General features: G+C 46.5%; 45 protein-coding genes and 1 tRNA gene (2 of these 46 cut by a window edge). 21 read left to right on the top strand and 25 right to left on the bottom strand.

The features are described from left to right. From DFR28_RS04550 to DFR28_RS04530, 5 genes are all read right to left on the bottom strand, one after another. Positions 1 to 802 carry the 5' portion of a hypothetical protein gene (locus tag DFR28_RS04550; RefSeq protein WP_147250928.1) on the bottom strand. It extends 203 nt beyond the left edge of the window, so the window shows 802 of its 1005 coding nt (coding positions 1-802); its start codon is at positions 800 to 802; its stop codon lies off the left edge, out of view. Between the two features lie 76 nt (positions 803 to 878). Beyond that, on the bottom strand, positions 879 to 1529 hold the full coding sequence (locus DFR28_RS04545) for a hypothetical protein (RefSeq protein WP_147250927.1): 651 nt from the start codon (positions 1527 to 1529) through the stop codon (positions 879 to 881). Between the two features lie 80 nt (positions 1530 to 1609). Then, complete coding sequence (locus tag DFR28_RS04540) at positions 1610 to 2083, bottom strand: hypothetical protein (protein WP_113953086.1); 474 nt, start codon at positions 2081 to 2083, stop codon at positions 1610 to 1612. A gap of 24 nt (positions 2084 to 2107) precedes the next feature. After that, a complete protein-coding gene (locus tag DFR28_RS04535; RefSeq protein WP_113953085.1) occupies positions 2108 to 2872 on the bottom strand; it encodes a hypothetical protein in 765 nt (254 codons plus the stop codon). A gap of 9 nt (positions 2873 to 2881) precedes the next feature. After that, positions 2882 to 3475 carry a papain-like cysteine protease family protein gene (locus tag DFR28_RS04530; RefSeq protein WP_113953084.1) on the bottom strand — a complete coding sequence of 198 codons (594 nt, stop codon included), beginning with the start codon at positions 3473 to 3475 and terminating at the stop codon, positions 2882 to 2884. A 265-nt stretch (positions 3476 to 3740) separates the two neighbouring features. On the opposite strand from DFR28_RS04530, the gene mobQ reads away from it, so the two are divergent. From mobQ to DFR28_RS04495, 7 genes are all read left to right on the top strand, one after another. Further along, positions 3741 to 5468 (top strand): MobQ family relaxase, encoded by a 1728-nt coding sequence (gene mobQ, locus DFR28_RS04525; RefSeq protein ID WP_113953083.1) that lies wholly within the window; start codon positions 3741 to 3743, stop codon positions 5466 to 5468. 120 nt (positions 5469 to 5588) lie between these two features. Further along, the gene (locus DFR28_RS04520; RefSeq protein WP_113953082.1) at positions 5589 to 8042 is read left to right on the top strand and encodes a type IV secretory system conjugative DNA transfer family protein; all 2454 of its coding nucleotides are present in this window, start codon (positions 5589 to 5591) and stop codon (positions 8040 to 8042) included. Continuing rightward, entirely contained in the window at positions 8035 to 9075 is a 1041-nt protein-coding gene (locus DFR28_RS04515; RefSeq protein ID WP_113953081.1) for a hypothetical protein, read from the top strand. The genes DFR28_RS04520 and DFR28_RS04515 overlap by 8 nt, the downstream gene beginning before the upstream one ends. Before the next feature lie 13 nt (positions 9076 to 9088). Next, a complete protein-coding gene (locus DFR28_RS04510) occupies positions 9089 to 9403 on the top strand; it encodes a hypothetical protein (protein WP_147250926.1) in 315 nt (104 codons plus the stop codon). A 9-nt stretch (positions 9404 to 9412) separates the two neighbouring features. Further along, positions 9413 to 9676, top strand: coding sequence for a hypothetical protein (locus tag DFR28_RS04505; protein ID WP_113953079.1), 264 nt, complete (start codon positions 9413 to 9415; stop codon positions 9674 to 9676). A gap of 234 nt (positions 9677 to 9910) precedes the next feature. Further along, positions 9911 to 10150, top strand: a complete 240-nt coding sequence (locus DFR28_RS04500) for a hypothetical protein (protein WP_113953078.1) — start codon at positions 9911 to 9913, stop codon at positions 10148 to 10150. Continuing rightward, positions 10151 to 10891, top strand: a complete 741-nt coding sequence (locus DFR28_RS04495; protein ID WP_113953077.1) for an SGNH/GDSL hydrolase family protein — start codon at positions 10151 to 10153, stop codon at positions 10889 to 10891. A gap of 137 nt (positions 10892 to 11028) precedes the next feature. Here DFR28_RS04495 and DFR28_RS04490 read toward each other — a convergent pair whose 3' ends face one another. The 7 genes from DFR28_RS04490 to DFR28_RS04460 all read right to left on the bottom strand — a co-directional run bounded on the left by DFR28_RS04490 (position 11029) and on the right by DFR28_RS04460 (position 16208). Further along, the gene (locus DFR28_RS04490; RefSeq protein ID WP_113953076.1) at positions 11029 to 12540 is read right to left on the bottom strand and encodes a vWA domain-containing protein; all 1512 of its coding nucleotides are present in this window, start codon (positions 12538 to 12540) and stop codon (positions 11029 to 11031) included. A gap of 206 nt (positions 12541 to 12746) precedes the next feature. Next, the gene (locus tag DFR28_RS04485; protein WP_113953075.1) at positions 12747 to 13040 is read right to left on the bottom strand and encodes an antitoxin VbhA family protein; all 294 of its coding nucleotides are present in this window, start codon (positions 13038 to 13040) and stop codon (positions 12747 to 12749) included. After that, positions 13027 to 13929 carry a hypothetical protein gene (locus DFR28_RS04480; RefSeq protein ID WP_113953074.1) on the bottom strand — a complete coding sequence of 301 codons (903 nt, stop codon included), beginning with the start codon at positions 13927 to 13929 and terminating at the stop codon, positions 13027 to 13029. The genes DFR28_RS04485 and DFR28_RS04480 overlap by 14 nt, the downstream gene beginning before the upstream one ends. A 32-nt stretch (positions 13930 to 13961) precedes the next feature. After that, complete coding sequence (locus DFR28_RS04475) at positions 13962 to 14246, bottom strand: mobilization protein (protein WP_113953073.1); 285 nt, start codon at positions 14244 to 14246, stop codon at positions 13962 to 13964. A 14-nt stretch (positions 14247 to 14260) separates the two neighbouring features. Beyond that, entirely contained in the window at positions 14261 to 14578 is a 318-nt protein-coding gene (locus tag DFR28_RS04470) for a hypothetical protein (protein WP_113953072.1), read from the bottom strand. 6 nt (positions 14579 to 14584) lie between these two features. Then, positions 14585 to 15226 (bottom strand): nucleotide-binding protein, encoded by a 642-nt coding sequence (locus DFR28_RS04465; RefSeq protein ID WP_113953071.1) that lies wholly within the window; start codon positions 15224 to 15226, stop codon positions 14585 to 14587. Positions 15227 to 15455: 229 nt separating this feature from the next. Continuing rightward, complete coding sequence (locus DFR28_RS04460) at positions 15456 to 16208, bottom strand: replication protein RepA (protein WP_170131971.1); 753 nt, start codon at positions 16206 to 16208, stop codon at positions 15456 to 15458. A gap of 459 nt (positions 16209 to 16667) precedes the next feature. On the opposite strand from DFR28_RS04460, the gene DFR28_RS04450 reads away from it, so the two are divergent. From DFR28_RS04450 to DFR28_RS04440, 3 genes are all read left to right on the top strand, one after another. Continuing rightward, a complete protein-coding gene (locus DFR28_RS04450; protein WP_113953068.1) occupies positions 16668 to 17591 on the top strand; it encodes a hypothetical protein in 924 nt (307 codons plus the stop codon). 70 nt (positions 17592 to 17661) lie between these two features. Further along, positions 17662 to 18711 carry a DUF262 domain-containing protein gene (locus tag DFR28_RS04445; protein ID WP_113953067.1) on the top strand — a complete coding sequence of 350 codons (1050 nt, stop codon included), beginning with the start codon at positions 17662 to 17664 and terminating at the stop codon, positions 18709 to 18711. Further along, entirely contained in the window at positions 18708 to 19688 is a 981-nt protein-coding gene (locus DFR28_RS04440; protein ID WP_113953066.1) for a nucleotidyltransferase family protein, read from the top strand. The genes DFR28_RS04445 and DFR28_RS04440 overlap by 4 nt, the downstream gene beginning before the upstream one ends. A gap of 12 nt (positions 19689 to 19700) precedes the next feature. On the opposite strand, the gene DFR28_RS04435 is transcribed toward DFR28_RS04440, so the two are convergent. The 7 genes from DFR28_RS04435 to DFR28_RS04405 form a co-directional block, all read right to left on the bottom strand. Beyond that, positions 19701 to 22229 carry a BsuBI/PstI family type II restriction endonuclease gene (locus DFR28_RS04435; RefSeq protein WP_211316862.1) on the bottom strand — a complete coding sequence of 843 codons (2529 nt, stop codon included), beginning with the start codon at positions 22227 to 22229 and terminating at the stop codon, positions 19701 to 19703. Between the two features lie 5 nt (positions 22230 to 22234). Beyond that, positions 22235 to 23269 carry a site-specific integrase gene (locus DFR28_RS04430; RefSeq protein WP_113953065.1) on the bottom strand — a complete coding sequence of 345 codons (1035 nt, stop codon included), beginning with the start codon at positions 23267 to 23269 and terminating at the stop codon, positions 22235 to 22237. Between the two features lie 108 nt (positions 23270 to 23377). Then, positions 23378 to 23453, bottom strand: a tRNA-Phe gene (locus DFR28_RS04425). 112 nt (positions 23454 to 23565) lie between these two features. Beyond that, entirely contained in the window at positions 23566 to 23865 is a 300-nt protein-coding gene (locus DFR28_RS04420; protein WP_113953064.1) for an oxidative damage protection protein, read from the bottom strand. 28 nt (positions 23866 to 23893) lie between these two features. Beyond that, complete coding sequence (mutY, locus tag DFR28_RS04415) at positions 23894 to 24916, bottom strand: A/G-specific adenine glycosylase (RefSeq protein ID WP_113953063.1); 1023 nt, start codon at positions 24914 to 24916, stop codon at positions 23894 to 23896. Between the two features lie 3 nt (positions 24917 to 24919). Next, on the bottom strand, positions 24920 to 26611 hold the full coding sequence (locus DFR28_RS04410) for a GMC family oxidoreductase (protein WP_170131970.1): 1692 nt from the start codon (positions 26609 to 26611) through the stop codon (positions 24920 to 24922). Beyond that, positions 26538 to 27038 (bottom strand): gluconate 2-dehydrogenase subunit 3 family protein, encoded by a 501-nt coding sequence (locus DFR28_RS04405; RefSeq protein WP_113953061.1) that lies wholly within the window; start codon positions 27036 to 27038, stop codon positions 26538 to 26540. Before DFR28_RS04405 ends, DFR28_RS04410 begins: the two co-directional genes overlap by 74 nt. 214 nt (positions 27039 to 27252) lie before the next feature. Between DFR28_RS04405 and DFR28_RS04400 the strand changes: the two genes are divergently transcribed. The 8 genes from DFR28_RS04400 (at position 27253) to DFR28_RS04365 (ending at position 49382) form a co-directional block, all read left to right on the top strand. Then, on the top strand, positions 27253 to 28737 hold the full coding sequence (locus DFR28_RS04400; protein ID WP_113953060.1) for a hypothetical protein: 1485 nt from the start codon (positions 27253 to 27255) through the stop codon (positions 28735 to 28737). A gap of 72 nt (positions 28738 to 28809) precedes the next feature. After that, entirely contained in the window at positions 28810 to 29922 is a 1113-nt protein-coding gene (locus tag DFR28_RS04395; RefSeq protein ID WP_113953059.1) for a nucleotidyltransferase family protein, read from the top strand. Positions 29923 to 29939: 17 nt separating this feature from the next. After that, positions 29940 to 30221 (top strand): PqqD family protein, encoded by a 282-nt coding sequence (locus DFR28_RS04390; RefSeq protein ID WP_113953058.1) that lies wholly within the window; start codon positions 29940 to 29942, stop codon positions 30219 to 30221. 7 nt (positions 30222 to 30228) lie between these two features. Continuing rightward, the gene (locus tag DFR28_RS04385; RefSeq protein WP_113953057.1) at positions 30229 to 31074 is read left to right on the top strand and encodes a hypothetical protein; all 846 of its coding nucleotides are present in this window, start codon (positions 30229 to 30231) and stop codon (positions 31072 to 31074) included. Positions 31075 to 31193: 119 nt separating this feature from the next. Continuing rightward, a complete protein-coding gene (gene trmB / locus DFR28_RS04380; protein ID WP_113953056.1) occupies positions 31194 to 31883 on the top strand; it encodes a tRNA (guanosine(46)-N7)-methyltransferase TrmB in 690 nt (229 codons plus the stop codon). Positions 31884 to 32481: 598 nt separating this feature from the next. Further along, the gene (locus DFR28_RS04375; protein WP_113953055.1) at positions 32482 to 45969 is read left to right on the top strand and encodes an SdrD B-like domain-containing protein; all 13488 of its coding nucleotides are present in this window, start codon (positions 32482 to 32484) and stop codon (positions 45967 to 45969) included. Between the two features lie 46 nt (positions 45970 to 46015). Next, entirely contained in the window at positions 46016 to 46573 is a 558-nt protein-coding gene (locus tag DFR28_RS04370; RefSeq protein ID WP_113953054.1) for a hypothetical protein, read from the top strand. 106 nt (positions 46574 to 46679) lie between these two features. Next, a complete protein-coding gene (locus tag DFR28_RS04365; protein WP_147250925.1) occupies positions 46680 to 49382 on the top strand; it encodes a S8 family serine peptidase in 2703 nt (900 codons plus the stop codon). 31 nt (positions 49383 to 49413) lie between these two features. Here DFR28_RS04365 and DFR28_RS04360 read toward each other — a convergent pair whose 3' ends face one another. Further along, the gene (locus DFR28_RS04360; protein WP_211316860.1) at positions 49414 to 49653 is read right to left on the bottom strand and encodes a CPXCG motif-containing cysteine-rich protein; all 240 of its coding nucleotides are present in this window, start codon (positions 49651 to 49653) and stop codon (positions 49414 to 49416) included. Here DFR28_RS04360 and DFR28_RS04355 point away from each other — a divergent pair. Continuing rightward, positions 49652 to 50740 (top strand): glycoside hydrolase family 113 protein, encoded by a 1089-nt coding sequence (locus tag DFR28_RS04355; RefSeq protein ID WP_113953051.1) that lies wholly within the window; start codon positions 49652 to 49654, stop codon positions 50738 to 50740. The genes DFR28_RS04360 and DFR28_RS04355 overlap by 2 nt on opposite strands. A 235-nt stretch (positions 50741 to 50975) precedes the next feature. Here the strand turns inward: DFR28_RS04355 and rpiA are convergent, their stop codons facing one another. Genes rpiA through purD form a run of 4 tightly spaced genes read right to left on the bottom strand, consistent with a single transcriptional unit; the run spans position 50976 to position 54363 of the window. After that, positions 50976 to 51635, bottom strand: coding sequence for a ribose-5-phosphate isomerase RpiA (rpiA, locus tag DFR28_RS04350; protein WP_113953050.1), 660 nt, complete (start codon positions 51633 to 51635; stop codon positions 50976 to 50978). A gap of 4 nt (positions 51636 to 51639) precedes the next feature. Then, positions 51640 to 52122, bottom strand: coding sequence for a dihydrofolate reductase (locus DFR28_RS04345; protein WP_113953049.1), 483 nt, complete (start codon positions 52120 to 52122; stop codon positions 51640 to 51642). Between the two features lie 14 nt (positions 52123 to 52136). Continuing rightward, positions 52137 to 53045, bottom strand: coding sequence for a thymidylate synthase (gene thyA, locus DFR28_RS04340; RefSeq protein WP_113953048.1), 909 nt, complete (start codon positions 53043 to 53045; stop codon positions 52137 to 52139). 25 nt (positions 53046 to 53070) lie between these two features. After that, complete coding sequence (gene purD, locus DFR28_RS04335) at positions 53071 to 54363, bottom strand: phosphoribosylamine--glycine ligase (RefSeq protein ID WP_113953416.1); 1293 nt, start codon at positions 54361 to 54363, stop codon at positions 53071 to 53073. A 164-nt stretch (positions 54364 to 54527) separates the two neighbouring features. Here purD and DFR28_RS04330 point away from each other — a divergent pair, with 164 nt between their 5' ends. Next, complete coding sequence (locus DFR28_RS04330; protein ID WP_170131969.1) at positions 54528 to 56168, top strand: mucoidy inhibitor MuiA family protein; 1641 nt, start codon at positions 54528 to 54530, stop codon at positions 56166 to 56168. A 73-nt stretch (positions 56169 to 56241) separates the two neighbouring features. On the opposite strand, the gene DFR28_RS04325 is transcribed toward DFR28_RS04330, so the two are convergent. Next, positions 56242 to 57090 (bottom strand): YIP1 family protein, encoded by an 849-nt coding sequence (locus DFR28_RS04325; RefSeq protein WP_113953046.1) that lies wholly within the window; start codon positions 57088 to 57090, stop codon positions 56242 to 56244. Positions 57091 to 57360: 270 nt separating this feature from the next. Here DFR28_RS04325 and trmL point away from each other — a divergent pair, with 270 nt between their 5' ends. After that, positions 57361 to 57671, top strand: the 5' portion of a protein-coding gene (gene trmL, locus DFR28_RS04320; RefSeq protein ID WP_113953045.1) for a tRNA (uridine(34)/cytosine(34)/5-carboxymethylaminomethyluridine(34)-2'-O)-methyltransferase TrmL. It continues 154 nt past the right edge of the window; 311 of the gene's 465 nt are visible here — the first part of the coding sequence; it begins with the start codon at positions 57361 to 57363; the stop codon falls past the right edge of the window.

Here is a 57671-nt window from a genome sequence, read left to right as displayed (position 1 = left end):
TGATTGTGTGTTGCAAGAGTACGGTGGGTCCCTCACCAAATGTCCCGTTCTCAATTTTTAGACTTTTGGATCTCATAAGAAACTTATAGTTATCAGTATTTAATGCGATAGCGCCATCTGGTGACCCACAAGCGATTTTACTTTCCGTTAGTTCGCAATATGGATTTTCCTTTCCCAGATAAATTGGAAGCTCGAAGCAATCCTCAGACGGACAAGATTCTTTAGCAAAGTTGTTTCTATTGCACAGCTGGCTTTCAACAAAATCATTCATAGTGAATAAGTTTTCGCGACTGCATATTTTATTTGTCACTTTCGACATTTTTGCTCGTATGTAGTCTGCGACGGGCTGTCTTCCAAGGTTTGCAAAATTGACTCGAGATACTGAATGAGGGTCATATTGAGCATACTTTCGTGAGTTGTTTAAGGCATAGCTCCACTTGTCATGGGTTATTGAGTCTAGCCAAAGAGAATTATTGATCTCGACAAGGTTAAGAGAGGCTGAACTGCATCTTGCGCAACCACTACGCCAAAGTCCGATAGAGCTCAAAATTGTACTAGATAATTTTTCTAAACAAGGTTTATCGCAAGTGCGGGATACATCAATAATTTTTATCTTAAGTAATTTCGCACGAAGCAAAGGAGAGGGTACCCCTGCAGGTTGGTTGCCAAGAATAGGTATCGGCTCCGCAGCTCGATTGTTAGGCGCTATGTTATTGCAGTAGTGCTCAAGTGGAGTAGCTACGAGAAAATCCTCGCGATTATCTGTTGTTCGTTTGACGAGCTCGCCTGACATTGATGACATGGTGATCGAGTAACAAATCAGAAATATGAGAAATTTCGATGCTAGTTTCACTGAGTAAGCCAAATCAAATATAAGTCTATCGGGACCATTCACGTTTGTCGGTTTCTGTCTTAGGTACAAACCCTGGATTACGATATGTATCTTGCCTTCCTTCTTCATCTATATCCCATATTTCTCCAGTTGAAACGTTTAGAATGGTGTGAAGTCCGGCCTGAATCAGAAATCTTTTTGTCTCGATTTCCGCTGTTCCACTTTTACCTCCAGAGCTTATTTTATAAAGGCCGTTAGGTAATTCTTCGTTGTAATTAGCTAATCGAAATGGGTTTGTTTTTGAGATAGGTGAACCATCCAATCCTGGTTCCATACCAATTGCTTTTACCAAACGGCTTCGTAAAAGTAAGTGGTTTTCGCTATCTAGTGAATCCTCCAGATATCTATAAACTATAGGTTTCAGTGTCTTTGTGTTTGAGACTAAATTAAGAGCTTCTTGATAATTTGGGTTGTACTGGCGCTTGCCAAAGATGCTTTTGAAATACTCGATTTCTCCGGATATAAGACCTGTAGTCCGTGAGTCTAACAATATTCTATTTGATGATTGCCACTCAGATAAAATTTCTTCTACCTGATCATTTGTCTTTCTGAAATCAGGCTTAATACTCTGGGACATAACTGTCAAAGGAATAGCCATTAAGATAATAACTGTTAATAAAACTAAAGACTTATGCATGGGGTCTACAACTCCGCTCTTTCGCTTAAAGTTAGTGTAATTATTGGGTTCAGTTGTTTTATGTTTAGGACAGTTTTGAATCATTTGTGTCTAACAGAGCTAATGATGTCAATCGCATACTTTTGGTTAAATCCCGCGAGAAAACCCCAAAATAGTAATTTGGCATATTCTGCCATTCCGGTCGCGTGCTGGTCGAGAAGAGCATCGAGACCTGAACGAACTTGTGGATCCTCTTTAAATGTAGGGAACAGCTCACCGCCAACCAGTCCAGAAAGAAAGAGAATGTAAAGCATAATCGATAAAATACCCCCAACAATGGCGGGTGTAATTAATGCTAGCCATGAGTTTGAGAGCTCGATAACTTCATCGTCGTCTAGATCTCCTAGGCTTTTGTGTATACTTAAATAGCTGCCAAGATTTCCAAAGATAAATAGTAGGGCTAAAACACGTATTTCATTGCCAAAATAGAAGATGCAAATAGCTGTTCCTATTAGAATAACGAAGATAGTTATTAGTCTTCTCCATAGTATATTTAATGATTTTTGTCTCGTCATTCTCTTGCGTTATTATGTAAGGCTCTATAATCCATATCGATTTTTTGCCATATCAAAAACTCCCCACCAACTTATGGTTGGGTCGTTGATTGCAATGTTTAGTCCATACCTAAATGCAGCGAGCCTTTGCTTTGGTGTGCCATGGTGATCTGGGTGATTAAAAGAGTAGTCACCTGATTGATAAGCATCTTCCATAGCGAGTTGTACATTGAGCAATTTGTTAGCGTTCACGATTTCATAATTTCCAAAATTTGAAACGACCATTCCCACATACCAACCTGACATGACATCAGCCATTAATTCAAGGTTGGGCGTGTCTCCATTAACACCCTCTAAATACTGGCCTATGTGAGCATACTCATGGGCTAAAATTGACCAAATTTCAGCAGTTTTTAGGTTGTTTCCCTCTAGATTGAGTACATTATTCCAAAGCATATTCCTGCCAAAAAGGATTGTATAGTTGCTGCCTGGATCGATTCCAAAAGACAGCGCCATCGCATTCGGTGAATTGTAATCTTCATAAAAATAGATATTGGGTATCTCATGATCGTCCAATTTCATTTCTTCTATTATCCATTGAGAATGATTAAAAAAATGATTTTCAAAATTAGAGTTCCCAGGGAAATAGATCAGGTCATAGTTTTTATAACCTGAGTGTGACGACGCTTTTGTTGCTGAACATCCATCGAAACTTCCTAAGGTAATGTATCCATAGCTTTCGCTTTGGAAGTCAGTTGAAGCACAACCAGTAAGTAAGGTTATTAAGACCAAATAAATTCTTAGTTTCATTGTTGAATCCTAATTTACAACGATAGCTGCTTGCCAATAGGGTCCTATTGATTGGAAATCAACCTCTGCTGAGAAAAATGCAAGAGGATCATTAATCAAGAGAATCGCTCTTGGGCCGTATCGCGTATTTATCCATTTCATTCCTCTAATAACTACAACGTGGCCAGCATATGGAGTTGTTTTCACAGCCATTATGATCGGCCGTCCTGCTAGGAGAGTGTTGTAGATCGTCATAGGATCGGCCGGAGGATTAATCGATGAATAGCGACCTCCAAAGTGCGCTATCAAACCTTGAATTTGTTGAAGGCTTCCAGTGACAGAACACCTTCGGAAATCGCTACAACAATATTGAGGAGGTTTATTATTTGCGATTGCTACCATTGAGCACTGTGCTGGTGTTCCCTGAACTCCTTGTAGTGACATCACTATTTGTTGAGCAACCGCTGCCCAGCACCAAACTGGAGTTTGTTGGCTAATGTTTTGTATCCGAAGATCAATAGGCCTAGGTAAATTTTGAGCATTTGCGACACCAATTTTTGTGCTCGCTAAAAAAACGAAAACTACAACTAATACGACTCTCTTTGCTAAGTATTTAATCCCCATATTTCACTCCTTTACTGTCCCCATGCTATCTAATAATAGTCTTTTCTATTTAGAAATTACAACTTGGGTAAACAATTTTTTTATTAAAATAAATTTTTAGTGTCTATTTCCAACCTGAAAAAGTCTTAGTTACTCTTAGTTAACAAACACTACAGGTGTATCGCGGAACCCCATCCCGTAAAATTTTCGTAAGAAAATAAGGGCGCACTTATGCAAACTTTCAGTTTGCGTGCGACAAAAATTAAAACCAAGGTTTGAATTTTTTATGGCGATCTATAGCTGTCGTGTACAGACAATCAGTCGATCTAAAGGCCGTTCGGCCACCGCTGCCGCTGCGTATCGAAGTGGCACTTCGATAGAAGATATTCGCACGGGCGAAATCCATAATTACACTAACCGTGGTGGCGTTGAAACGACAGGTATCGTATTACCTAGTAATGCTCCCCGTGAGTTATATCAACGCGACACTCTGTGGAACGAAGCCGAAGCAGCGGAGAACCGAAAGAACTCTACGGTTGCTCGTGAAGTTCTTGTCGCTGTACCACATGAGTTAGATCAAGAGTCGCGCCAAGAGCTTATCGAAAACTACGCTAAGCACCTTTCTGATCGTTATCAAACTGGTGTTGACTACGCGATCCATGAGCCAGATTGCGAAGGTGATAATCGTAATTATCATGCTCATATTTTAATGACTACGCGTCGAATTGATGAGCAAGGTTTTGGAGCAAAGACGCGCGAGCTAGATGAAATTCGTGGAGAGAACCCGCGCGGTAGATTAGAAGTCAACAATATTCGCCAGACATGGGAAGAGCACGCCAATAATTCGCTTGAGCGTTCTGGTAAAGATGAACGTATTGATAGTCGAAGCTTGAAAGAGCAAGGAATTGATCGTCAACCAACTGTGCATATTGGGCCAAGTGGAAATGCTCTTGATCGACGTAACGAATTCTCTGAACGAGCTGAGCTCAACAAACAGATACGCGATCTAAATAAAGAGCGTGTTCAAGCGCTTCGTGAACTCAAACAACTTCATAAAGAACAACGTGAGTTAAGTAACGAACTCTCAGGGTTATACAAGGAGCGCAAAGAGGCAAACAGTGATTTAAGGAAGGCTGAACGTCTAAAACCCGCAGTTGATCAAGTTAATGAATCACGCGGCCAAGTTCTAAAAGACTTGCAAGCTAAGCACGACAGATATCAAAAATGGCATGACCGAGAAATAGAAAAATCGGTTGGCGATTACCACAGTTTTTCAGCGTCTGAGCCAACTAAGAAAAAATGGTTCGAGCGCCAAGAAAAATTTGAACAACGTAAGCAAGATTTTGAAATTGAGAAGGCGCAAAAATTTGAATCGATGCACCGAACGATCTCGGAACATCGAGCGCCAACTATGGCCGATGCTGTTTCAAAGTCTTCCTCAAAAGCAGCCTACGATCACAAGATAAAGAAAACTGAAATTGAAGCGAATGTCTATTCAGACATCAGCGGCCAAGTCGAAGAAAAATCTGCAAAGGCCGAAAGCATTCAAAAACAAATTTCTGAACGGTCTGAAGCTCGCAGTCACGTGCAAGATCGAATCAAATCGAACCGCGCATTACTCGCCGAAGTTGAGAAGAAGACGGCGGACACACAGAAGCAACTCGAATCAAATACCAACTCATTTACTGGAGACCCTATGAACCAAGATACTGAAATTTTTGAAGACAACATGCAAGCTAATATGACGGCCGCGAATAAACAAGAAGCGGCGTATTACCAAGGTGTAGTCGAACGGCAAGATGCTGAGGCAATGGCCGATCACAAAGCACACTTTGAAAAGCTAGAGCAACCTGAATTAGATAACTTGGATCAACCCCAAGACACTTCGCAAGCGGAAGCCATTGAGGTCAGTTCTGAGCGACAAGAGATCGATTCAATGCTGAATAAAGCTGAAGAAAAACAAGTTGAATCTGAACAGTCTCAGGAGAAAGAAGAGGACGATCTAGGTTATTAAAAATAGGCAGGGCTGATGTTGACGCACCAGCCCCTTACTCAACGTCACACCCGAGGTTCAATTCATGGTCACGACGCTAAATCACTCTCAATATAGCAAATCTCGCGATAGGAGTAACACATGGGCTTACTAGAGTTTATGACACTGCGTGGCATTCAAACCGCATTCGCATTTTGTTTTCTTAATGGACAGTTTGCGATCAGGCAGGCCATACAATTTAAATGGCGTGGTAATGTGCCAATAGGTATTTATTGGGAGACCGATATTCCCGCAGAAGCGCCATACTTAGGAATGCAGCCGCATGGTTCGCACGATTGGAAAATACAACGTGCTTATCACTCATTGCTCGCAAACTATGGAGCAGATCGCCTTCATTTCGATCGAACGTTTAAATATCTTCCTGGCTTACTTTTACTTGTACCATTGTTGCAGTGGTCATTTACTTGGACGGTAAATTCAAACTGGGAAGTGTACGAGTTGGTGATGGCTTTTTGGACAAGCCTTGCTGTCTTTATCGCACTAGCACCTTGCATGTCATCGACTTATGTTTGGCGTTGGTTACTTCCTGCAGTATTAGTTACTCCAAGCGAAGAAAAGGCATCTTTAGACGTTTTGTCTCGATGCCTAGTACGCCTGCGCCCCAGTGATGATATACCCAAAGATTTAGCTGATAAGTATCGAGTCGGTGATATTGACGCCGACGGCGATAGTGTCGTCGGCCAAGTGCTTGCCGCTGACTTTGAAGTTTCTGCTCTTTACTTACAGATCAGAGAAACACGCATTGCGTTCTTCTTCGCTGGTTTGATTCTGATGCTTGCAACCTGGTTACCAACCGACTTCACCGCGTTTGGTGTTGGCAGTAAAAGCACATTGCTATTTCTACTTATTGTTGGGCTATTTGTTTACGAAGTAACTCAGCCAGCGCCAAGTCAGCTTAGGGCTGAGGTGATGGACAAAGCGGCCAAACAATCTGCAACAGAATACCTTAGAGATTCGGCTGGGCGCGATTACTGGCAAAATATTGAAAAAGCCAAAGTTGAACAACAAACTAAAGCGGCAGCCGATAAATCCCCCTTATTTCACTTTGGAGTGTCCACTGGCGTACTAGCATCTAGGCGTGACCCTTTTGCGCCTGCATCTCAAGATATGCCCGTGACACTGTCACAGAATGACTTATCAACACACGTATTTGCTTTGGGAGCGTCAGGCACAGGTAAAACTAGCGCGATCATTCGGCCAATCTCAAGTCAATGGCTAAATCATAAAGCGGGCGGCTTGCTTGTTCTCGATGGAAAAGGCCAATTAGCTGAAGAACTTGAAGACGCGCCAGGTTATACCGTGATCTCACCTGAACGTTGTGACTATAACGCTATTGAGGGTTTATACCCTGAAGAAATTGCAGACTCATGCCAGGCAATCTTTGGCGGCAAGTCCAAAGAGGTAAGCATATTCGACGACGCTGCTAGAAATGCGATATTGAACGCCGCAATTCTTTTACATGAAAGTGATGCCGATTACACCATTAAGGCGATTTTTCGCTTATTGGATAACGAAGAAGAGCGGGAAGAATTGATGCGAGCCGTCGCCGAACCAACGCCATTGTTCGCGCGTGCATGTGAGTATTGGCTTATTGAATATGCTGAGTACTCCGACCGCGTAAAGTCGTCAGTCATGGTCACGGCCAAAACTTGGCTAACGCCTGTTGTGCAGAATCGCTATCTAGCACGCTGGAACGATTGTGCGACGGGTGAACGTATTGAGGCGGTCTGTGATGGTGCGCTTGTTGGTTTATCTCTGCCTGAAGCTAAATACGGCAAAGCGGGAAACCTAATCTCAATGTTTGCAATGCGCCGCATCTACCAGGCTGTAAAGCTTCGTGGTGATGCCTGGCGTAAAGCCGGCGGAGCTCAAGTTTTAATGGTCGCAGATGAAGTTCAAAACCTTGTTGGCCAAGCTGACCTTGAAATGGTGCCTATCGCACGTTCTCTCGGTTTAACTATGCTCTGGTCCACTCAGAACATCGACGGCCTTAATAGCCGTTTAGGCAAGGAAGAAACACAACAATTACTTGGTAACTTCTCAAACCTTATCGCATTTTCTCCCAGGACAAATCTAAGCGATGAGTTTGTCGCTAAACGAGTTGGCGAAGTATGGAGAACGGTTGTAGAACGTTTTAACGGTTTTCCAGATTCACGTTTTTCTATCGAATCATTTGTGCATTCGGGCACTGCAAAAATAATGCACGCCACACCCGATGAGCCGCTAATAAGCCGTAATGTCAACTTCGGGCGCATGGGGCATGTTGCTGGCTCTGAAAACCTTCTCTACGGCAGTTTCAAAATGCACATGTTGTTTCGCAAGCTTTTGCGTCTACCAATGCCTGATATGCCTGACATCAAAGAACCGTACGCTGATGTGCAGATTAAGCCATCTAAAGTAGTTACGGCAGATGAAATCGATTCCTTACTATCACGCCAAGGGTTAGCGCTCGCTGTATTCAGGCGAGCTGGCGTATTACGCCGTGACGTCATCGTTACTAAGCCGATGTATTCATTTGGAGGCGACCATGTTTAAAACCCCGAACCAAATGATTCAAGAGCTTTTTGGCTTTGATCATGGCTCTGTGCCTGTTGAGAGTTTTACTCACCCAATACGCAATCAATACCCTGATCTTGTTGGTTCTAGCAGCATCAGTAATACGACGAAGCAAAACTGGCAAAAGGCCGACCTTATTCCTATTGGCGTAATCATTGTCTTTATTGTTTCGATGGTGAGTTTTTTCGGTTATTACAAACCAGCCGCGAACCTAACCAAGGTCAATCTAAACATAAATCGCTTATCTAGTGCATTTGACAAACGCGCCAACCAGATTAACAGTATGGCGAACCGCCTGGATCAATTTGTTATTAGCAATAATTTGCCGAGGGAATTACAAAGCGCTATTTCCTTAGTCCGAAGTTCAGTTGATTCTTTATCTGAAAACAGGCCTAACGAGAAATTTATTGCCAAACGGTTTGCCGCTGAGGCTCGCTTTAGAGAGCTGTCCGCCTCAATCATAGAAAGTCGTGATTTATCTCTATACGGAGACCTCAGTGAGCTTCCAGAAGATTTTACGGATAAAGACTTAGTTGCTCGTGGCGTAAAAACACTGGAGCTTGTAGAGCAATGGAGTGATGAATACTCGACGACGGAAGAGGAGGCCGTAGACCTTCTTGATGTATTCACTGGCAAGGTCATGCCTAAACGAACTATCGAACTACAAAACTCGATACTCAAAGAGTGGCAAGACGCCCAGGCTTCATTACTTCAAAACTGGAAGCAACTGAAAGAGCTTGAAATAACCTTAACAACTCGTGCAGAAGCGATCAGAGCGGCTAGACAGCGCGAAGCTGAACGAGAGAGAGTCGTTCTTGAAAGACAACGCGAATATGAACTTTCCCAGAAAAGCAGTAGCAAAGTTGTCACACCAAGGAAGGTAGAAAAACCAGTACAAGCAACAAAGCGAGTGTCAAAGAAAACAAGAGCGAAACCTACCCAGCAACCCCGTAAAAAACAAAACAATGAACTCGAGCGCCGAAAGCAAGCGGCGTCAAAATTATTTGATTAACGTGGTATTAAACATGAAAAAATTATTTTTACTTTCACTGACGGCCTTTGCCTTAACTGGCTGTATGCCAAACAAACAGCTAACAAAGACAGTTGACGAACTTACTCAGCGATTTGCAGGCAAGAAATACAGTATTGAGCCAATAAAAGGCGAGGACGAACAATACTTGGTGCGCATCTTTAACACCGACGTTAAAAAGCGGCGTCTAAACCGCCAGATAGCAATGAGTGAAATCTGCCCGTATTCAAAATTTGCCGAGGTACTTGCTGAGAAAGAAGACCATAAAAACGGCAAAACGCAGCTTGTAGTCTGGTGTAGACCCAAATAGGTAATGAGTATGAAAATTATTAGATCCGCATTAATCGTTACCTTTCTGCTAACTCAACAAGCACTCTCGCATGATGCTGAAGTTACGCGCTTATCAGTCTGTCAAAAAGAGCCTGGCGTCTACTTCATAGAGATCGACAAAGTATTTTATCGAACAACAGTAGAGGTGAAGAGTACATTGATTTTCATTGATAACCCCCCAATACAAGCCGCTGGCGGTTTATGCAACTGCAAATCGCGTGACTCGAAACCACCAATACTTATTTGTGACTAACGATCAATTTATTGACCCTTGAGGAATTTAAAAATGAAACTATGGCATTTCCTAGCAGCAGCTATCGCAACATTGATTACCGTTCCCTTTACAGTAATTGCTCTACCATTTGTTAACGGCCTTTGTGCAACCTTGGTGATATACCCCTGCTCAACTGCACTACTTAAACTTGTCGATGAGTAGAGCTCAAAGTAGGCGTTGCAGCTCGCAGTAAACTTAATTTAGGAGTCAATTATGAGAAACGATCAAACAGTTAAAAAAGATGATGAGACAAATGAAAAACTAGCGACGATGATGGACGACATTGTAGAGCGTATCGAAGCAGGAGAAGTAACTAAAGCCGCCACAGTAGATGCTGAAGCGGCTCGCGCGGCTGGCGTTATTAGCTGGGGTTCTGAAAACGGCGTTGTAGTTGGTCACCTTCCTGACGGTACTAAAGCTGACCCAAAAGACCACGGTCTAGAAAACGATTAAATGATCGAAACCAATGTAGGCGTTACAGCTCGCAGTAAGCTGTCGTTGTTAATCTTTTGCCTGCTGTTTTCTGGGGTATCGTTTTGCAAAACCAAAAACGTAATCATACTCTTTGGCGATAGTATCACCGCAGGATCACCTTACACTTCTGGCAACATCGGCGGTAAACGTATCGGCCCAGTCCAGGAGCATCTACAAACTTTATTAAAAGAAAGCGGCAGGGATGCTGTCGTACTTAATTTTGGATGGAGCGGCACGACCACTCGTGATGCAGTCCATAGACTTAAAGACACGCTCATCGCAGCTAAGAAACTTGAGCCCGCAGATTATTACTATTTAGCGGCAATGTATGGAACTAACGACTCTGGTGTTGGTATTTCAGCTAGGGAAACGCAGTCCAATGTCGAGCTGATCATTGACGCAGCTAGGCGTGAAAACGTCACACCTATCATTGGAACAATTACACCAAAAAAGAGAACTAATATATGGCCTGTTCGACCTTACAATAGATCGATTTTTCATGCTGCAAAAAATAAGGGCGCGTTGTTAGTTGATCATAACGCTAAATGGCTGAGAGGCGGTTTTAATCTACTAAGTAAAGATGGTCTACATCCCAATAAATACGGTTATGAACTAATCGCGTACACTTGGTTTAATTTAGCATTCGAGTCGCTGATTGAGCCTTCGGAAAAGCCAGATACCAATTATCTAACTATAGTTTTAAGCTTGTTAATGAATTAACCTATCCGTGAAAACCTAGATTGTCTTAAACGTTCAATAAGGAAGTCTAGACTTGACCTAACGCTCAACGGCTTATTTTCTTTGGAAGCAGATATTTTTTTGATTAAGCCTTTTTATCTGCATTTTATGCATAATTACTAGTTCGGTACGCTACACCAGCTAAAACCGAGATTTAAAGACTGTTCTCTGACGGCTTTAGCCTTTTCTAATAAAGGTTCGTAGTTCACTAGATGGTCTCTTGCAGTTTCAAATTGATCCTTTGAGAAAGCTATTCTACCTAAATTGCATCCTGTAAATATATATTCCATTGTCTCATGATACCTACTTTCATAACTTTGCCAGTACTGGAATTGACCTGGCTGAGTGTAAATATAGCTCGCAATTTCACTAGTAATTGGAACACCATTCAATGTGGATACTTCGTTTGGGTATAGGTTAAACGGCAGTGTTAATATATTTTGGGGATATACAAAATGTGCTACTTCATGAGCGAGCAGTCCTATCTGGATATCTTCTCCATACTGAGTCATATTATTATGGTTAAATCTAATTGAATCTTTAAAGGCATGAATTCCGTATAAATTAGAGTCTTCAACAACGGAAAATAATTTACAGTTAGAGTTATTAGAGTTAACCCCACACATTCTCTTCGAGTACTGCTCTAGGTTTAGCGCATATGGAGTCTGCGTTTCTACCCCTGAAGGAGTCGATGTATCAAATTCAGTGTCGTCATGGATGCAAAGACTCTTTTGAACATCTGGTTGCTCCTTTTCAGGCTTGTCATTTTGGGGAGTTTCTTGGCTTTTAGGTGTGGTTGGTAGAATGCCCCCATCTCTTTGAGCATATTCTTTTATCTCAAAATCAACAAAATTTGATGCAGATTGAGAGGAGCCTATATCAGTCGCCCAGTCCATGGCTTTAAGCAAACTTTCCTGTGAATCAACAAATAAGACATTTGATACGAATTCAGACTCGGAAAACTCCTTCAACGGCTTTATTTGATCTCCACTAAGGCCGAAACCGATTACAACAATGTCAAAGTTATATTTGTCACCGAGCCTATTAGCAGCTATTTCTGAAATCCTGTTTGAACTACAGAATGAAGATGAGCCTACTATTGCAATTATTCGACGATAAACATTGGGGGCTTGCTCTAGATCTTTAAAGTCACTGGTTGCGCTTATGATACCAACTTCAAAAGTTGGTTTGCCCTTCGGAGACACTTTCCCTAATTTGGAAATCGCTTTTTGCCGGGCATCCGTTGAAAAATCTAATAGTTTTTTGGTGCTATCTTCTCCAGAACAGCTTCCTCCAAATGTTCTAAGAGCAATATGGTCAGAACTATGTAAATCCTGCGCAAAGTGTTCTTCTACCGCGAGTAAAACTGAGTCCCATTTTGTCTTTTGGTCTCTCTCGATCATGAGCATATTTTCGGAAGCCTCGATCAAGATTTCAATATAATGTCCAGAGGGCTCGTCAGTAGGCGCCAATTTATCCCATATAACAGTCAATCCAATTATTACTGGAACAAGAGCAGCTACAGTTTGAAATAATGCACGCTTATAAAAAGGTAAACTTGGTGAATTCCTTTGTGCGCCTTTTAAGCGTTCTCGCCATAGCTGAGCTTTTCTACTTTTAGGCTCTTCCATAATATACGTGTCCTATTGATTTCCTAGATTCCATACCCTTCCTCTAAAACACTTTGGCTAAAAATTTTTGAACAGAATAAGAGTTTGCTTGTCTTGAAGGAAAAGTTACTCATTCGATCATCTTACAACCATTAATAGATATTTTCGAACTCTGATTGATGCATTTTCAGGTGTAAGTGCGGATTTTACAAAGATGTTCGTGTAACTTAGTTTTTTGACAGTGCCTTCTTAAGCAGGCGTATACGCTCTTCTGTGTCAATCTGGCCGTTGATCCACATCTCTCTAAGCTCGTACGTTAACTCATCCTCGGGTGTGATAGGCGCATAGCCTTCAAGAGCATTTGATGCTTCCACAAACTTTACGGCGTTTTGGCGTTCTATAAGTGTTTGAGAGCTGCTCTCTATAGTTGCCGTACAGCTATTCAAATCTTTAGGATACTCTTCTAGTAACTGAGCTAACTTAGTTAAGGCTATCAATCCTGAGTTCTTAGGTGTTGGCATTAGTTATAGCTAGGTCCATGCTTGTTGATGGCGCGATAGATAATAGCTCAGGCCTATCAAGACTTCGTTCCAGACATGGGGAAATTCTGGGTAATTCCTGAATAGGATTCCAGCATTCATTCAGCTTCTGAATCAGCATTGTATATTCATCACCGTAGACTTCGCTGGTTCTGCGTTTTGGAAGGCGTATTTTCAATTCAGCAACTTCGCCGTTGTTAATGAGCTCCGAGATAAAATTGAGTGAATTCTCGTCGAACATCATTATCTGTACGATACTGCTCACCTGTTCAGGGTAGAGAGGTTTCATAGTCGATTTTATTCGTCTAGCAATTAATGGCCAATGCCGCGCATCAAATCGAATCGTTTTGTTTTCGCTTTCATCGTCTATTACTTCATAACTTAGCTTTTTATGGTGATCCACAAATAAGTTAACTAACGCTCTAGTTTGAGCTATTTGCTTGGCTGCTCGTTCTGAATAAAACTTGGAAAATCGAGCCCTGGTATCATTTGAAACTCGATTTTTAGCAACTAACTTAGCGCTGTCCTTCGCTAGACTTGAGCGGCTAATCCCTTTCCTAATTTCCTTTGAGTTAAAGTCAATCGCTAGGTGAGCCAGGACTTTATCGATACATGAAATGTCGTATATCTCAGTCTTCCCATCGCCATCTCCAATATCAACGCGATAATCGTGTAGAAATTTTCTAAATCCCACCTCTATTCTATAAACATTGGCATCATCCGTGGAGAGCGAATAAGAAGATTCGTAGTCTACTTCACCAATCCATCTCAGGCTTTTGATTCTATTGAGCACATTATCAGCTTTCCCTATTTTCAATACTCCTCTATCAGGGAAGATCAGAATGTATAAATTTGAGCCTTGCACCTTCACTTTTTACCTCAGTTCAGCTTTTCTCGATTGCACTATTTTGTTGAAATTGATTCGACGTATGTACTTAATGCCTGTCTGTCTCTTTCATTGGCGTGTTGAATAGCTTTGTTAAATAAGTCTCCAATCTCACTATCACCACGTCTATATTGATTCACTAAAAACCCTCCTAGTATTATTTTTGCCCTAGTTTCTTTCTTTCTCGCAGCTTCTTTTTCTCTGGCGTCTATTGCGCGCATTTGAGCTTTAAGTTGCTTTTCGCGATCATTTATCTTTTTAAGTTGTAGTTCGATTTCTGCCTTTCGTTTATTTTGATTCATAGTGTTAGCTCGGGTTAATTTTGAATATTTGATTCTAGAGAAGAGAGTGCCATTTCGAGCACGCGAGAAATTTTTGGCTTCTTTCCCTCTACTTTTTTGATTCTGAGAATGAGTTTGTCTAGAGTATCGCCAGCATCTTCACTAATAAACGTACTTACTCGGTATGTGCGTCGAGGCGTTTTAGTTTTAAGCGAGACTGCCTCTGACTGTTCAGGTAAGCTTGTGTTTGCTACCTCGCTCGACAGTTTTGGTGGTGATGCTAAACCCTTCCCACGCGTTTTTCTGTTTTTCTGTAATTCTGCAAAAACGTTTTTCTGCTTTTCTGTTTTCACGCTCAATTACCTCAGAAGCTTCGATAACAGCTGATGAACGACGCCTTTGGCGCTGTCATTGAGTGTTTGAAATGATGTTTCAGTAATTGAGTAAGAATCATTGATTGCTCCGCGATAGCCGACGCGCTCCCAAATTGCGCTCGAGAGAACTTGTAGTGAAGAGTCGCCAAAGTCGGCCATCCTTACATATTCGATAGCTTGGTTCAGTTCAGCAGCTGAACCAACTCTCGTAAAGACCAATACTAGTCTGTTCATCGGAACGCCATCATTTACTAGTTGGTAAAGCGTGCTTAGTGAGAGGTCTATATCTTTTTTGCTAGGTGGTGTTGGTAGAACTACCAAGTCAACATTTTGAGCTATCAAAGCGGTTGCAGAAGTTGCTCTGCTAGGTGCATCTATGATCGCTAGGCTTTCGTTGTTGAAGCAGTTGAGTGCGTCAGTTGCGCTATCAACTGAGTGAACAGGGAAGGTCGGTTCAATTTCGTTTTCTATGCGTGTAGTGAGCCATTGAGCCACGGTTCTGTGTTCCTTATCTAAATCAGCTATCGCAACGTCGAGCCCGTTACTGGAGCACTCCACAGCCATTGCACAAGCTAAGCTAGATTTCATGACGTTTCCGCTTTGGGAAATGAAAGCAACTTTGTTCATAGTAGTTATTAACTCAATTTATTTGTTAAGACGAAAAGTTATTCACAATTTTCGAGTGGCTAACTATAGGTATTATTTATATTGATACCCATATAGGTTGTACCCCTAAATATGCGTATTAGTACCTGTGAATATGCGTAACAAAACCCTCGTTTATGCGTAAGCTCGCCTAAAAAAGAACCTCTGTTTATGCGTGGATAAACTCTTGGCTCCACAGGTTTATCCACAACTAAATCCATTGCTTTGAAACATGTGTTGGGCTTGGGTGTAATCGGACGCGCCCGTACAAGAACTCTACGTTTACACTGGGGTAGATCACTTGCACAGCTATCAGGTGTTTCTTAAATGCTTCTTGGAAACGGTTTAAGCCTTTTTTATCCGACGCATACCCCGTTCCGATTTGCTCCTTGAGGCTTGACCAGGAAATAGTCACAGGTTCGACGATAATGCTCATTTTGTACGTAAGCCATATGTACATATCCATCGCCATAGGGGAGTTTTTAAGAAGGCTTAGAGCCCTCATGTCAACGGGGGCAGAACTGTCGATGATCTGATCGTAGAACTCCTGAGAAAGTTCAATATAAGAACGGTTTAGTAGCACGGTTTCTGAAGCTACAGGAGTCCACCAATATTGCTGTTTACTCGCTAGTGCTAGAGTTTCGATCTTTTCACAACCATTTTCTATGGTTTGGTGACCAATCGAGCATGAGAACAAGCTTACTAATTGTCGTTTAACACGTCGTATGCTGCCTTTATCGCCACCAGTTGAAGTCATGCTTAGCTCTCGAAGAAAACCCGCTAGAGAGCCATTGATGTCGATGCGTTTGGACTTCGTTAGTTTAACTTCAGTAGCAATCCAAGCCATAATTAAACGAGGTAGGCCGCCAAACGGGAGGCCAACGTTATTAACGTCTGCATAGGTGACCTTTAACCTGCCATCAATACGCTCGAATATCCGTTCTGAGGTTTTACTGTGAGGCATTGTGGCTCTAATTAGTATTGTTGGCATATAGCCAATAGTGCCAGCCTGATACGCGCTGTACATCTGTATGATGCCTGCGCCTTCTATCAGTTTCTTCTTGTGGCGTGTTATTTTATTTTGTCCCATCGAAAAGGATCAACTATTCAGGAGTGCCGTTATCCACGAGCTCGGCAATGCACATAGCCTTGAAATAAACTCTTCGTCCTATTCGAACTTTTCCTGAGTTCAAATGCCTAGATACTGCATCGTCTTTACAAAGTGAAACTCGTAGGCCTTCCTGGCTTCGTCCGAGTACTTCTGCAACAGAGCCCATTTTCAATAACGGGCCATATGTATTTTGTAAGTAATCTAGCGTAGTGTTCATATTGTTTACCTTTACTTTACGTTGTTAACGCAATATAAAAAGGTAACTGAATCATCTCTACACGTAGAGTTAACCTATCTATCCGTAAACAGAATATGCCTGGACCGAAAAAGCGAACGCCACAGCAAATACTTGAGTATCAAATTCGGACTCAGGTGTGGCTTGAGTTCCTAATGGAAGGGACTGGCGCGAAGTCAATTAATCAACTTGGGGCGATTATTGATGACACTGCTGAAAGAGGGGGAACAAAATGGGCGGACTATGCGAATTTGAAAAAAGCATCTTTCCCAAATCAAACTACTTTGAAAATAGCTGAGTCTGTTGTTTCGGGCTCGCATGAGGCATTTTTTTCTGGCCCAAAGCAATCGAGAATATTTGATTGCATGTGGTCAAACCTTGGTGAAATACATAAGCTTGTCGAGAGCGATTCGTTAGGCATCTCTCATGAGCTTTTCTGGTTAAATCAATTACTACCTCATGGATACCTTAGGCAGTGTGATGATGTTAGTTTACAAGCTGTTATTGGTGGTATTGCAAAGATTCTTGAATCGAACAAGGTATCTCCAAAGCAGAACTTAGATATTGGAATTATCCCAACTCAGCTTAGTTTTTTTAGTGGCTGTATAGCTGTTTTGAGGTTTGCGATAGAACGCGACTATTACCATCAGTATTCCTATGTAATTGAATTAGTCGATATTGTATTGCAGTATCTCGATAGCGAACATGCGCCAAGTGCTTTATATAATCATAGAACTAGTAATTTAATACTGACCTGGCTTTACGCCGAGTTAGAAAGATGGGCTGCTTATAGTCAGGCAGGAATTTTTTATAGATATAATGGGAGGTATCCTAAGCTTGAATCTTTCCTGAAATATCCTAAATCTCTTGTTTCAGGGTACAAAAACATCGTGGTCGTATCTCATGAGGGTAGTCCAGAAGATAGTATATCTCTGGAAGCAGAGCTTGGTCTGAAAGAAAATAGCTCATGGTTTAAGCCGTTTAGAGCAGCTATTATCTAATAGATACATCTATTTAGAAAAATTAAATATATGAACCGTTTTGGTTCACAATTAAATAAGGAATTAATTAATGAGAAGAAGACCAACAACGCAGGATGTCTCTTGGTTTCTAGACCTAAATGAAAGAGATCAACTTAATTTGAACCCTCCTTATCAAAGACGAAGCGTATGGTCACGCAAAGATAAGTTGTTTTTTCTTGATACAGTTTTCAAAGGTTACCCTTGTCCAGCTATATTCTTGCACAAAGAAACTGATGACCAAGGGAAGGTTACTTTTCATGTTGTTGATGGTAAACAAAGGCTAGAAACAATACTTAGTTTCTCTAAGAATTCGTTGACGTTTCCTAGAGACCATCCAAATTTAGAACTTGCTGGGAAAAAATTTAAAGACCTCGAGCGAGAGCAGAGAGGGGAGTTTTGGGATTATGTCATTACCGTGGATATGCTAGACGTTGTTGAACAGTCAGTCGTTGATGAGGTCTTCGACAGACTCAATCGAAATTCCAAAAAATTGGATAGACAAGAATTGCGTCATGCAAAATACGATGGCTGGTTTATTCGGTTTGCAGAGGACCAATCCGAGCTTGAATGTTGGTTTGGTATCGGCTTATCTACGAGAGCTCGAGCTAGACGCATGAAAGATATTCAATTTTTATCTGAGCTTATGATGATAATTATTGACGGCGCTCCTCGTGGCTTCAGTCAGGATGAAATAGACAGGTATTATGCTGAATATGATGCTGCTGACGAACAAGACAGTGAGTTAGCAAATTTTGTCGTACCAGAGTTTGACGAGCGATTTATCGAGATTCGAGATTTTGTTGTTGAGATGAACAGCGTAAATAATTGTGTGCACGACCATGCAAGAAATTATATGCACTTCTATACACTCTGGTGCTTTGTCGCTAAAAATATTAGTGACATTGAGGTTGGCACCGTATCACTAAAATACCATGAGTTTATGAGTGAGTACTCTACGATTAATCGTGATGACCACCCCGAAGCAGATGATAACGTTGAAGCGCATATGAAGTATGCAATGAATAGTGTAGGGGCAAATACAGACCTCCCTCAGAGAATGGCCCGTCTTAATGCGCTCGAGGCAGCATTGTTAGGATGAAGGTAGTTGGCTCTGTTCGTAAAATATATGATGATCGACGCCCTCTTTACCAAAAATTGAAGAAAGCGGTTGATCAAAAAATTACCAACCTAAAGGAAGACAGGTGGCATTATGAGTCGAGAATCAAAGAGCTGGAGAGCTTTAACCTGAAAATTGAAACTGGTAGATATGTAGAGCCGTCAACGCTAGAAGATTTTTTTGCTGCAAGTATAGTTGTAGAGAATTTATCGTCTTTGCAAAGGGCGGTTAATTTAATAGAAAGAGAATTTGAGGTTGTTTATCGCAGACCTAGAGAGCCCCAATCGACTCACAAAAACCCTTTTGATTTTTCATTCGACGATCTGCGATTGTATGTGAATATCCCTGAGGCAGAAGGATTGAGACCAAAGGATTACAACGGCGTTTTGTTCGAACTGCAGATAAAAACGTACTTACAGCATGCCTGGTCGATTGCTACTCACGATCTAATCTATAAATCGAATGAGGCGAGCTGGAGTGCAAGCAGAATAGCCCATCAAGTAAAGGCAATGCTTGAGCACTCAGAGTTGTCAATTTTAGAAGCTAAGTCGCTATCAGAAAGTAGTCTTCTCGCTATGGAGAACTATGAGTACCGTGATCTAACTTCAATAGTCAATCTTATTGGAGAGTATTGGCCTGAAGAGCAGCTACCCGAAGACAAAATAAGGGTGGCCAGAAACATAAGAGAGGTTTTTCAGAAATCAAAAACGAATATCTCAAAGCTTAAGAAAATTTGTAGTGATTCAACCTTTATAGGAGATAGTCCGCATAAAAATTTATCACCATTGATCGCAGTTACATTGGGCCTAATCGAGCACTATAACGGTAACATCCCTATGGTAGGCAACTGGAAACGTAGTGGGAAACCAGCTCAATTCTACCTACCAAATGAGGCAATTGATTTGTTATCTGATGAACTTCTCGAAAAGGTTGGAGATGTTTTTTTTACGGTAAGTTGATTGACTCAATTGTTAGTCGTATGGCCCAAGAAACCTGACCCCATTGAAATGAATAAGATGTGTAGGCGCGTCCGCGACCCAAACTTCGGTCTCCCAGCTGACTTCTGATACGTATTTGGCCATTATCTTTCTGTCAGGAAAAGCTGTGACATAAACTAAGCCTGGATTGGCGTCTTTAAATAGCTCAGAAAGCTGCCCGTGTCTTATTCCATCTACCGGTCCATGGCTAGTTACTGATTCAACAAGTAGAATCCAATCGCGCTCTGGCCAGTAGAGAACAACATCAGGTAATTTACCTTTTCGATTAACTTTGACTCCCAATTCCATTAGTCGTTCTTTTCTGAAAAAACCCTCTTTAGTTTCTGTATCGCCTATATAAATGACTTCGGAGCCCGGAGCAAATCGAGGGCCAAATTCTTCTACAATATCTCTTATCAGTTGGCTATGTGCTCCAGGGCTAAGTTTAATTTTCGTACCGTCGTCGAGAGTTAATGGAATCATTTCCATTTTTCTTTCCATTGCATATTTTTTTGTAAGAGTTCCTCTTTTACTAAGCCAGGATTCTAATGCTCCTTCCCACTTTTCAGTATTGTACTTTTGCAATACCTTTATCAGGTCTGGCGAGATCTGATAGCATGCTTTAGGGCTATTTACTGGCCGATCTGGCTGGTCAGGGTTATAGAGAGCAATTCCACCTTCCACGAACTGATGTAGAGTGAATCTTCTAAACGTTTCTCTACTATTTGGGGCATAGTTTTTTCCGTATACGTTTCTGCACCAATCCATAATTGGAGTTACACCTATCAAAGGATTCTGTAGCTGTTTCCAACTTCCCTCTGGGCTGAGGTTTAGCAAAGCTAACAACGTCAATGCCGATCTCTCATTTTGCTGTGCGCGTGGCATACCTAACATATCTAATACCTTTAAGGCTCCCTCAACTTTTTTTTGAGCGGGTAAGGGGCTAGAACTTTCTCCAGTCATTTGGCTTATTTCCTCGTCTATAATTTTGTCAATTTCTTCCAACGTACGGTTTTCAATGTTTCGCCGTCTTCCAATTTTTAGTAAAAGTTCTTTGTTGGGGAAGTGAAAGTTTCTAAGGTCAGATGCATTTACTTGTGTATGACCTCCAAAAAGGCGGTAGTAATCATCTAGAAGTTTGCAGTTCAAAAAGCAATATAGTCCTAACGCTAGATGCTTGTTCATACCAACTTTGTCTATATGAAAGACATTTAACTTATTGTCAAATCCAATAAGTTCGCCTGGTAAAGAGCCGTTGTAATAAGTTGCTACTATTCTTCGATGTTCTTCTTTCGAGCTAAGTCTTCGGACTACTATGAAGTGTCCTTTATTCTTCCACAATGTAGGAAGAGTTTTTTTCGATACATTTATAGCGTTGGATTTTTTTTCTATAGGCCAGGTTACTTTGTACTTCAAATGGGCTGGATAAAGCAAAGGAACCGATTGTTCTACAAGATTATCACGCAACTCCTCCCTAGCTCGAAAGTCTACAACGGGACCTGTTGATACCTGAATGCCTAGGTCATCTAATGTGCTCGTAAAGATACTTAGTCGGTCTACTAAATTTTGGTCTCTAGTGTTAGCTGCAATATGAAAGAATTTTTGCTGATCATTCGGGAAAACAACAGACTCAAAATTAACCGTGCGTTTAGTTAAGTCTTCAGCACTAACGGAGTTGGTCTCGCTATCTAAGAAAAAATCAGCATTAGGGCTTGAAGTGATGGTGACTTGACCCTGGTCTTTTCCTTTTACGAGGTGAATGATTACATTTTCTTGTAATACTTTGTCATTCGAAAATGCGTTAGTTCTGCTATCGAACAGGTGGATATGTTCTATAGAAGTCTCATTCAAAATTTGGTTTCTTAAGTCTTCATAGTATGGGCCATTACAGAATGATCTAGGCACAATCGCAACTAACTCTCCGGATTGCGCTAACTGTTTAATAGTAAGCGAAAGAAACCCTGAATACAGGTTTACTGCTTCTATTCCGGCAGTCATGAGCGCCCTTCTGTGATCACTATCGACTCTAATTTTTTTATAAGGGGGGTTCAGTATGCTGTGCGTATATTTTTTGGAATTTTTCCCAATACCCGATTTTGCGCGGTCTAATATGAAGTCCTTTTTATGATATTTAGACGTAGAATCAATATTAGAGAGGGACAATAATTCTTCGCATATATCTAGACTTTCTCGAATGAAGGGGGTTAAGGCTTCTTCGATATCAAATGCGTTTATTTCTATCGATTTGAGTTCTCCACGCTTTATTGATTCATCGACAAAGGCAGCTGATAGGGAGCAGGGACCGCAGCCAGGGTCTAATAGCTTTACATCACCCTTAATCGAGCTAAATAGTGAAGCCATGAAAAGGCTGATACCGCTTGGAGTGAAAAACTGCCCTAGTTGACTTCTTTTATCAGAATCAATAACAGTGTTTGCTCTTAAGCGTATTAAGTCTACTTGTTCAAGCGCGCCAGAGTATTGGTCTGCAGAGCTAAGTAAGGGCATTAGATTGTGTTTCCCCATATCCACTATACCTTCGCTATTTTACACACTAGATCTTCGCTTCTCAGGTGAGTATATCTCTTTAGCATTTGCATTGATTTGTGACCTGTAATCGATGCAACTTCCTGATCAGTTAACCCTGCTTCGACGAAGCGGCTTGTGGCTTCATGTCTAAGGTCGTGAAATCGAAGATCGTTAATTTCCGCTCTTTCGAGAGCGGAACTCCAAACTCTGTTTAGAGTATAAGGTCTACGTTTACCATCTTTACCTGGCTCTCCATAAAATAGTAAATTTGTATCAAGGGGGCGAATCGGGTGCTGTAGTACTTCCAGAAAGACAGCTTTTGCTTTGTCTGAGAGGGGTATCGTCCGCGAATCATTGTTCTTTGTATTGTGAATGGTCAGAACTCCTCGTTTAATGTTTACTCGTGATTTTTCAAGAGATAATATTTCTCCTTGTCGCATAGCAGTATACAGCGCTACACGAACTATCCAGCCCAAGAAAGGATTACTGTGCTGATTACATGCTCTTAGTAGTCGTTCTTCTTCATCGTCAACTAGCCTTCTATCACGCCCAGCTCCAGGGCTAGGTTTCCGCACATTCATTACAGGGTTAGAAACAAGGCCTAAGCCCCATTCTTTGATCGCAATTGAATAAAGGTGGCTTAGGAGAGCGAGCTCTAAGCGAACTGTGCTTGCACTTTTTCCTTCGTCTATTCGTTTGTCTCTGTACTTGGCGATGATCTCAGTGTTGAGCGCCGCTAAGCTATACCGTCCTAGTTGCGAGCGAAGTTGCTCTGCGCGGCCGTATTCTCGTTTTTGAGTTGAGGGCTTTTTCGTTGGCGTAACTTCTTCTGAGTATCTAAGCAATGCCTGGGCGATGGTGAGTTTTTCGGAGTGATTTCTGGGTATGTAAATACCGCGAATGATTTCGTCTTCGGTGGTGCGCGCCCAGTCTTCAGCGTCGCGTTTGATGCGGAATGTTTTGGATACTTTTGGCCAGCCAGAACGACGGATAATTGCCTTCCATTTTCCTGAATCTGTCTTAGTTATTGTGGCCATTTTTGAGTACCGAATCTGAGCAGTGTACCCAAATTGTACCCGTTGGGATAAGGTAAGGGAAATCAACGAAATGGCGCTCCGCTAACTTATTGATATATATATGAAAAATGGTGGCCAGGGACAGAATCGAACTGCCGACACGGGGATTTTCAGTCCCCTGCTCTACCGACTGAGCTACCTGGCCATTTTTCTGTCTGAGCTTGTTAGTCAGACTAAGGTGGGCTTCCTTTCGGAGCAGCGCATTACAAAGGAATGCGCTGTTTGAGTCAAGTATTTTTTGCCCTTTTTCGTCAGCTTTAGAACTCTTCGCTGATTGGATCGTTCGGGTTTGGCGGTGGAACGTAGTCTGCGGGCTTTTCGCTGCCGCCGCCAAATAGGAATTTTTCCATTTCGCTAACGATCATTTCTTTAGCTTTTGGGTCCATTGGGTTGAGGCGATACTCGTTGATCAACATGGTCTGGTGCGCGACCCATTGTTCCCATGCTTGCGCTGAGATGTTTTCAAAAACGCGTTTGCCGAGTTCACCGGGCCAGGTTTGGAAGGCGAGGCCGGGGGCTTCGATTTGGAGTTTTTGACAGAATACGGTGCGTGACACTTTACGGCTCCTATTGATTACCTAACGGTTAGTAGGTGTGTAACAATTTTTTCACGGGCGCGGCTAGGCCGAGCGCCTGATTTGACTCTGGTTTATACCATATGTGAGTGTTTTCGGCGACGATGTTGGCACGATGTTCAGCGCGACACAGCACCGGCGTGATCTCGAGCGTGTAGTGGCTGAAGGTGTGTTTGAGCATTGGCAGCGTTTCGAGTGGCGTGGCGGTAACATTACCAATGTGGTGCTCGGTTTGTGCTTCGTTCACCTGAGGTGGGCACCATAGTCCGCCCCAAATGCCCGACGGCGGGTTTTGCTGTAGCAAGAATTCGTCGTCGCTGTTTTTGATTAGCAACATGACCGTTTGTTTGGTTGGTTTAGTTGTTTTAGGCTTGCCGTGCGGCAATTCCGTAACGCGCGATTGGGCAAATGCCTTACAGTTAGTTTGTAATGGGCAAGCCGCACAATTTGGCTTGCTTCGCGAACACAGGGTTGCGCCAAAGTCCATAATGGCCTGAGTGTAGATATGTACGTTGCTGCTCGGTGTGTTCGCTTGCGCCAGTTGCCACAGCTGTTTCTCTACCGCTTTGTTGCCATACCAGCCTTCCACTGCGTAAAAACGTGCGAGTACGCGTTTAACGTTGCCGTCTAAGATGGCATGCGGTTGATGCTCTGAGAAGGCCAGAATCGCGCCGGCGGTGGACTTACCAATGCCGGGTAGGGCGATTACGTCGTCGATGTCGGTGGGGAATTTGCCGTTGTATTGTTGCGTAACGATTTGTGCGGTTTTGTGCAGATTGCGCGCGCGCGCGTAGTAACCCAGGCCGGTCCAAAGGTGCAATACCTCGTCGGTTGCCGCCTCGGCAAGTGCCGTTACGTTAGGGAAGCGCTGCAGGAAGCGCTCATAGTAAGGAATAACCGTAGTTACCTGAGTTTGCTGCAGCATGATTTCAGACAGCCAAATACGATACGCGTCGCGGGTATTCTGCCACGGTAGGTCGTGGCGGCCGTGCGATGCGTGCCAATCGACTAAGGTGTCGGTGATGTGATTCACTGCTTATGTCTCTCTTTTTAGGTCTGCGACGATGCGGTCGGCGGTGCGCAGCGCTAGGGCTTGAATGGTTAATGATGGTGAGTCGCCGCAACCTTGGGTTGGCAGCACGCTGGCATCGGCGACATAGCAATTAGACTGACCATGCACTTTGCCGAAGGCATCCACCACTGATGTTTCTGGGTTATGCCCCATACGACACGAGCCACCAACATGAGTTGCTGATGATCGAACGTTGCTGTCGGAGATGCTTTGGACCTTTGCATTCGGCGTGGCACGACCCCAGGCCAGTAACTTGTCGCGCATCGCGCTAATGGTAGCTTTGTCGCGTTGTGTGTAGCGGCTTTGGATATTCACCTTGGGTATGCCTGCCTGATCATTTTGCTGGCTCAAAAACACTCGGTTGTCGGCGATAGGTTCCTGCTCGGTAACGCCGAATAAGATAATTTTTTGCCCGAATGTCTGGCGTACTTGGCGTTTGTGCGCACGGCCGATGCCCGGCGTTTGCAAGGCGTGGTTAACCGGCCCAATCGCCGGGTACAGATAGCCCGCTGAGCCGAGCACAAAGCCGCTTATTGACGCGTCTTTGGGTTTATAGAAGTCCCACACTCTGGAATCTAGCGGAGGCCCGCGATACAGCTCTGTGTCGCTCGACAATTGCATTTGCACGCTGGCGACCACGGTTTCCATAAAGTATCGACCGACTTGGTCGTGTTGGTTGGCGAAACCGTTTGCTGCGGCTTGGTTGGTGCTCGCGAGCATTAAGCGTGGTGTTTCTACCGCGCCACCGGCTAGTACGTATCGCTTGGCGTAAAGCCGACTGGGCGTTTTGTCGTTGAGGCAGTTTATGCCGGTAATCGCGCCAGATTGATCAAGGGTTAGGCTGGTTACTCGGGTGTTGGTGATTAGTGTGAGGTTGCCGCTTGCTTCGGCGCGCGGAATAATGGCTTGGTCGATGCTTGATTTGGCGCCGAATACGCAGCCGAAGTTACAGCCGCCGCTATGTTGGCAGGGTAGTCTTCCGTCAATGCTTTGGCTTGGTAAAGCGAGTGTATTGGGGAGCACAGTAAAGCCCACTGTCTGAGCTGACTTGGCCAAAATACGGCTGCGGCTACTCAGAGGATGCGCAGGAGTTGGAAATGCTTCGCGCTCGGGCTTATGCGGATTGCCGACTTCTCCGGCTACGCCGAGTAAGGTCTCAGCTTGCTGGTAGTGGCTGGCTAGGTCGCGGTAGCCAATCGGCCAATCAAGTCCGTAGCCGAAGCGGGTTTTGATATTAAAGGCATGTTCGGCAAAGCGATGTGCTTCACCCTGGTAGTGCAGCGTGCTGCCGCCAACACCGTGAACTCGATGATAATGGAACGGTGCACGGCTTTGCTCGCCAGCTGCGGCAGCGCTACGGTAGTCGTAGTTGATGGTTTGTTCTTGTTGGCGTGCGTGTTCAAGTGGGTTGCGGCGCGACTCCCAATCTGGGTAGTTGAGCACAAAGTCCGTTTTGTGGTTAAAGCGCGGCCCGCGCTCAATCAACCCGACTTTAAAGCCTTGCTCACAGAGTCGTAGCGCCGCCATGCCGCCGCCCGCGCCGGAGCCAATAATGAGCACATCAAATTGCGGACTGGTCTGCTTACTCGACATGGTAGTTGGGGTAGGTCGTGGGATGTTGATATCCCATGCTTTGCTGGCCAATGGGCGACTCATAATACTGCGCCAGAACATGCCGCCTAAATTGCATAAAGTCGCGGCGAACTATGGGGTTAGTGCTTTGATACCAGTGCTTGCTTAGCTGCGCTTCGCGTTGGTCAATAGTGAGTCGGTAAAAGGCGCGGTGGTATTCCGTGACCGCGCTGCGTTCGATAATCGGCAATAGTCGAGCGATCAACTGGTTGAGCTTTGGTTGTTGGGCCATTTGCTGAGCAATGGTTTGATCAAGTCCTATGTCAATGCCACCGGGGAATTCGTCGCGCGGAACCAGTGTGTCGATCATGCTGGCGAGCGTGGTTTCGGGCTGCTTGCGCGGCGTGCCGTGCTGGTCGCTCTTCGGGCGATTTAGTCCCCATAAGGCCGCCCCGCCTAAGGTTATGGCGGATGCTAGAACCAAGCGGCGTTGCATATTCGGTCGGGTCATCAGCGTTGAAAGTGGTGTTGAGAACAGCTCGGCTATATAGATATTTGTGAAACGGTATCATACCCGCGTTTGCGGTGAGCGATGAAAGGGAATATGCTCAGCTGTTACTAGACATTGGTTGGACTTTAGTCTACTTATAATAAAGCTGTTTAGCACTTACGATGAGCGTTTAAACACACTATGCGAAAGTAATTTCGCCGGGATTGGGATGGGAATGAGCAACAATACTTCAAAGGGCGTGGTGAAGACGCCAAAAACTAACGTTCAAGCTATTGATAAAACTAAACGTACTGTGTTGATCGGTGCTGCCGTCGGCACCGCCACAGCAATTTGGCATAAGCCTGTAGTTGATGCCGTTTTACTGCCAGCGCATGCGCAAACTTCAGTGGAAGCGGCTGCGCCATTTGTGTTTTTCTCAGCCGCTGCGGCCGTGTCGCCGGTTGCTAAGGCGGGTTCGGTTTTAGACTTTCTAGTTGAATCTGCGTATGCGAATGTGCCGGCCACATACGAATATGCGGTGATGGTTGAGCAAACTACTGCCGGCGTTGATTCGTATACGGTGTCGCTATTTGAGCGTACGTTAGAAGGCACTACCAATCGTGGCGAAGTTCTCTACAGTGGTGTTGCGAGCGTTGCGAGTGGCGGCAATCTAGCGGTGGTTGAAGACCCATGTATGCTGAGTCCGAGTGCACTTAACATTACTATTGAAAGCGTTACTGACGCGCAAGTCGAGTTAACTCTTCCTGGCCGCTCTGAGCGTTTAGTTGTGCCGTCTGGTTCTGGTAGTTTGCCAAGCCCAATGTGTGTAGACACTGGTTTGCCGCAAAGCTTCTACAATCCCGACGCTGACGCCGGAGGCAGCAGAATAGCCAAAACAAGTTTGCTCGACGTGTTGATTCCAACCGCGCAGGCGGGCCGTATTCCTCAGAGTCGCACACTGGCGCTGTCAGCTAGCAAAATTGATGAAAACAGTTACAGCGTGGGCATGTTGAGTTTTGACCGCACTACGTTGCGCGAAGGCATTATTCAGGTAGATGGGAGCGCTGGAAGCTTGTTGCGAGTGCGTACAACCTGTGACGATCCTGACAAAGGGGCAAACCCTGTGTCGGCCACAATGGTGTCGGTAGATGACTCTACTATGATGTTAAGTCTGAACCTCGATGGTAGCTTGGTGGACGTTGAACTGCCCGTTGGCTCTGGCATATTAGAGCCTGGCTCATGCGCTCCGCAGGGCAACTTTACCAACGGTGGTGGACAAGGTATACCGTTCGGCATAGGCAAGTCGAACAGTCTTGGCGAGCGGCTTTTGAATGCGGTGATTCCAAATGCACATGCTGGCATATCGGCAGCTCAGGCACTTAGAGAGCATACTATTGTGAATGCGTCGAGCAATGGCAATGGTACCTATGAAGTAGAGATTGGTCTTAGTGAGTCGTATATTGATCGCAGCGACCGAGGCTCACAAATTGGGTCAGTACTGTCGGCCACCTTAACGCTCAATGCTGAGTCGTTTACTGATATCCGCAATGTAGTTGCCGGATGTAATGAATCAATTCGCGCTCGTTTGTCGTCAGACGGCCCCAATGATTTGTATATTGAGTTAGAGAGAATTGAAGTTGCTCAAGCAGATTTCTACTTGTCGTCTGGCACTACATCAATCCAGATGCCGTTAGATTGTTACTATGATTTGAGAGGGTAGATGGGCTTGTGGCCCGACCAGCTTTTTGCCGGTCGGGTTTGAGGTTTGCGTTAAGTGGTTTAGACTCGCACTATGCATATTCCTCTAACTTCCGTTGCGGCCCTAGCGCAATTCAATATCGACAGCGAAGGCCGCGAGCACGTTCGTGACCTACTGCTGAATGTGCAAGATTGGCAGGAGTGGATTGACCAAGTTGAAATACATGGCCTGTCTGGATTTTCCAATAAGCATGTGACCGAGCTGCACTTGCCGGTGCCGGAAGCGCTTAATGCGCCGCTCAAAGCGCTGAAAATGCGCCATGTCGCCGCGGCTAAAGCACGCCATAAAGCTTTGCAGGAAATCGATGCGGTATTTAAGCGCGAAAATCTTCCGTATGTTGCACTCAAAGGTGCTGCGCTAGCTCCGCATTTATATGGTGATGCTTATTTGCGGCCCATGCGCGACATGGACTTGCTAGTGCCACGTGCGGATTTAAATCGGTCTGGAGAATTGCTACGTGAAATAGGCTACTCAATGCCCGACGCGCAGCCCAGCCGTTTTATGCGCGACATGCATCAGCTGCCCAACGCTACCAAAACTATCGATGGGTTTATATGTAGTGTCGAGTTACACCATGATGGTATTTCACGCGAGGTGCCTGGCCATCTTTATTACCCAAGCAATGCGGCGCATATGCAAACCATCGAGTGGGACGGCTTAACTTTTAGCGCGCTGGATGATGTGCGAATGTTGCATCAGGTAGCGCGTCACTTAGAAGGCTTACATCCGAGTGCCACGCTTAAGTTGATTAACGTGATGGACGTTATTGGTTTAGCGCTCAAGGTGCTAGAGGCGGGTCGATTTGATCAGCTGCGTAGCGAGTTCCCGCACGTAATTAACACGTTGCGCTGTTTGCATTTATTGACTCCATTGCCGCCGCAACTGCTGGCTGAGTTGGCACCGATGCCGATCAAAATAGTCGCAGGAGTTGGTCAAATTATGGGGTCTTTGCGTAATGCGTTAAATGTTAAGCGACCTATGTCAGAACGGCTAACGCTGTTGTTTCGTCCGTCCGACTGGTGGCTGCATTTGTATTACGGTGTTGACCCAGATCGATCGCTGTTTATGGTGAAGTGGGTTCGGCATCCGTTGCGGGTCGCTAATTGGCTTAGCCGAAGAATCTTTTCCGCCTTGCTTGGCGGCTAGCGTACAATACCCAACCTATGAATACGCACGGAATATACCGGCAAGTGCCGGATTGTTTAATGGAGGATATGGATGGCGAACTGCTCGTCTATAACCCGAACACCGCCACCACTTTGCATTTAAACGGTCCATCGACCGTGGTTTGGCAGCTGCTCACTGGTGAGTATTCGTTGGCTACCATTATTACTAGCTTGCAAGAGGCGTACCCAGACCAAGCAGCGCAGATTGAGCCAGATGTGATTGCGACTGTGAGCGATATGTTGGAGCAAGGGGTAATTCAAGCAGTGGTGTCAGGTTAATTCGCTTATGCAGCGTTGGCTAATAGACATGGCGGGGGTTCAGCTTACCGTATGCGCCAACGATGTGGCGTCGGTGGCGTTAATTGAACTAGCACTGTCGGCCATGCCGGTACAGTCAGTGGCAGCTAGTCAAGGTACTGAACTTAGCTTGGCGCACGATGCAACGCAACAGGCGTGGGAGTTGGTTGATCACTCCAACGGAGCAACGCAACGTCTGCTAAAGACTGGTGATGTTATATACCATTTGACCGATCGGATAGTGTTTCACATTGCCGATAACAGTCGTGCAGCGCATTGCTTGCATGCAGCGGCAGTGGCGCATCAAGGGAGAGCTATTATTATTCCGGCTAATAGCGGTGCAGGTAAGAGCAGCTTTACGACGTGGTTGGCGGCCAAGCAATTTGCGTATGTTACCGACGAACTAATCTTGATAGATGATGACCAGCACCTGCAAGGTATTGCCCGCCCGATTCAGATTAAGTCGCATGGCTTGTCGGCGGTGGAACACTTAATTGAGCATCTCGACTTGGTGCAACACGGTGATTTTGCCAATGCCGTGCCGGTGCAAAGTTTGGGCAGCGTAACTGTTGCGGGCGCTGGCTTAGAGGTCGGTTTATTGGTGTTTCCTAAATACCGCAGTGATGCAGATTTTTCTTTTGCTAAGCTCTCTAGCGCCGAAGCTGGAATGCGCTTAATGGCAAATCACGTTAATGCGCGCAATCTTGATGGGCATGGCTTTCGAGCGATGATGGCGCTGATTCGAAACACGCCGTGTTATTCGCTAGAGTACGGCGGCTTCGATTGCTTACCTGAGACATTCGCGCAGCAATTGAAAGCCTTAGTGCTCGACTAAATACTGGCTAATCGGCCGGTCTAGCGAGTTTGAGTGTATATTTGCCGCTGCAGTGATTGCAGGATCAGCTGCCACGTGGCAAGCTCCCGAACCTTGATTCTTATACCGATTGATTCACCATGACTGACGAGCAGCATCATCGCCACATTCGTAGTTTTGTACGGCGCGAAGGCAAATTAACCACCGGTCAAAGTAATGCGATTGAGCAGCTTTGGCCAACACACGGTGTTGATTTGAGTAATAGCCTATTGGCATTCGATACCTTATTTGCGCGTAGTGCTCCGACTGTTCTGGAAATCGGCTTTGGCAATGGTTTGTCTTTGGCAGACATGGCCGAGCAGCATCCTGAACTTAATTTCTTTGGTGTCGAAGTGCACCGACCGGGTGTTGGCAGCTTGTTGGTGCAGGTGAAACAGCGCGGCTTAGAGAATGTACGTGTGTCTCAGGACGACGCGGTACAAGTGTTAGAGCAGCAGGTGCCAGAAGGATCACTGCACCGTGTGCAAATCTTTTTTCCTGACCCTTGGCATAAAAAACGCCACCATAAACGTCGCTTACTTCAAGCGGAGTTTGTGGCGGCATTAGTACAGCGTTTGGCACCAGGCGGCACGATTCATGTGGCGACCGATTGGGAGCATTATGCAGAGCATATTCTTGAAGTTCTCGCCGCCAACACCGATCTAGAAAATACCAGCACACATGAACATGGTTATGTCGATAAGCCAGCTTATCGACCAGACACAAAATATGAAGCGCGCGGTATTCGCTTAGGCCATGGCGTGTGGGATTTGGTTTTTAAGAAAAATTAGTACTGTTTCCTAGAGTCGATGGAGTGACTCTTGTCTGCCATTCGAAACCATAGCTGTTTCACCTCTTGTGGTTTTATCGACCCAGATATTCGCTCAGAGAACTCACTCTGATCTTGTCTATTAAAAGGCTATTTACTGTTCATACGGTAGCCGTAAGCCTGCAAAATAGGCGGTTGGCGTTGGTTTATGAGTGGCGAAAATAAATGTTTTTTAGCGTTGATTGACACTTGTTACAAAGCTTTACATTTGCGCCTGAGTCGCCTCTATCTTATTGATATGTAATGTTATATATTCCTTTTCGAAATGAGCGAATAACAATAAAAGTAACGCTTAAAAGCGTTAAGGGTTGGCAATACGCGTTGTGCAAAATTTGCCTTATGGATTTTTTTGTTTCGCATTAGCGACTCAAGTGGCGGCTATAGATTGTAGAACGTGTTCATGGCATTGATTGCCGGACCGTAGCGATTGCTTGAGTTACAAGTTTGCCTTTGTGCTCAGCGTGCGATCCGTATTTTCATATCGAATCACTGAGTGTTAAGGATATAGGCCGCAATTTTTGCGGTTGAAGATAACTCTAGATAATAAGGTTTGATAAATCATGCTCGTATTAAGTTCGGATAACTCTTACGCAGTAGCGCGAGCTACTAGTCTTCAGGTTAAATTCGGTTTGCTGTTTACGGTGATGCTTTTCTCAGTGCTCTCTACGCCGTTAGTATATGGTCAAGCCGCAAGCTCGTTGGTTAAAGAAGCTCAAGAGCTTGGAACTAATAATGCATTGACTGAACTTGAGCTAGGTCAGGCTTTTGAATATCAGTTGCAATGGAACTGCAGCATTGTTAGCACACCGCCGAATGACTGCGGCGAATTTACGCTTACCGATCCGCTGCCAGAAGGGTTTATTTTTGAAACCTGTTTAGTGTCTGACAATATCTACACTTGTACGCACGACCCGGTTACTAATACTGTGACCATCGATTTGCCGTCGCCTGATGTGCTTGCTGACGGAGACTCTGCTAACGCAACAATCGTTGGAGCATTGTCGACCGACTTAGCGGACTTTCCAAGCGGCTTACCCAGTACCTTAGTGAATACGGCTACCTCAAGCGTCGCGAATGTCGGCTCGGTATCGGCGACCAGTAGTCCAACGCTAAATCCGCCTAGCAATAATTGGGAAATCTCTAAAAGAGTATCCGTTCCTGGGGGCTCAGTAGGTCCTGCATTAGATAATGATGTGGTGTACCGGATTGAGATATGCCCAAATGGTCCAGCTGGCATTGGAACCGGCACCATCATCTTAGAAAACCCTGTGTTGAGCGATGTTTGCGAAACTGGCGCGACAGTGGTTGGTGCAACGTTAAGAAACGATAATTTGATGAACAGCGTGCTGCCGACAACCGGTGCGTGCCCAGCATTGGGCTTCGACTTTGCTAGCCTTGGTGTGACTGAGTTTGATCCCGCCGATGGCTGTCAGGTGGTTAGGTTAGCAGTGCAGTATCCGTCTGCCGATTTTTCGATTGCCGAGACCGTTACTAATACTGCGAATTTAAACGGCGATAACATTGACCCTGCAACGTGTCCGAATTCGTGTACGTCTTCGGTTGAAAGTACCTTAGATGTTCCAACACCGGATGCAGACCTTGAAAAAACTGTTAAACGTGACTCGGTTGGAGTTGGTGCGCGCAATGAGTATTACATTACTTTCGACACTTCAAAAACTAATGTGCAGCAGACTAATGTTGTGCTTGAAGATGTCTTCCCGGTGGAGATTGAACCGTTAACTTTGGTGCATGACGGATGGAGTGATCAATCTGTTGAAGCAAACATTATCGAGCTACCAAGTAACACCTTATTAACCAGCTACAATGGCATGATTGGCTTGGCTAACGGTTTTTCTCAATTATTGTCAGCCACCGCCACTGGTTTTCGAGTCGAGTTCACCACGCCAGTACCGCCAGGGTTTGATGGTGGAATGTTCACTGTGGCGCATTTGACAAACGATCCCTCGTTGACCGTTGGGCCGCCACCAAGCACGTTTGAGAATTGTGCTACCGTGACTACCGATCAAATTACCGCGGACCCAATGGTAAGTGATCCGAGTGCTTGTCAAACCGTCACTATTGTCGAGGATTCCACTGATATTAGCTTGGCTAAAGCGATGCCATCGGCAGTACAGCCCGGTCAGCCGTTTACCACTACATTTACTTTCTTGCAAGACAACACCAGCTCGGTTGGTGCGCAAAATCCAACTGTCACGGATTGTTTGAGTCCAGAATTAGAGTTTGTATCTTGGGATACCTTGGGATTTATTGGTCTTGATGACCCACGTAACGCTATTGATACTGTCAATACTCAACCGATTGGCGTTGAGCCAAACTTAGAGGTAATTGCGCCCGGTGATGCTGGGAATACCTGTACGGCGGCGAATGCGACGATGTTGCGCTGGAGCTGGCAGAATGTCGCACCAGCCGGAGCAATTCAGCTCGGTGGTCAGCTTGGCGATTTACCGGTTAATAACCCGTTTACTTTTCCAGTTCGACCGGACCGAAATAATGACAATGTCGGTGACGCAACTGGTGACTTCGGTATTGCGACAGCGGTTAGACTTGGCGTTACCCTCAAGGTTCGTGCTGGGGTATTAGCGCAAGGTGGGGTACAAAATTTTCTAGAGTCTACTCAGCAGAATACAGCTGATTTACGATGCTTAAATGGTCTTACCACTGACTTGCCCGATACTAATGACATTGATAGCGATGCCGATACCAGTGAGAAAATTTGTCAGACTAATGACACGTTTAATATTCTAAGTGCGGCTTCGTTAGGCGGCGAAAAGTTCATTGGTGGCTTCCCTGGCTTGCCTAATTTTGATCCGTCAAATCCTCCAGCGGATAATACAGCGGCAGCGAGTGCGGGTATTGCGACGCCAGCTTACTGTGCAGATGATGGCAGTGGTCGAACCAAAGCGCCATGTGTCGCGCAAGCGATGAAAGATCAGCCGTTTGACTACCGTATACGCTTAAGTAACGACGGCAATGTGCCGCTAAGCAATTACGTGGTTTATGACGTGCTACCAAACACCGATACTGCGGGGTCTGATACCGGTATCTCCGAAGCGTTAGCTGGCGTGAGTCGTGCATCGACTTGGGAGCCACAATTGATGGGGCCAGTTACTCTGGCTAGTGCCAACCCAACAGTTGCTGCAGAACTCACCAACGCCGTAATCGAGTATTCAGCGTCTGCCACTTCTTGTCGTCCAGAGCTTTCTATTGCCAATGATCTTGGTGGTAGTGGTTGGCAGCCCGGTTGTGTTGACGACTGGACTGAAACGCCTTTAGCTGACGCAATTACGTTTCCTGAAGGTTATGCCAGTGTGCGTGCGTGGCGTGTATATGTGCCATTTTCCGGCAACGCTTGGCCAGTCGGCGACCCGTTTAACCCCACTGATGAAGACATTATCATCAGCTTGGATATGTTGTCTCAGGCGGATGCTCCGGCATCAGATTATGTGGCTGGAGATTTGCAAATCGCATGGAATAATATTGCACATCGGGCTACCAACGCTAACGATGACGCGCGTTTATTATCTGCTGAAATCGTTAAGACAGGAATCATTACGCCGGCTGAATTTCCCTTGCAATCGAGCGGCTTGAGAATCGGTAATCTAGTTTGGTTAGATACCAATAACGACGGCATTGCCAATGCTGGTGAGCAAGGCTTGTTTGATGTGACTGTGCAGCTCTGGGTGGATGTAACTGGCGATGGTCCAAGTGCAGACGACACGCTGTTTGACAGCATGCAAACAGATGCGCAAGGTCATTACTTGTTCGATGATGCCGATATCGCAAATCGTGACAACCTAGGTATTCCTGCTGGTAACTACTACGTGGTGATACCGAATGCACAAACCGGTTCGTTTGTGTTGGATGACAACTATTCTTCAACGACTGATGAGCCCAACGCCAACAGTAATCTTGATAACGACGACAACGGCGCGTTTACATCCGATGATTTAGTGACACCACTGCCGGCTGGTTTTGATGGAATCTATTCTGGAACGGTGAACTTGGCGCTAGGTGAGGAGCCGGTCGATGAGCAGCTGCGCAATGATGATGCGGCTGACGACGACGCAGACTTTTTTGATGACAATGACTCAAACGTGAGTGTTGATTTTGGTTTTTATCGCCTTCGCTTAGGTAATCATGTCTGGCTCGATGAAGATAACGATGGTATCGCTGAAAGCGGTGAACCGGCCATTGCGAATCTACAAACACAGCTGTATCTGGATGATGGCGACGGTATTTTTGATCCGAATTTGGATCAATTGTTGGTGACAGATACCACTGATGCACAGGGTCAGTATCTGTTCGACGGCCTAGATGAAGGAAACTATTTTATCGCGATCCCTGAGGGTCAAAGTGGGCTAACTGCTGGCGGCGATCCATATAGCACTGACACTCTTCAATCGTCAACTCCCACGTCGGCGGCGGGTACTGCTTTAGCTACAGACAATGAGGATGACGGTGCGCCTGGTACGTTTGGGTCGTTAGTGCCGGCAACTTATGCGTCGGTTTCAACGCTGTTAAATTTAACCGTTGGCGGGGCAGTGACTGGCGAGAGTGATACTTCCAGTAATGGTGTTACTGGCAGCAGCGCGACCGACACCAGTGATGCGAACGTCGAACTGACTGAAAATATCGCTGCGGATATTGCGTTTCCTGACACAAATTCATACTTAAGCGCGGATTTTGGTTTTGTTCCTGACGTAAGTTTGGGGAGTACTATTTGGGTCGACACGAATGGTAATGGCGTACAAAACAGCGGTGAAGGTGCCATAGCCGGAGCAACGGTGACATTGCTTGATTCGGCCGGTACACCTATTGACGGTGATCTCGGACTGGCAGGTGTTCAGTTAGTGCAAACCACCACCGATGCAGCTGGTCAGTACCATTTCAATGATTTGGTGCCAGGGACGTATCGCGTATCGGTAGATTTGTCGACGTCTCCAATCTTGAATATCGATGATTATTTGCCCACGCCGACGCAAGTTGCCGCGCCAAATAATAATAACCAGCTCGATTCAAATATTGATTACAGCGCGGATACTAATCTGGCCGACTTAGTTCACATTAGTGGTCCGATCACGTTGTTGGCGGGAACTGAGCCGAGCAACGAAAGAGATCCGATTAACGCGACAGGCACTGGTGTAAGCACTGACCCCGATCAGCCGAACCAAGCAGGGCTTGCAGATAACGCGGGGAACATGACTCTGGATATGGGCTTTGTGCCGCCAGTTAGTCTTGGTAGTACTTTGTGGGTTGACGATAACGAAGACGGTATTCAAAGTGCAGGTGAAACGCCGGTCGAGAATGCCACGGTCACTCTACTAAATTCCGATGGAACTGTTTTTGATAGCGACCCCTATACCGCTGGTGTGCAAAGCTTGACCACGGTCACTGATGCTGATGGCCAATACAACTTTGATGGGTTACCTGCCGGCAACTACCGCGTACAGGTTGACCTTAGCACCGCTAATAATGCAAACGCGGCGACGTTAGTGCCGACACCGCGCCAAGTAGCTGACCCCGATGCAGCGGGGCCTAGCCAAAATGCTAATGACGATTCGAATATCGACACTGGTTTTGATACCAATACAACAGATCAAATCCATACTAGTGGCATAGTTACTTTAACACCTGGTGCCGAACCGTTGGGCGAGGTCGATTCAATCGGCACACCTGGGCCGGATCAGCCGAACCAGGGCTTGGTTGCGTCAGACGATCCTGATGCGAATGGCAATATGACGGTTGATTTTGGGTTTATTGAGCCAGTCAGCCTTGGCAGTACTGTTTGGTTTGATAGTAATGGTGACGGTGTACAAACCCTTGGCGAAGCACCTATTGTTGGTGTGTCGGTAACACTATTGAATGCAGGTGGTTCGGTCTACGATAGTAATCCGGCAACCGCAGGCATCGATGCGTTGACAGTGGCCACCGATGCTCAAGGGCAATACCATTTTAATGGTCTACCCGAAGGCGATTACCGTGTGCAAGTCAATCTAACGACTGCGACTAGTCACACCGGCGCGATGTTGTCACCAACGCCATTACAAACGCCCGATCCTGATGCGCCGGGAGCGGGGCAAGATAGCAATACCGATTCCAATGTTGATCTGACTGCTCCGGGACATAACCCAGCAGCAAACATTTATCAAAGTGGTGTGGTTTCGCTAAGTATTGGGGGCGAACCCTTGTTAGCGGTTGAGTCTGATCCAATTGGTGTACCCGGTTCGGACCAACCTAACCAAGGTGCAGCACAACTTGATGCCAACGGTAATATGACCGTGGATATGGGGTTCTTTGCACCAGTGAGTTTGGGTAGCACGATTTGGAATGATTCAAATGCTGATGGTAGTCAAGATGCCGGTGAACCGGCGATACAAGGTGCTACTGTTACCTTGTTAACGGCTGCTGGGACTCCAGTTGACGGTGACCCAAATGTCGCCGGAGTGCAGCTCGTAACCGACGTTACGGATATCGATGGGCAGTACAACTTCGACGGTCTGATTCCCGGTGATTATCGCGTTCAAGTTGATTTGAGTATGGTGACTGATAGCGATGATTACATACCAACTCCGTTGCAAGTGGCCGACCCAGATGCGGCTGGAGACGACAATACGGATTCGAACGTTGACGTCGCTTTTGATACCAATGCTAATGATTTAATTCATACCAGTGGGATTGTTACGTTAACCGTTGGCGGTGAGCCTGCCGGTGAAACAGATCCTATTGGTGCCGGTGGTGCGGATCAACCTAACCAAGGTCTATCGACTGCCGATGATCCTGATACGTCGGGCAATATGACGGTCGACATGGGTTTTATTAAGCCGGTAAGTGTCGGTAGTACTGCTTGGTTAGACGTTAATGGAGACGGCGTTCAAGATGCTGGTGAGCCGCCGATTGTGGCTGCTCAGGTAACGCTTTTGAATGCCGACGGCAGCGTTTATGACAGCGACCCGAATGTCGCTGGAGTGCAAGCGCTAACCGACTTAACCGATACGCAAGGGCAGTATAATTTTAATGGTATACCTGAAGGTGATTATCGAATCCAGATTGATCTATCGACAGCCAGCAACAGCAATGCCAGTGCCCTTGTACCAACTCCTGCGCAGGTCGCTGACCCTGATGCGCCAGGGCTAGGACAAGACAATAATAGCGATTCCAATATTGATCAGTTATTTGATTCAAATCCAGTGGACTTAATTCACACCAGTGGTGTTATCACGCTGAGTGTTGGCGGTGAGCCACTGAATGAGGTTGACCCTATCGGCACGCCTGGTGCGGACCAGCCGAATCAGGCTTTAACTGCGGCTGATCAACCCGATGCCAACGGTAATATGACAGTCGATTTTGGTTTTATTGAACCGGTGAGTCTCGGTAGTACCGTGTGGTTAGATTCGAATACCGATGGTAGGCAAGATGACAACGAACCGCCGATCAGTGGTGCGTTAGTGACATTGCTAAATGGTGATGGCAGTGTCTACGACCGTGACCCTGTAGCGACTGGTATACAAGCGCTGACTGCAACCACGGATTCGACCGGCCAATATAACTTCAATGGATTGCCGGCTGGCAGTTACATGCTTCAAGTGGATATGTCGGGAGTCACTGGCGCGGGTTCGATTAGCCCAACACCAAGTCAAGTTGCGGACCCTGAAAATAATGACAATACCGATTCAAACATCGCAAGTGTTGATCAGAATGGTAGTCCAGCGATTACCTCAGATGATCTATACCGGAGTGGTGTGATCGATTTACGTTTGGGCACAGAGCCTGAGCTTGAAGTCGATCCAATTGATGGTGTGAATGACAACGGCCCGGTGATCGATCAGCCTAACCAAGGCGGTCTAATCGACAGCAATGGCAATATGACAGTCGATTTTGGCTTCTTTCAACCAGTGAGCTTAGGGTCGACCATTTGGGAAGACTTAAATGGTAATGGCATTCAAGATGCCGCCGAACTAGCGATTGAGGGAGCCACGGTTACCTTATTGGATAGCGCGGGCCTAGCAGTTACGGGTGTGACGCCGGTGGTTAGTAATGCTAGCGGCGAATACCACTTTAATGGCTTGCTGCCAGGGGACTATCGCGTTCAGGTAGACCTGTCTACTGTGGTCGGTGGTGCTGATTTAAAACCAACGCCATTGCAAGTCGCTGATCCAGATTTGTCTGGCGATCCATCTGAAGACAGTAACGATGATTCGAATATCGATTTTGCTTTCGATACCACCGGTTCAAATTCGATCAGTGATCAAGTTCATACTAGTGGCATCATTACCCTAGCGCCTGGCACTGAGCCGCTCAGCGAAACCGATTCAATCGGTGTTGTTGGTGCTGATCAACCTAGCCAAGATTTAACCGGGGTTAACCCAGACTCAGCTGGCAACATGACCCTTGATATGGGCTTTGTGCGACCAGTAAGCTTAGGTAGCACGATTTGGCAGGATGAAAATGCCGATGGCAGCCAAGGTGATGGCGAGCCTGCGATTGTCAATGCAACGGTCACGTTACTTGACGCCGCTGGCGCACCGGTTGATGGCGATCCGTATACCGCTGGTGTGCAAATAGTCACTACTGTGACCGATGCAGAAGGCCAGTATTTCTTCAATGATTTAGCGCCGGGCGATTACCGAGTGCAAGTTGATTTGTCCACGGTTGTCGGTGGTGGCGCGTTGATTCCAACGCCGCTGCAAGTGGCTGACCCGGATGTGTTTGGGGATCCGTCTGCAGACAGTAATGAGGACTCAAATATCGATCTCGGTTTTGACCCTAACCTAGCGGATCAAATCCACACCAGTGGTGTAATTACTTTGACGGCCGGCGGTGAGCCCGTTGGCGAAGCTGATCCGGTTGATCTTATCGACGGGAATGGTGACGTCGACGACCAACCTGGGCAGACTGCTGCTAATCCAGATAATAGCGGCAATATGACCGTTGATATGGGCTTCTATGCGCCAGTTAGTATTGGTAGTTTTGTTTGGCAAGACAGCAATGGTGATGGTTTACAAGACGCGAATGAACCGCCGTTAGCGGCAGCACAGGTTGCGTTATTTGTTGAAACAACCCCAGGTTCTGGTGTGTTCGTTGCGGCTAGTCAAGTTGGTGGTGCTCCAGTTACTGCGGTCACTGTTGGCGCCGATGGCCTCTATGAATTCACCAATTTACCTCCGGGTAATTACCGAGTTCAGGTCACACCGCCGACCGGCTTTTTCCCATCGCCAGTGCAAAATACTGCCGATAATGACGACACTGCCAACGATTCAAATATAGCAACCGAACCGAGTGTTGGCGTATTTGAAAGTGGTGTGTTTGAAGTCACCTCCGGTGCTGAACCGAATGAAACTGGTAGCGGCACAGGTCGCGGCGACAATCAAGATGGTATTGATGGTAGCGCAGAAGATTTGAGTGGCAACATGACGATTGACTTTGGTTTTGTACCACCGGCCTCTTTGGGCAACTATGTTTGGTTAGATCTTGATATGGATGGCGTACAAGATGCCAATGAAGATGGTATTGCCAATGTTACGGTTAATTTGTATCAAGACACTGACGGTAATGGCGTAATAGATGGTGCGGAATTAACCACGCCAGTTGCGACTGCCGTAACTGGGTTGAACGGAGAGTATTTATTTCCAAGACTTCAGCCTGGTGTGGTTTATCAAACCGGTGTCGATGTAAGCAGTTTGCCCGTCGGTTTGGTGCAGACGTATGACGAGGGCGATGGCGTTGGTGCTACCGATAGTTTGTCTGACCCAATCGTGCTGGATCCGAAAGAGTTTCATGAAACAGCGGACTTTGGCTATGCACCTGCGGCTGGCTTGGGCGCAGTCGGCGATACAATCTGGGTTGATGCGAATGACGACGGTGTACAGAGTCCTGGTGAGCCGGGTATTGGCAACGTAACGGTCAGCATTACTCCGCCTACGGATGTCGATTTAGGCGCGGGCCTTGGTGTGGCGATTACTACCGTGACTGATAGTAGTGGTCGATATTTGTTTCCAAACCTGCCGTTGGATGAGTCGTATATTGTAGAGGTTGATACCAATACCTTGCCATTGGGCTATGTTTCTGGCCCGAGCAATCTTGGTGATCCTGATGTGCGTGATGGCAACAGTGCAACGGCGGATAACCAGACCACAGTGACGATCACTCCGGCTAATCCTATTAATTTGGACTTAGATTTTGGCTACTTGCCTCCGGCAGATCAGAACAACAGCATCGGTGACACCTTATGGATTGACGTAGACCAAGATGGTAATGGTCCGGCGACAGCGGGTGATGGTTCTGATTTAACTGAACCAGTATTGCATGGTGTGACGGTAACTCTGATTCAAGACAATGGTGATGGGCTGTATAACCCAGCGGACGATACGGTATTTGCCACAACGGTTACCGATGCTACGGGTATGTATTTGTTCACTGGTATTCCAGATGGAGACTACATTGTGGTGGTAACCGACCAGAATAATGTGTTGGCTGGCTTGAACCAAACGGTAGACAGCGATGATCCGGCTAACCCTGGCGCGTTTGTTGCCGTCACGCCTAACCGGTCGTTTGTGGATGATCTTGGCGTTGGTATTGCAACGCCGGTCGAAGACTTAGATCAAGACTTTGGGTATGTTAGTTCGAATACTGCCGGTGGCGATGGTGTCATCGGCGACACCATCTTTTTTGATTCTAATGGTTCAGGAGCACCGGATGCGGATGAAGGTCTTGAGGGCGTGGTGGTTGAGCTATATGGACCTGGGCCTGATGGTGTTATTGGTGGTGGCGACGATGTACTGATATCGACGACTACCACCGACGCCAATGGTCTCTACTTGTTTACTGGTTTGGATACGTCGGACACTGGAGCTAATCCAGGTACTGATTATCAAGTCGTGGTGGTTACCTCAACCTTGCCAAATGGTGGCACAGGTTGGACTAACAGTGTTGATCCTGATACCAGCGGAACTGGCGACAGTGTCAGTGTGACAACGTTAACAACGACTACACCGATTGATCTCGATCAAGACTTTGGTTATGTGGGCGATGGTGATAATGCCATTACTGGTACTATTTGGCCGGACACTAATGGCAATGGTGAGCAAGACGAAGCCGGTAGTTTAGGCGGAGTCACGGTTGAGTTGCAGGACCAAAACGGTAATGTGATCGCCACTACCACCACGGATACCGATGGTAACTATGAATTTGCCGGCTTGCCTGACGGCGTCTATGTTGTGGTCGTGACAGATGACGACAATGTGCTGAATGGTTTTGAACATACTGATTCGCCAAATGGTCTGACCGACACATCTGATGAGACTAGCAAAGACGATACTGGCTACGTGGTTGATCTCGACTCGCTTGGCCTTATAGCTGATCCGGTAATCGACAACACTGGTGACTTTGGTTATGTGCCAAGTATTACTAATCCGATTTCGTTGGGGCTATTTACCTCGAGTGTTGATGAGGCTGGTAGTGTGCGCTTCGATTGGTCAACTCAGACTGAGGTTGCGAATATTGGCTTTAATGTTTACGCGCAAGTAGACGGTGACTGGATTGTGCTAAACCCACGCTTGATTGCGAGTTACGGTGATGCGGTATCGGTTCAGTCTTACCACTTCAGCGCGGTAACAGATGCCACCGTATTTGCCTTAAGTGATATTGATCTAACCGGCAAAGAGACCTTGCACGGGCCTTATGTGCTCGGCCAGTCTTATGGTGTGATAGCCGACCGTCAGGCTATTGATTGGCAGTCTGAAAAGGCGATTCGCGAGGCTAACAAAGCCGAGCGTAAAGCTAAGCGTGAAGCGCAGCAACGGCAGCGTTCTCTTAAACGTAAACAACGTCGTGAGAGCAAACAGCAGGAAACTAGTATGTTTTATAAACTTCTAAACCAATCGGTCACGGTGCTGTTAACCGCGATCATCCCCACGGCGCATGCTGCTGAGGGTGAAGACTTAGTTAACCTCCAAACTACCGAAGTTGGTATTCATTATATCTCGGTAGCAGATTTGGCTGAATTTGGTGTTGATCTAATCGGTGAGAATGCGGCAGATTTGGCGTTAAGCAATCGCGGCAATGATGTGCCAATTCAAGTGACTGGTGGTGCAGTGGTAGCTGCAGACTCGCAAATCAGATTTATAGCCGAACAACTCGATACGCTTTATACCGGTACCAATGTATACACTTTGCGTCTTGAAAGCGGTGCGGCATTGCCGATGAATATCGATACTACGGCGATTTCATCGCGTGCTAAGGTGGCGAATAGTTATCTGCGTACCGCTAAGTTTGCGCCGCAGTCGTCGTACTCATTTACTTCACCGAATCCGTCTGACGCTTTTTATGCAAAGCGTATGATTGCGATTGGTGAAGCGGCTAGTGAAAACGTTACGCTGAACCTCAAAAATGTTGCGGTCGGTGGTAATAGTGGTACTACTAAAGCCAAGCTGCGCGTCGGTGTATGGGGCGCAGCCAATCAAGCGGGCGTTAAAAAAGACCACAGTGTCAGCGTTAAATTCAACGGCGTGTCAGTGGCCAGTAAAGAGTTTGATGGCTTGCGTGGCGAACAGTTAGAAGCCAGTTTGCAGGAGGTCCGTGAGGGCATTAATGTGGTTGGCTTAACCTTGCCTCTTGATACTGGCTACGCGTTTGACGCGGTTAATCTTGACGATGTAACCGTTGAGTACCCTAGTAAGTTTGTGGCCGAGGATGCACGACTTAGTTATGCGTCTAACTTTTCTCGATTTCGAATTGATGGCTTTAAACCAACTGATTTACCGAATGGCAAAGACGATTTAGTGATCATGCGGCAGGACACTCTTAGTTCGGTTGCGGTGATCGATGGTAATGGCAAAAAAGCCTCATGTAATTCATCGGTATGTCGTATTGAAGTGGCGGGTAGTGGTGCAGCCGCACAGTATTATGTGGCTACTAGCAACTCCATGTATTCAGCCACGCCGGTGGCGCTGCCATTGGCCGATGATATTAGCAGTGGCAATGCCAATTATTTGATTATCAGTCATCCAGACTTTATTGGTAGTGCTGGGAATTTTCATTTAGAGAATTTGGCGACTGAGTTGCAAAGCGAGATGGGCAGTGTCGACATTGTCGATGTTGAAAGCATCTACGCTCAATTCGGCGATCATATATTTGATCCGCAGGCGATCCGAGATTATATTCAGTTTGCTCACAACAATCGTGGTACTAAATATGTGCTCTTGGTTGGTGGTGATGTTTACGATTACCGCAATTTTGAGAACCAAGACGCGACCAGTTTTATTCCAAGCATTTATTATGCGACTGGCAATAACATCACATTTGCACCAGTAGATGCGAAGTACGTCGATTTGAATGATGACAATGTGCCGGACCTGCCTATTGCACGGTTGCCGGTACGAACGACTGCTCAATTGGGCGTGTTAATGGGTAAGCGCGCGGCATATTTGAACCGTGACTACGCAGGTACGGCGTTGTTAGTCGCTGATGGTTATGACCAAGCGCAGCAGTACGATTTTGGTAGCGATGCAAATGAGATTGAACAAGACTACTTGCTGAACTTTCAGGTTGAGAAGGCGTACGTGGACCAATTAGGCACCAGTGCCGCACGCGCCAAGGTTAAGCAGCAGATAGAGTCAGGCATTACGTTGACGGCATTCTTTGGTCACTCAAGTACCAACCAGTGGAGCTTCAACGGTCTGTTTACTGGTCCGGATGCGGCGGGTTTGAATAACGTTGGTAAGCCAACTGTGGTGACACAATGGGGCTGTTGGAATGCGTATTTTGTGAGCCCGAATGAAGACAGTATGGGGCATCGTTTTATGATGGAAGGCGATCGTGGCGCGGTAGCTGTGATGGGTGCGAGCACACTGACCGATGCCAATAATGAGCGTGAACTAGCGCGTCTAGTATTTGATCGCTTGGCCAATGGCGAACGTTTAGGGGACGCGGTAACCAATGCGAAACAAGACTATGCCTTGGAAAACCCAGATGACCTCGACGTGTTACTTGGCTGGACCGTATTGGGTCTACCCGAACTGATTGTTAACTAGAAGTGAACCCTAACGACCTTAATAGAGAACAGAATAGAGACTTATGATGAACGAACAACTTGATGCTCAACGCAGTCGCCGTAAAGTACTACTTGGCTTAGGCACAGGCGCTGCCGTGGTTGTATGGCACAAGCCGGTTATTAACAGCGTCGTGATGCCCGCACATGCGCAAACATCGGTGGTAGAACCTCATGTAGAACCACCATTGCCGACTCCTGCAGAGCTCTGTGGGGCGGTGGTAACTGGCAACGTTGTATTTGGTCCAGTGTCGGGTACCACCACACCAGCGGTGTGTAGTGCAACTTTTGATGTGTTGAGTGCTGACCCAACTAATTCGTTAACAATTATTAGTATCGAGGCTGCGTCATTGCCAGCAGATACCACGATCGATGTTCAAGATTTAGGTGTTGCAACGAATACCGCTGGTCCACGTGTTGTGTGGCGCGGTCCGGCTACCGATGCACCATTTTGTACTGACCTGCAACCGATTGAAGATGTGACTTTTACCATTACTGCCACATGCGAAGCGGCTGATACAACGGATACTGATGGTGATTCGTTTACTCAAGAATTCACACTAACAAGTATTTTGGCAGATTCATAAATCTATTCTAGTCGGTGCGCGAATTGCCAGCCACGGCTTAATCTGTCTCTAACGACACGCGCGGATAACTCGAGGGAGAGCTGGCTGCGCTTGGAGAATCGATCAATTGAACCATAATAATTTGCTCAGCATGCGGGTCGCGGCATTGCTAACGCTGGTACTTGCTAGTAATCCTTGCTTTGGCCAGGCGAAAGCGTCATTCGAATACACTAAACGAGGTGTGTCGGCTGAGCTGGTCGATCACGGTGATTTCTATCAACATCCTGATGGTAGCCGTATACGTTTCTTGCGCAAGCAAGGTGTGTTTGCACTTGAGCAGGTGGCAAGCTCGGCAAAGGGCAAGACGGTAAATTTAGCTGATCGACTTAGCGCACAGTTTGGTGGTCAGGTTGAACTTGTGAAGAATCATGGTCTCGGCTTGATGTCGGTGGTTAAGGTGAATGACCGTATCAAGAGTAAGCAGTTTGCCAGTGTTACGGCGCATATGCTGAAATCCGCCGATGCATCGATTTTAGCGGTTCAGCCGGTGCTGGCAAACTCGCGCGGCAGTGGTGACATACTTGTTACTGAAAAGTTGTTAGTAAAGCTTAACGACGGGCTGTCCAGCGAAGCACTTGCTGAGGTTCTGGCGCGTTTCAATTTGTCGGTAAATCGTCGCTTGAAGGCATCTGGTTCAGTGTATTCCATGACTGCTCGCGGAACGCATAATGTAGCTTCACGCTTTGCCTTAGTTCGAAGTGTGATGAGCGATCCTCGTGTTGAATGGGCGCAGCCACAGTTTAAAACTCGCGCATTCAAGACTGCCTTTGAGCCTACCAATAATCCGTTGTATACCGAGCAATGGCATCTGCAAAACACGGGTAAAGGCGGCTCGCGCTGCGATACCGACTGTGATGCTAATAATGCTTGGGGGCTTGGCGCTCCTAGTAGCGGCCAAGAAGGAGCCGCTGAGTTATCCGGCGCGGGTATGGTGATTGCAATTATTGATGATGGGGTTCAGCTTAATCATGAAGACCTGACTATTTGGGAAAACCCGTTGGAGATATCCGGTAATGATATCGATGACGATGGCAATGGCTATGTCGATGACCTGAATGGTTGGGACTTTGTTGACGACGATTCCAGTGCGCCTTTTAGTTGTGGTGAAGATGCGACTCGCGGCCCAGATAATGACCCAAGTCCACAAGCCTTCACGGCCTGCGTCAATATAAATGGTGACGACGTTGAGCAAGACAATCACGGTACTGCGGTGGCGGGAATAGCCGCGGCAATTAACAACAATGTTGGCGTCGTCGGTAGCGCTTATTCAGCCAAGATACTGCCCATAAGGTTGATCTCTGAGTTCGATGCTGACCCTAACTCGGACTTCTGTGCACGTGCGGTTGAAGCAATGACTTATGCCGGTACCTATGCTCATGTTATTAATAATAGCTGGGGCATGGAAGAGGGCACGTGTCCGGCGCTTGACCTGGTTATTGCAGACATTGTCGATGGCACGTTGGCGGATTTGGGGCCTGGCACGACGGCGCCACTCAGAGCTAATGAGCCGATCCGCAAGGGCAAGGGTTCTCCAGTGATTTTTGCGGCCGGCAACAGCGCCTCAGGCTGGCTTAAAGTCACGGTGCCGGTGACGGCCGGTAAGCACGCGTATGAATGGCGGTTTTTGCGCTCTGATTTTCCGCTTGATGATCTGACCGAAGATGATGCTGCTCGCTTAGATGACATTCGTTTTCCTGATGGTACTAACGAAGGCTTTGAAAGTGGCTTAGAGGGGTTTACTAATGCGTGTGCATTGAATTCTTGTATTGGTTGTAGCACCGAAAATGCCAGCGCGTGCACGTTGTGGAGTATCAATACCAATCCAGATTTCTCTCGTTCCGGAAGCTCTGCGCAAATAGATATGACTAATCGTCAGTGCATCTATTCTTACTTGAACACCATTAAAGACGGCCCAGCCGGTGATATTTCATTCTGGATATGGGTGTCCACCGACCAACAAACATTTTCTGATAAGTTTGAGTTCTTGGTCGACGGTAAGGAAAAGCTAAGTTTTGGGGATATCCCGCGGTTCGTTGATGACGCGGTTGGCTATCCGGCTAACGTGGCAAAAGCGATCGCGGTTGGTGCCAGTGACGCCGGTGATTTGTCGGGCGTGACCAGTGCCGATTTAGCGGCTGAAGAACGCGCAGCCTATAGCCAGTTTGGCGACTCCTTAGATGTGTTGGCGCCTTCGGACAATCAACATTTAGGCATTGTCACCACAGATCGTTATGGCGCCAATGGTGAGGGCTACAACAGTAATCGTAGTATTGGCGGTGTATCGTGGACTTCGCCGACCTATAACGACCCGCCTTACACTGATGATTTTGGTGGCACCTCTGCCGCTGCGCCGTTAGTGGCGGGGATCGCTGCGGCGATGATCGCGGCGGACCAAGCGATCGACAATAACTCGTCAAATGACATTACGGCGGCTGAGGTTGAAGCGGTGCTACGAGTCACCGCGGACAAAATCGGCCGTCGCGGTGCTGCCGCTTATGATCTCGATGGCAATACCCGCAGCTTGTTTTACGGCTACGGTCGCGTGAATATGTTTGGTGCATTGAAGTCGGTATTGGGCTTGAGTGATGTAGACACTAATTCCTGTGCGCCGGAGGCATTTAGCTACGCGAGACAGAGTGATCCGCTGCTCGCCGGTCTGACTCCACAATCAGCGGAATTCTGCCCAGCGCTCGGCCCTACTGTGCCCGATAGCTCAAGTTGTTTCGTGGTGCCCACGGCCAATTCAAACGCGGTGGTCTTTTGTCTTTAATCGCTTAGCTGCGAGCTTAATCAAAATAGACTTAGTTGATGGATTCATCGTCGGTGAAGGTGTCGACGCGTAATAATTGCGCGCCGTCTGACTCGATAACGAATTCGATCGGTCGGCAGCAGACATAACAGTCTTCCACTGTGCGGTGATTGCCCTGGCTTAGGTCAATAAATGCGGTAAACGATTCGCCGCAATAGGGGCAGGTGACTTGCTCTTCATGATACATACCCCAATAATACCAAACCAATGTTGAGTGACCGTTATTGACCATGAAAAATCAGCCAGAATGGTGGGACCCGTATTCGTGCCAGCCGTATAAAATGCGTGACGAGGACAAACCTCGGTCAGGTCTCGGTAATGTGTGGGAGTATTCCAAGGTAGCCGGTTCCAACTTAATTGGTTTGCCGGCCATTACTTATCAATATTTAAGACTCAAAAAGCAGCCCGCGAATATTGCCGCTGACACCTTCGTGGGGCTAAGTGTGGCGCCCGATGATCAATATGATTCGGCCAGTGTTGAGATGGTTGAAGAACTCGGCGTTAAACAGCTGCTGGTGAGGATCCCAAGTTGGGATGTGGCTGCATTGGAAGACTATGTGCGTTTCCTTGAGTTGTTTCCTAGCAATGAGTTTGTCATTAATATTTTGCAGAGTCGCGACTCGGTAACGCAATTAGATGTTTGGCAACAGCAGGTATCTACCATTATTGCTGCCACCAAGCACATGGCAAACACTTACTGGATCGGCAACGCGGTGAATCGAACTAAGTGGGGTTGCGTACACACCGGCCAAGCGCTTGATTTGCAGGTGGCGGTCGAGGCTTTGCGCGGTAGGTTTCCAGGCGTCAAATTGCTCGGCTCATCAATTATTGATTTCGAACCTTTGTTGAGCTGGCGAACCCTCTGGAATTTTCGAGATTATCATCTCGATGGCAATGCTGCATTACTGTATGTGAATCGACGCCACTCGCCGTATGGCACACAGTATGGGATATTTGATCTAGAGAATAAGCTGAGATTAGCCAAGGCCATGACTCGCTTATCGAACCGAAGCGACGATAAGTTATGGATTACTGAAACCAATTGGCCTCTGCTGAATACCAAACCTTACACGCCTAATTCCGGTAATCCAACTCGAACCGTGGACGAGGAAACGCAGGCTAAATACCTGAAATGGTATTACCAGATTGCGTGGCAAACAGGTTGGGTTGAGCGGGTTTATTGGTGGCAATTGATTAATCCGGGTTACGGCTTAGTCGATCACCGTGAAGGCTATCTACGCAAAATGCCATCGTACTATGCGCTAAAAGATATTATTCAAGGGGAGCTTGAGTTGCCGCCGAGTGGTGTAGAAGCTTAGCTCTGCGGTTTAGATCCTTCGTCGCTCGGTTCTTCAGGATGACGAGGTTCTGACGGAGCTCTTATGACGCGCTTATGACGCGCTTATGACGCGCTTATATAGTCGCGTGATGTAAGTGGTTCGGCGAGAAACCTTGATTGCTGCTGAAGCTTATTACTTCGGTCATTGTGAGCAGCGCGGTGACGTGGCAATCCATCGACCGCACACGTCACTTTTTGCTAGCGTCCTTTGCTGGCTACAACGTCATTTTGGTGACACCGTTCTCACCGCCGAGTAGCAAAACGTCTGCCCCACGTTGGGCAAATAAACCGTTTGTCACCACACCGGCTAGCTGATTAATTTGCCGTTCTAATTCGACTGGGTTGGCAATGTTGAGGTCGTGCACATCGATAATGATATTGCCGTTATCGGTAGTCACGCCTTCGCGCAAAACAGGGTTGCCGCCGAGTTTGACCAGTTGCCGAGCAATATACGATTTAGCCATTGGAATGACTTCAATAGGCAGTGGGAATGCGCCTAAGGTGTCGACTAATTTCGAGTCGTCTGCAATGCAGACAAATTTAGCGCTAGCGGCCGCCACAATTTTCTCACGGGTTAATGCTGCACCGCCGCCCTTGATTAAATGTAGGTGCTTAGTTGCTTCGTCGGCGCCGTCTACGTAGATTGGCAAGTCGCCGACTTGATCGAGTTCATAGACTTTGATGCCGTGGGCTCGTAAGCGCTCAGCGGAGGCTTCGGAACTTGCTACAGTGCCGTCGATATTGGCTTTCATTTTAGCCAGCTCGTCGATAAACAGGTTGGCGGTAGAGCCGGTACCAACACCGATAACCCAGTCCCATTCTAGATATTCAATGGCCGCTTCGGCAACGAGTTGTTTGGCTTGTTCGGGGGTCATAGATTTACACTCTCTGGTAGGTCACGTAATCAAATTTAGGGTCATTGTCGGTGATCTTGATGCGCTGAATTTCTTTGAAATCAGTGTTCGAGAAAAATGGGAAATAGGTGTCGGCCACCGGTGTGTCAAATACTTCGGTGAGCTCCATGCTGGTCGCATATGCTAAGAATAGTTTATAGATCTGGCCGCCGCCGATCACAAAGGCTTTGCCAGTTTTCTCTGCTTCTGCGAGGCTGAGTGCAGCGTCCAACGAGGCCGCCACTGATACGCCATCAGCGTGCCATTGTTGATTCTCAGTTAACACAATATTTAATCGACCAGGTAGTGGGCGGCCAATTGAGTCGTAGGTTTTGCGGCCCATAATGATTGGCGAACCCATGGTGATTTGTTTGAAGCGCGGAAGGTCGCCGGGTAGATGCCACAGCAGTTCATTGTTATGCCCCATCTCGCCATTTTCGCCGAGCGCGGCAATTAAGATTACTTGCATAATCAATCTCCGAGTTAGACCGCTACGGGGGCGCGAATCGCCGCATCTGGATGGTATTCAGTGAGCTCAAAATCTTCGAAACGAAATTCGAACAAGTCCGTAACGCTTGGGTTAAGAGTCATCTTGGGTAACGGTTTAGGTGTGCGACTGAGCTGTGTGCGTACCTGCTCTTCATGATTGCTGTATATATGCACGTCGCCAAAGGTGTGTACAAACTCGCCGAGTTGCAATTTACATACTTGGGCGACCATCATGGTGAGTAACGCGTAGCTGGCAATATTAAACGGCACGCCCAAAAATAAATCGGCGCTGCGTTGATATAGTTGGCAACTTAGCTTGTTGTCGTGTGACACATAGAATTGGAACAGGGTGTGACACGGTGGCAGACCCGCTTTGGCCATCTCTTCAATTTCGCCAGGGTTCCATGCTGAAACAATTAAGCGACGTGAATTGGGGTTAGTTTTGATTTCATTGATGACCCAATCAAGTTGATCTACACCAGAGAAGTTACGCCACTGCTTGCCATAAACTGGCCCGAGTTCGCCCCATTGTTGAGCGAAGGTGTCATCGCGCTGGATTTTTCCGATAAATTCCTCAAGCTGGTACTGCCAATCGCAACCGTGTTTTTCCAGCTTGTTGTCTAACCCTTTAGATTTTAGGTAATTTTGAAATGGCCACTCATTCCAAATGCCGACGTTATTGTCGACCAAATATTTGATATTGGTATCGCCGCGCACAAACCACAATAGTTCATGAATAATGCCCCGTAAGAACACTTTTTTGGTCGTTAGGAGTGGGAAGCCTTCGGCTAAATCACAACGTAATTGTCGACCAAATACACTCCGCGTACCGGTGCCGGTACGGTCATCTTTGCCAACACCGTGGTCGTATACGTCTTGCAGGAGATCTAAATAGGCTTGCATGGCTTGTTCGCTGATTGTTAGCGGTTTATTCCGAGCTGGCTTCTCGAGCTATGGCTCGATAGGCGATGTCGGAGCGATAAAACATGCCGTCCCAATTGATGGCGTTTACCGATTGGTAGGCGCGCTGTTGTGCTTGTGTTACTGAGTCGCCCAACGCGGTTACACATAGTACACGGCCACCGCTGGTTACTACGTCGTCGTTGTTCAAGCTAGTACCGGCATGAAAGGTTTTGCAGTGTTCAGTGTCACAATCATCTAATCCCGAGATGACGTTACCTTTGGCGTAAGATTCGGGGTAACCGCCAGCAGCGAGTACCACGCCTACCGCCGCGCGAGGGTCCCAGTCAGCCTGAATCTCGCCTAGGTTTTGATCTAACGCAGCGAGGCAAAGTTCCACTAGATCAGATTGCAAGCGCATCATAATGGGTTGCGTTTCAGGGTCACCAAAGCGGCAATTATATTCGACTACCTTGGGTATACCTTCAGGGGTAATCATGAGCCCAGCGTACAAAAAACCGGTGTAAGGGTAGCCATCTTGTTTGATGCCGGCGACAGTTGGGAAAATCACCTGCTGCATAATGGTATCGTGCATGTCTGGCGTAACAACTGGAGCTGGAGAGTACGCGCCCATGCCGCCGGTATTCGGGCCTTGGTCGCCGTTGTCACGTGCTTTGTGGTCTTGCGAAGTGGCTAGCGGCAGAATGTTATCGCCGTCGACCATGCAGATAAAGCTGGCTTCTTCGCCTTGCATAAACTCTTCGACGACGACTCGTGCGCCGGCATCACCGAATTTATTGTCGAGTAACATGTCGCGAGCAGCGGCTTGCGCTTGCTCAACTGTGAGTGCCACGATGACTCCCTTGCCAGCGGCTAAACCATCTGCTTTTACCACAATGGGAGCACCTTGCTCGGCAATGTATGCGCAAGCTTGCTCAGCGTCGGTGAATACTTGATAAGCCGCCGTTGGAATTCCGTGACGTGCGAGAAAATCTTTGCTGAAAGCTTTGGAGCCTTCTAATTGCGCTGCGCCCGCACTCGGCCCAAAACATAATAGCTCGGCGTCGGTAAAAGCATCGACCACGCCTAAAACGAGCGGTGCTTCTGGCCCGACAATGGTGAGCCCGATGTCTTCCTGTTTAGCAAAAGCAATTAATGCGCTGATATCTTCTACGCCAATTGCAACATTGCTTACCTTGGCTTCACGCGCAGTACCGGCATTGCCTGGTGCTACAAATACCTGAGACACTTGTGGGGATTGAGCGACCTTCCAAGCAAACGCATGTTCGCGTCCACCGCTGCCAATTATTAAGACCTTCATTGCGAGCATTTTGTTGGAGTTTTTGGGAGGCGCTCATTCTACCTTGCGACGCTGCGGATGTCTTGTGGAACACAGATGATCGCGGCGCTAGTTTGAGTCCCATGACTATCTCGATTAGACTCCATAAAGTGATAAACCCTACACAATTCAAAGGAAGAACCGCAATGATCAAACAATTGTTAGCCGCATCATTCATTACCCTTATTTGCCAGTCGCTAGTGATGGCAATTGAGGTGCCGACCTCGGTGTCTGAGGTGACCGTTTATGGCCAAGGTGCAATGGTAACGCGTAGCGCGTCAGTCAATGTTGCGGCCGGCGAGCAGGAGGTTGTGTTAGAAGGGTTTCCGTCTAATTTGGATCCGGCGAATATTCGTATCGAAGTGGCCGATAAGCAGGTACGCATCGGCCAAGTTAATGCTCGGCGAGACGCTTTACGTGAGTCAGACTCTGACGCGGTGCTAGCCATTCAAGCGCAAATCGAAGCCGTCGAGTTGGAACTGCAGGTGGTTGAAGACAGTAATAAAGCCGCTAAGTTGCAATTGTCGTTTCTTGAATCACTGGCAACCGGATATTCCAAAGAAGCGTGGGTTGGGTCGGCGCAAGCGAATGCTGATACCGCGAGTTGGCAGCAAGCGTTAAATTTAATGCAGAAAGGGGCAGGAAGTGCTTATAAAGTTATTCGTGATAATCAGCATAAGAAGCTTGAACTGAATAAAGACCTGAGTCTTCTGAAACGCCAATTGGCTGATAAACGCGCGACTCGTCAAGCTCGAACATCGCTGATGTTGGCGGTTTCGGCGAACCGCCAAGCGACTACCCAAATTAAGGTTCACTACCAGCAAGATCGAGCGAGTTGGTCACCTAACTATGAAGCTCGATTAGACACGGATTCCGGTAAGTTGGTGCTGGCTCAGAAAGCGGTAGTATCGCAAGCCACTGAAGAGGCGTGGGAAAATGTTAAGTTAATGCTGTCAACCAGTGAGCCATCAGAGGCGCTGGAAGCGCCCACGGTATCGAGCCAATTTGTGAATTTAGCGTTGCCGAGGCCTGCCCCACAACGCAGCAATCGTAAGCAGACCGCGCAACTCGATTATTCAATGGCGCCGGCACCGAGCGCAATGTTGGAAGAGGTGGTGGTCTCCGGGTCTAAACGAGCTGAGCCGACATGGAGTGGGAATTACGCAATGAACTTTCCAATTGCCGGTCGAGTGACGGTAACTAATAACTCAAATGAGACTCAGCGCTATGACCTTAAGTCATTTTCATTCAATACTCAGTTGGTGACCAAAGTCGTACCGCAAAAAGATGACAAAGCTTATCTTGCCGCGCGCTTAACGCACGATGGCAGCACGCCGTTGTATGCCAGTGAAATGCTTATCTATGTTGACGGTGTATTTATGGGTGAGGCGTATATGCCGGCTATTTTGCCTGGTGCAGAAGTTACATTGCCGATGGGGCAAGACCCTCGAATTGAGGTGACTGTTGTTGATCAAGGTGCTCAGGATGGTGAGTCGGGTGTCTTCAAAAAACAACGCACTGACGCAGTTGATCTGTTGTTTGAAATTGTTAACCGTCGTGCTAGTCAAGCAACAATTGAAGTACGTGATGCCTATCCGGTGGCCAAGAATAAATCGATCAAAATTGAAATGAGTGATTCGGCAACGTCGCCAACGGTACGCGATGAGGACGATCAAGCTGGTGTGGTTATGTGGCGTAAAGATTTGCCGGCTGGTGAAACGTGGAAAATCCGCTATGGCTATAGTTTGAGCTATCCGGCTGATCGTCGCTTAGTAAACGAATACTAAGGCTTGGGTTAATAGTGTTTGATCTATTAAAAAGGCGCTGCATAAGCTCATGCAGCGCCTTTTTTGCTACGTCTTAATTAGATTTTTGATCCTTTTGAGCGTCTTCTACACTTTCTTCTAAGCCTTTAGAAAATTCTTCCATGCCGCTGAGGAATTTGCCCAATTGTTTGCCGGCCTCTTCAGGAGTCATGTCTTCAAAGTTCTCAAGCTCTTGCAAGGATTTTCCGATTGTGCCGTCTTCATGACGTTTTTCTAGTTGGGCTTTCCATTGCTCTGCCGCATTGCCATATTTGCGCACCGTGTGTTCACTGCCAATGCCAGAAATTAAGCCGATGGCGGCAAAGATGCCGAATACAATCTTGGCCGTTTGCTCTTTTAATTCATGAGTTTGCACACTCGCGGTGTACATCAAAAAGCAACTCCAAAGCGTTTTTACAATGCCGGCAATGTAGGGAATGATAGACAGGGCTGACACGATCGGGGTGATAGCGCTGGAGTATGCAACACATCGAACGGCGGTTTCATAGCTCTTTTGTGAGCCCATTAGCTTCCATACAACCCACAAAATTGCGCCACCAATAAACGACCCAATAACCAGCGCAATTGGCATAAAGATTAGCATGCCGAAGCCTACCGCTCCGCCAATCATAGTGTTGAATTTGGCCAAACCGATTAAGCTTAATACAAAGCCGATGACACCAGTGGCCAAGCCCATGACTACCACGAAGAGCAATGGGTTGGTGTAACCGCCAGTCTGCGGCATGTCGCGATAGAAGCCGACCGGATCGGTAATTATTTTACGCGCATCGGCAATCACGCTATTGATGTCGAATGCTTCGCTAGGGTTGGTGCCTAAGTCGGCGTCTGGGGTATTTTGATAAGGATCTTCGGTTTGCTCTTGATCTGGTTTTTGGTCGGTCATGGTGTCTCTCCTGCGAGTCTCTTATTCACGGTTGGTAGTTCGGGTGTAGGCAGGGGCGAACACCGCATTTCGCTAACCTACTGAACTCAGTATACCGAGCGAATTGAATACGACTCAAGTAGCAAAATTAATGAGTTACCACTTCTGTCGTAGGCTCATTTTAAGAGCAATTGATTGCTAGAGTAGCTACTCAGTATGATCAAGCGTTAAACGGATATACTTTTAAACAGTTATACTTGGATTTTGTGTTTTGTTTAAACGAGTTTCTCTATGTTGAATGTGGTTTTACACAATCCTAAAATTCCGCCGAACACCGGTAATGTGATACGGCTAATGGCGAATACTGGCTGCCACTTACATTTAATTGAGCCACTGGGTTTTGATTTTGCAGAGAAGCAGTTGCGTCGGGCTGGCTTGGATTATCACGACCTGAGCACCGTGAGTCGACACGAATCTTATGCGACGTTCTTGGCGAGTGTGAAGCCGCAACGGGTTTTTGCTATCACCACTAAGGGCTCAATCGCGTACACCGAAGCGAAATTTGTGGCGGGCGATACGCTTTTATTTGGTTCGGAGACTGA

Origin of the sequence: Arenicella xantha (assembly GCF_003315245.1) — a bacterium.
GTDB classification, from domain to species: Bacteria; Pseudomonadota; Gammaproteobacteria; order Arenicellales; family Arenicellaceae; genus Arenicella; species Arenicella xantha.
The sequence above is the reverse complement of the archived record's forward strand: the minus strand, read 5'-3'. Positions and strand labels throughout refer to the sequence as shown.

Coding starts and splice junctions, on each gene's coding strand:
- DFR28_RS04440 (WP_113953066.1), top strand. CDS start 18,708: ATGAAGGTAGTTGGCTCTGTTCGTAAAATATATGATGATCGACGCCCT.
- DFR28_RS04460 (WP_170131971.1), bottom strand. CDS start 16,208: ATGCCTCACAGTAAAACCTCAGAACGGATATTCGAGCGTATTGATGGC.
- DFR28_RS04325 (WP_113953046.1), bottom strand. CDS start 57,090: ATGACCGACCAAAAACCAGATCAAGAGCAAACCGAAGATCCTTATCAA.
- DFR28_RS04375 (WP_113953055.1), top strand. CDS start 32,482: ATGCTCGTATTAAGTTCGGATAACTCTTACGCAGTAGCGCGAGCTACT.
- purD (WP_113953416.1), bottom strand. CDS start 54,363: ATGAAGGTCTTAATAATTGGCAGCGGTGGACGCGAACATGCGTTTGCT.
- DFR28_RS04505 (WP_113953079.1), top strand. CDS start 9,413: ATGAAAATTATTAGATCCGCATTAATCGTTACCTTTCTGCTAACTCAA.
- DFR28_RS04495 (WP_113953077.1), top strand. CDS start 10,151: ATGATCGAAACCAATGTAGGCGTTACAGCTCGCAGTAAGCTGTCGTTG.
- DFR28_RS04355 (WP_113953051.1), top strand. CDS start 49,652: ATGAAAAATCAGCCAGAATGGTGGGACCCGTATTCGTGCCAGCCGTAT.
- DFR28_RS04450 (WP_113953068.1), top strand. CDS start 16,668: ATGCCTGGACCGAAAAAGCGAACGCCACAGCAAATACTTGAGTATCAA.
- DFR28_RS04445 (WP_113953067.1), top strand. CDS start 17,662: ATGAGAAGAAGACCAACAACGCAGGATGTCTCTTGGTTTCTAGACCTA.
- DFR28_RS04490 (WP_113953076.1), bottom strand. CDS start 12,540: ATGGAAGAGCCTAAAAGTAGAAAAGCTCAGCTATGGCGAGAACGCTTA.
- DFR28_RS04330 (WP_170131969.1), top strand. CDS start 54,528: ATGATCAAACAATTGTTAGCCGCATCATTCATTACCCTTATTTGCCAG.
- DFR28_RS04400 (WP_113953060.1), top strand. CDS start 27,253: ATGAGCAACAATACTTCAAAGGGCGTGGTGAAGACGCCAAAAACTAAC.
- DFR28_RS04535 (WP_113953085.1), bottom strand. CDS start 2,872: ATGAAACTAAGAATTTATTTGGTCTTAATAACCTTACTTACTGGTTGT.
- DFR28_RS04385 (WP_113953057.1), top strand. CDS start 30,229: ATGCAGCGTTGGCTAATAGACATGGCGGGGGTTCAGCTTACCGTATGC.
- DFR28_RS04545 (WP_147250927.1), bottom strand. CDS start 1,529: ATGCATAAGTCTTTAGTTTTATTAACAGTTATTATCTTAATGGCTATT.
- DFR28_RS04390 (WP_113953058.1), top strand. CDS start 29,940: ATGAATACGCACGGAATATACCGGCAAGTGCCGGATTGTTTAATGGAG.
- DFR28_RS04515 (WP_113953081.1), top strand. CDS start 8,035: ATGTTTAAAACCCCGAACCAAATGATTCAAGAGCTTTTTGGCTTTGAT.
- thyA (WP_113953048.1), bottom strand. CDS start 53,045: ATGCAAGCCTATTTAGATCTCCTGCAAGACGTATACGACCACGGTGTT.
- DFR28_RS04360 (WP_211316860.1), bottom strand. CDS start 49,653: ATGGTCAATAACGGTCACTCAACATTGGTTTGGTATTATTGGGGTATG.
- rpiA (WP_113953050.1), bottom strand. CDS start 51,635: ATGACCCCCGAACAAGCCAAACAACTCGTTGCCGAAGCGGCCATTGAA.
- DFR28_RS04465 (WP_113953071.1), bottom strand. CDS start 15,226: ATGAACAAAGTTGCTTTCATTTCCCAAAGCGGAAACGTCATGAAATCT.
- trmB (WP_113953056.1), top strand. CDS start 31,194: ATGACTGACGAGCAGCATCATCGCCACATTCGTAGTTTTGTACGGCGC.
- DFR28_RS04435 (WP_211316862.1), bottom strand. CDS start 22,229: ATGGGGAAACACAATCTAATGCCCTTACTTAGCTCTGCAGACCAATAC.
- DFR28_RS04520 (WP_113953082.1), top strand. CDS start 5,589: ATGGGCTTACTAGAGTTTATGACACTGCGTGGCATTCAAACCGCATTC.
- DFR28_RS04530 (WP_113953084.1), bottom strand. CDS start 3,475: ATGGGGATTAAATACTTAGCAAAGAGAGTCGTATTAGTTGTAGTTTTC.
- DFR28_RS04485 (WP_113953075.1), bottom strand. CDS start 13,040: ATGCCAACACCTAAGAACTCAGGATTGATAGCCTTAACTAAGTTAGCT.
- DFR28_RS04345 (WP_113953049.1), bottom strand. CDS start 52,122: ATGCAAGTAATCTTAATTGCCGCGCTCGGCGAAAATGGCGAGATGGGG.
- mobQ (WP_113953083.1), top strand. CDS start 3,741: ATGGCGATCTATAGCTGTCGTGTACAGACAATCAGTCGATCTAAAGGC.
- DFR28_RS04405 (WP_113953061.1), bottom strand. CDS start 27,038: ATGACCCGACCGAATATGCAACGCCGCTTGGTTCTAGCATCCGCCATA.
- DFR28_RS04510 (WP_147250926.1), top strand. CDS start 9,089: ATGAAAAAATTATTTTTACTTTCACTGACGGCCTTTGCCTTAACTGGC.
- DFR28_RS04475 (WP_113953073.1), bottom strand. CDS start 14,246: ATGAATCAAAATAAACGAAAGGCAGAAATCGAACTACAACTTAAAAAG.
- DFR28_RS04370 (WP_113953054.1), top strand. CDS start 46,016: ATGAACGAACAACTTGATGCTCAACGCAGTCGCCGTAAAGTACTACTT.
- DFR28_RS04395 (WP_113953059.1), top strand. CDS start 28,810: ATGCATATTCCTCTAACTTCCGTTGCGGCCCTAGCGCAATTCAATATC.
- DFR28_RS04410 (WP_170131970.1), bottom strand. CDS start 26,611: ATGAGTCGCCCATTGGCCAGCAAAGCATGGGATATCAACATCCCACGA.
- DFR28_RS04500 (WP_113953078.1), top strand. CDS start 9,911: ATGAGAAACGATCAAACAGTTAAAAAAGATGATGAGACAAATGAAAAA.
- DFR28_RS04430 (WP_113953065.1), bottom strand. CDS start 23,269: ATGGCCACAATAACTAAGACAGATTCAGGAAAATGGAAGGCAATTATC.
- DFR28_RS04540 (WP_113953086.1), bottom strand. CDS start 2,083: ATGACGAGACAAAAATCATTAAATATACTATGGAGAAGACTAATAACT.